Annotated in this window: 65 protein-coding genes, 1 tRNA gene and 1 pseudogene (2 of these 67 only partly in view); 32 read left to right on the top strand and 35 right to left on the bottom strand. The window is 41.8% G+C overall.

Features of this window, described 5'->3' with window-relative positions; all coding sequences use genetic code 11:
- The 3 genes in view from BM232_RS04675 to BM232_RS04665 are tightly spaced (at most 55 nt apart) and all read right to left on the bottom strand, a layout consistent with a single transcriptional unit that may run on beyond the window.
- Window positions 1-285, bottom strand: the 5' portion of a protein-coding gene (locus BM232_RS04675; RefSeq protein WP_091712015.1) for a hypothetical protein. It extends 159 nt beyond the left edge of the window; only the first 285 of its 444 coding nucleotides appear in the window; its start codon is at window positions 283-285; the stop codon falls past the left edge of the window.
- A gap of 32 nt (window positions 286-317) precedes the next feature.
- Window positions 318-590, bottom strand: coding sequence for an ElaB/YgaM/YqjD family protein (locus tag BM232_RS04670; protein WP_091712014.1), 273 nt, complete (start codon window positions 588-590; stop codon window positions 318-320).
- A 55-nt stretch (window positions 591-645) separates the two neighbouring features.
- Complete coding sequence (locus tag BM232_RS04665) at window positions 646-891, bottom strand: hypothetical protein (RefSeq protein ID WP_177207248.1); 246 nt, start codon at window positions 889-891, stop codon at window positions 646-648.
- A gap of 263 nt (window positions 892-1,154) precedes the next feature.
- Here BM232_RS04665 and BM232_RS04660 point away from each other — a divergent pair, with 263 nt between their 5' ends.
- From BM232_RS04660 to BM232_RS04650, 3 genes are all read left to right on the top strand, one after another.
- The gene (locus tag BM232_RS04660) at window positions 1,155-1,319 is read left to right on the top strand and encodes a DUF1328 domain-containing protein (protein WP_091712013.1); all 165 of its coding nucleotides are present in this window, start codon (window positions 1,155-1,157) and stop codon (window positions 1,317-1,319) included.
- 90 nt (window positions 1,320-1,409) lie between these two features.
- Complete coding sequence (locus BM232_RS04655) at window positions 1,410-2,162, top strand: Crp/Fnr family transcriptional regulator (RefSeq protein ID WP_091712012.1); 753 nt, start codon at window positions 1,410-1,412, stop codon at window positions 2,160-2,162.
- Between the two features lie 12 nt (window positions 2,163-2,174).
- Entirely contained in the window at window positions 2,175-2,318 is a 144-nt protein-coding gene (locus tag BM232_RS04650) for an entericidin A/B family lipoprotein (RefSeq protein ID WP_342708124.1), read from the top strand.
- A gap of 217 nt (window positions 2,319-2,535) precedes the next feature.
- Here BM232_RS04650 and pdxH read toward each other — a convergent pair whose 3' ends face one another.
- The 8 genes and pseudogenes from pdxH to rpsU form a co-directional block, all read right to left on the bottom strand.
- Complete coding sequence (gene pdxH / locus BM232_RS04645; protein ID WP_091712010.1) at window positions 2,536-3,183, bottom strand: pyridoxamine 5'-phosphate oxidase; 648 nt, start codon at window positions 3,181-3,183, stop codon at window positions 2,536-2,538.
- 324 nt (window positions 3,184-3,507) lie between these two features.
- Window positions 3,508-3,951 (bottom strand): annotated as a pseudogene (locus tag BM232_RS04640) (DUF4411 family protein); the annotation flags it as partial.
- Window positions 3,952-3,997: 46 nt separating this feature from the next.
- Window positions 3,998-5,137 (bottom strand): XRE family transcriptional regulator, encoded by a 1,140-nt coding sequence (locus tag BM232_RS04635; RefSeq protein ID WP_091712009.1) that lies wholly within the window; start codon window positions 5,135-5,137, stop codon window positions 3,998-4,000.
- Between the two features lie 156 nt (window positions 5,138-5,293).
- Window positions 5,294-5,370: transfer RNA gene (locus BM232_RS04630), tRNA-Ile, on the bottom strand.
- 11 nt (window positions 5,371-5,381) lie between these two features.
- Complete coding sequence (rpoD, locus tag BM232_RS04625) at window positions 5,382-7,223, bottom strand: RNA polymerase sigma factor RpoD (protein WP_091712008.1); 1,842 nt, start codon at window positions 7,221-7,223, stop codon at window positions 5,382-5,384.
- Window positions 7,224-7,313: 90 nt separating this feature from the next.
- Window positions 7,314-9,035: a DNA primase gene (dnaG, locus tag BM232_RS04620; protein ID WP_091712007.1), complete on the bottom strand. Its 1,722-nt coding sequence runs from the start codon at window positions 9,033-9,035 to the stop codon at window positions 7,314-7,316.
- A gap of 71 nt (window positions 9,036-9,106) precedes the next feature.
- Window positions 9,107-9,568, bottom strand: coding sequence for a GatB/YqeY domain-containing protein (locus BM232_RS04615; protein WP_091712006.1), 462 nt, complete (start codon window positions 9,566-9,568; stop codon window positions 9,107-9,109).
- Window positions 9,569-9,597: 29 nt separating this feature from the next.
- Window positions 9,598-9,813: a 30S ribosomal protein S21 gene (gene rpsU / locus BM232_RS04610; RefSeq protein ID WP_007144284.1), complete on the bottom strand. Its 216-nt coding sequence runs from the start codon at window positions 9,811-9,813 to the stop codon at window positions 9,598-9,600.
- Between the two features lie 139 nt (window positions 9,814-9,952).
- Between rpsU and tsaD the strand changes: the two genes are divergently transcribed.
- Window positions 9,953-10,960, top strand: coding sequence for a tRNA (adenosine(37)-N6)-threonylcarbamoyltransferase complex transferase subunit TsaD (gene tsaD, locus BM232_RS04605; protein WP_091712005.1), 1,008 nt, complete (start codon window positions 9,953-9,955; stop codon window positions 10,958-10,960).
- A 2-nt stretch (window positions 10,961-10,962) separates the two neighbouring features.
- On the opposite strand, the gene plsY is transcribed toward tsaD, so the two are convergent.
- Window positions 10,963-11,559 carry a glycerol-3-phosphate 1-O-acyltransferase PlsY gene (plsY, locus tag BM232_RS04600; protein WP_091712004.1) on the bottom strand — a complete coding sequence of 199 codons (597 nt, stop codon included), beginning with the start codon at window positions 11,557-11,559 and terminating at the stop codon, window positions 10,963-10,965.
- Between the two features lie 79 nt (window positions 11,560-11,638).
- Between plsY and folB the strand changes: the two genes are divergently transcribed.
- Both folB and folK read left to right on the top strand, forming a co-directional pair.
- On the top strand, window positions 11,639-11,989 hold the full coding sequence (folB, locus tag BM232_RS04595) for a dihydroneopterin aldolase (RefSeq protein WP_091712003.1): 351 nt from the start codon (window positions 11,639-11,641) through the stop codon (window positions 11,987-11,989).
- A complete protein-coding gene (gene folK / locus BM232_RS04590; protein WP_091712002.1) occupies window positions 11,989-12,495 on the top strand; it encodes a 2-amino-4-hydroxy-6-hydroxymethyldihydropteridine diphosphokinase in 507 nt (168 codons plus the stop codon). The genes folB and folK overlap by 1 nt, the downstream gene beginning before the upstream one ends.
- Here the strand turns inward: folK and BM232_RS04585 are convergent.
- Window positions 12,454-13,173 (bottom strand): SDR family oxidoreductase, encoded by a 720-nt coding sequence (locus BM232_RS04585; protein ID WP_091712001.1) that lies wholly within the window; start codon window positions 13,171-13,173, stop codon window positions 12,454-12,456. The two genes, folK and BM232_RS04585, sit on opposite strands and share 42 nt — an antisense overlap.
- A gap of 13 nt (window positions 13,174-13,186) precedes the next feature.
- On the opposite strand from BM232_RS04585, the gene BM232_RS04580 reads away from it, so the two are divergent.
- Window positions 13,187-14,362: a class I SAM-dependent methyltransferase gene (locus BM232_RS04580; protein ID WP_245752813.1), complete on the top strand. Its 1,176-nt coding sequence runs from the start codon at window positions 13,187-13,189 to the stop codon at window positions 14,360-14,362.
- Between the two features lie 58 nt (window positions 14,363-14,420).
- Here BM232_RS04580 and BM232_RS04575 read toward each other — a convergent pair whose 3' ends face one another.
- Genes BM232_RS04575 through BM232_RS04550 form a run of 6 tightly spaced genes read right to left on the bottom strand, consistent with a single transcriptional unit; the run spans window position 14,421 to window position 17,975 of the window.
- The gene (locus tag BM232_RS04575) at window positions 14,421-15,290 is read right to left on the bottom strand and encodes a hypothetical protein (RefSeq protein WP_091712000.1); all 870 of its coding nucleotides are present in this window, start codon (window positions 15,288-15,290) and stop codon (window positions 14,421-14,423) included.
- A gap of 28 nt (window positions 15,291-15,318) precedes the next feature.
- Window positions 15,319-16,407, bottom strand: a complete 1,089-nt coding sequence (locus BM232_RS04570) for an NAD(P)H-dependent glycerol-3-phosphate dehydrogenase (RefSeq protein WP_245752812.1) — start codon at window positions 16,405-16,407, stop codon at window positions 15,319-15,321.
- Window positions 16,364-16,855, bottom strand: coding sequence for a protein-export chaperone SecB (gene secB, locus BM232_RS04565; protein WP_091711998.1), 492 nt, complete (start codon window positions 16,853-16,855; stop codon window positions 16,364-16,366). Before secB ends, BM232_RS04570 begins: the two co-directional genes overlap by 44 nt.
- A 17-nt stretch (window positions 16,856-16,872) precedes the next feature.
- Complete coding sequence (gene grxC, locus BM232_RS04560) at window positions 16,873-17,130, bottom strand: glutaredoxin 3 (protein ID WP_040576134.1); 258 nt, start codon at window positions 17,128-17,130, stop codon at window positions 16,873-16,875.
- A 26-nt stretch (window positions 17,131-17,156) separates the two neighbouring features.
- Window positions 17,157-17,576: a rhodanese-like domain-containing protein gene (locus tag BM232_RS04555; protein ID WP_091711997.1), complete on the bottom strand. Its 420-nt coding sequence runs from the start codon at window positions 17,574-17,576 to the stop codon at window positions 17,157-17,159.
- Between the two features lie 30 nt (window positions 17,577-17,606).
- On the bottom strand, window positions 17,607-17,975 hold the full coding sequence (locus tag BM232_RS04550; RefSeq protein WP_091712079.1) for an ArsR/SmtB family transcription factor: 369 nt from the start codon (window positions 17,973-17,975) through the stop codon (window positions 17,607-17,609).
- Window positions 17,976-18,063: 88 nt separating this feature from the next.
- Between BM232_RS04550 and gpmI the strand changes: the two genes are divergently transcribed.
- Genes gpmI through BM232_RS04525 form a run of 5 tightly spaced genes read left to right on the top strand, consistent with a single transcriptional unit; the run spans window position 18,064 to window position 23,479 of the window.
- Entirely contained in the window at window positions 18,064-19,596 is a 1,533-nt protein-coding gene (gpmI, locus tag BM232_RS04545) for a 2,3-bisphosphoglycerate-independent phosphoglycerate mutase (protein ID WP_091711996.1), read from the top strand.
- Between the two features lie 9 nt (window positions 19,597-19,605).
- Window positions 19,606-20,772 (top strand): murein hydrolase activator EnvC family protein, encoded by a 1,167-nt coding sequence (locus BM232_RS04540; protein WP_091711995.1) that lies wholly within the window; start codon window positions 19,606-19,608, stop codon window positions 20,770-20,772.
- 26 nt (window positions 20,773-20,798) lie between these two features.
- Window positions 20,799-22,112 (top strand): S41 family peptidase, encoded by a 1,314-nt coding sequence (locus BM232_RS04535; protein WP_091711994.1) that lies wholly within the window; start codon window positions 20,799-20,801, stop codon window positions 22,110-22,112.
- A 10-nt stretch (window positions 22,113-22,122) separates the two neighbouring features.
- The gene (locus BM232_RS04530; protein WP_091711993.1) at window positions 22,123-22,677 is read left to right on the top strand and encodes a DJ-1 family glyoxalase III; all 555 of its coding nucleotides are present in this window, start codon (window positions 22,123-22,125) and stop codon (window positions 22,675-22,677) included.
- Between the two features lie 4 nt (window positions 22,678-22,681).
- Window positions 22,682-23,479 carry a response regulator transcription factor gene (locus BM232_RS04525; RefSeq protein ID WP_091711992.1) on the top strand — a complete coding sequence of 266 codons (798 nt, stop codon included), beginning with the start codon at window positions 22,682-22,684 and terminating at the stop codon, window positions 23,477-23,479.
- Here the strand turns inward: BM232_RS04525 and BM232_RS04520 are convergent.
- Entirely contained in the window at window positions 23,474-24,361 is an 888-nt protein-coding gene (locus BM232_RS04520) for a LysR family transcriptional regulator (RefSeq protein ID WP_091711991.1), read from the bottom strand. The two genes, BM232_RS04525 and BM232_RS04520, sit on opposite strands and share 6 nt — an antisense overlap.
- A gap of 94 nt (window positions 24,362-24,455) precedes the next feature.
- Between BM232_RS04520 and metE the strand changes: the two genes are divergently transcribed.
- The gene (gene metE, locus BM232_RS04515) at window positions 24,456-26,735 is read left to right on the top strand and encodes a 5-methyltetrahydropteroyltriglutamate--homocysteine S-methyltransferase (RefSeq protein ID WP_091711990.1); all 2,280 of its coding nucleotides are present in this window, start codon (window positions 24,456-24,458) and stop codon (window positions 26,733-26,735) included.
- A gap of 36 nt (window positions 26,736-26,771) precedes the next feature.
- On the opposite strand, the gene BM232_RS04510 is transcribed toward metE, so the two are convergent.
- On the bottom strand, window positions 26,772-27,692 hold the full coding sequence (locus BM232_RS04510; RefSeq protein ID WP_091711989.1) for a LysR family transcriptional regulator: 921 nt from the start codon (window positions 27,690-27,692) through the stop codon (window positions 26,772-26,774).
- A gap of 128 nt (window positions 27,693-27,820) precedes the next feature.
- On the opposite strand from BM232_RS04510, the gene BM232_RS04505 reads away from it, so the two are divergent.
- Complete coding sequence (locus tag BM232_RS04505; RefSeq protein ID WP_218153296.1) at window positions 27,821-28,060, top strand: DUF2798 domain-containing protein; 240 nt, start codon at window positions 27,821-27,823, stop codon at window positions 28,058-28,060.
- Window positions 28,061-28,146: 86 nt separating this feature from the next.
- Here the strand turns inward: BM232_RS04505 and BM232_RS04500 are convergent, their stop codons facing one another.
- From BM232_RS04500 to BM232_RS04480, 5 genes are all read right to left on the bottom strand, one after another.
- Complete coding sequence (locus BM232_RS04500) at window positions 28,147-29,013, bottom strand: DNA ligase (RefSeq protein ID WP_091711988.1); 867 nt, start codon at window positions 29,011-29,013, stop codon at window positions 28,147-28,149.
- A 71-nt stretch (window positions 29,014-29,084) separates the two neighbouring features.
- Window positions 29,085-29,771, bottom strand: a complete 687-nt coding sequence (locus BM232_RS04495; RefSeq protein WP_091711987.1) for a (5-formylfuran-3-yl)methyl phosphate synthase — start codon at window positions 29,769-29,771, stop codon at window positions 29,085-29,087.
- Window positions 29,761-30,339 (bottom strand): DUF447 domain-containing protein, encoded by a 579-nt coding sequence (locus tag BM232_RS04490; protein WP_091711986.1) that lies wholly within the window; start codon window positions 30,337-30,339, stop codon window positions 29,761-29,763. The genes BM232_RS04495 and BM232_RS04490 overlap by 11 nt, the downstream gene beginning before the upstream one ends.
- Window positions 30,339-31,883, bottom strand: a complete 1,545-nt coding sequence (locus tag BM232_RS04485) for a DUF6513 domain-containing protein (RefSeq protein ID WP_091711985.1) — start codon at window positions 31,881-31,883, stop codon at window positions 30,339-30,341. Before BM232_RS04485 ends, BM232_RS04490 begins: the two co-directional genes overlap by 1 nt.
- Window positions 31,884-31,890: 7 nt before the next feature.
- Complete coding sequence (locus tag BM232_RS04480; protein WP_091711984.1) at window positions 31,891-32,439, bottom strand: flavoprotein; 549 nt, start codon at window positions 32,437-32,439, stop codon at window positions 31,891-31,893.
- Window positions 32,440-32,579: 140 nt separating this feature from the next.
- On the opposite strand from BM232_RS04480, the gene BM232_RS04475 reads away from it, so the two are divergent.
- Complete coding sequence (locus tag BM232_RS04475; RefSeq protein WP_091711983.1) at window positions 32,580-33,893, top strand: NAD(P)/FAD-dependent oxidoreductase; 1,314 nt, start codon at window positions 32,580-32,582, stop codon at window positions 33,891-33,893.
- Window positions 33,894-33,954: 61 nt separating this feature from the next.
- On the opposite strand, the gene BM232_RS04470 is transcribed toward BM232_RS04475, so the two are convergent.
- The 4 genes from BM232_RS04470 to rd all read right to left on the bottom strand — a co-directional run bounded on the left by BM232_RS04470 (window position 33,955) and on the right by rd (window position 38,501).
- Window positions 33,955-34,518, bottom strand: coding sequence for a cytochrome b (locus tag BM232_RS04470; RefSeq protein ID WP_091711982.1), 564 nt, complete (start codon window positions 34,516-34,518; stop codon window positions 33,955-33,957).
- Window positions 34,519-34,606: 88 nt separating this feature from the next.
- The gene (gyrB, locus tag BM232_RS04465; protein ID WP_091711981.1) at window positions 34,607-37,027 is read right to left on the bottom strand and encodes a DNA topoisomerase (ATP-hydrolyzing) subunit B; all 2,421 of its coding nucleotides are present in this window, start codon (window positions 37,025-37,027) and stop codon (window positions 34,607-34,609) included.
- An 82-nt stretch (window positions 37,028-37,109) separates the two neighbouring features.
- Entirely contained in the window at window positions 37,110-38,186 is a 1,077-nt protein-coding gene (gene recF, locus BM232_RS04460; RefSeq protein ID WP_091711980.1) for a DNA replication/repair protein RecF, read from the bottom strand.
- Window positions 38,187-38,336: 150 nt separating this feature from the next.
- The gene (rd, locus tag BM232_RS04455; RefSeq protein ID WP_091711979.1) at window positions 38,337-38,501 is read right to left on the bottom strand and encodes a rubredoxin; all 165 of its coding nucleotides are present in this window, start codon (window positions 38,499-38,501) and stop codon (window positions 38,337-38,339) included.
- 220 nt (window positions 38,502-38,721) lie between these two features.
- On the opposite strand from rd, the gene BM232_RS04450 reads away from it, so the two are divergent.
- Complete coding sequence (locus BM232_RS04450; protein ID WP_091711978.1) at window positions 38,722-39,648, top strand: hydrogen peroxide-inducible genes activator; 927 nt, start codon at window positions 38,722-38,724, stop codon at window positions 39,646-39,648.
- On the opposite strand, the gene BM232_RS04445 is transcribed toward BM232_RS04450, so the two are convergent.
- Window positions 39,630-40,262, bottom strand: a complete 633-nt coding sequence (locus BM232_RS04445) for an SCO family protein (protein ID WP_245752811.1) — start codon at window positions 40,260-40,262, stop codon at window positions 39,630-39,632. The genes BM232_RS04450 and BM232_RS04445 overlap by 19 nt on opposite strands.
- A 46-nt stretch (window positions 40,263-40,308) precedes the next feature.
- On the opposite strand from BM232_RS04445, the gene murJ reads away from it, so the two are divergent.
- Window positions 40,309-41,850 (top strand): murein biosynthesis integral membrane protein MurJ, encoded by a 1,542-nt coding sequence (murJ, locus tag BM232_RS04440; RefSeq protein ID WP_091711977.1) that lies wholly within the window; start codon window positions 40,309-40,311, stop codon window positions 41,848-41,850.
- 49 nt (window positions 41,851-41,899) lie between these two features.
- Here murJ and BM232_RS04435 read toward each other — a convergent pair whose 3' ends face one another.
- A complete protein-coding gene (locus tag BM232_RS04435; protein ID WP_091711976.1) occupies window positions 41,900-42,577 on the bottom strand; it encodes an OmpW/AlkL family protein in 678 nt (225 codons plus the stop codon).
- A gap of 116 nt (window positions 42,578-42,693) precedes the next feature.
- The gene (gene fnr / locus BM232_RS04430) at window positions 42,694-43,443 is read right to left on the bottom strand and encodes a fumarate/nitrate reduction transcriptional regulator Fnr (RefSeq protein ID WP_091711975.1); all 750 of its coding nucleotides are present in this window, start codon (window positions 43,441-43,443) and stop codon (window positions 42,694-42,696) included.
- Window positions 43,444-43,541: 98 nt separating this feature from the next.
- Here fnr and hisB point away from each other — a divergent pair, with 98 nt between their 5' ends.
- The 10 genes from hisB to tatC are packed head-to-tail and all read left to right on the top strand — an operon-like array spanning window position 43,542 to window position 48,721.
- Window positions 43,542-44,135: an imidazoleglycerol-phosphate dehydratase HisB gene (hisB, locus tag BM232_RS04425; protein WP_091711974.1), complete on the top strand. Its 594-nt coding sequence runs from the start codon at window positions 43,542-43,544 to the stop codon at window positions 44,133-44,135.
- A 54-nt stretch (window positions 44,136-44,189) separates the two neighbouring features.
- A complete protein-coding gene (gene hisH / locus BM232_RS04420) occupies window positions 44,190-44,831 on the top strand; it encodes an imidazole glycerol phosphate synthase subunit HisH (RefSeq protein WP_091711973.1) in 642 nt (213 codons plus the stop codon).
- A gap of 26 nt (window positions 44,832-44,857) precedes the next feature.
- Complete coding sequence (gene hisA, locus BM232_RS04415; protein ID WP_091711972.1) at window positions 44,858-45,607, top strand: 1-(5-phosphoribosyl)-5-[(5-phosphoribosylamino)methylideneamino]imidazole-4-carboxamide isomerase; 750 nt, start codon at window positions 44,858-44,860, stop codon at window positions 45,605-45,607.
- 8 nt (window positions 45,608-45,615) lie between these two features.
- On the top strand, window positions 45,616-46,389 hold the full coding sequence (hisF, locus tag BM232_RS04410; protein WP_091711971.1) for an imidazole glycerol phosphate synthase subunit HisF: 774 nt from the start codon (window positions 45,616-45,618) through the stop codon (window positions 46,387-46,389).
- Entirely contained in the window at window positions 46,390-46,773 is a 384-nt protein-coding gene (gene hisI / locus BM232_RS04405) for a phosphoribosyl-AMP cyclohydrolase (protein WP_091711970.1), read from the top strand.
- The gene (locus BM232_RS04400; protein ID WP_091711969.1) at window positions 46,770-47,087 is read left to right on the top strand and encodes a phosphoribosyl-ATP diphosphatase; all 318 of its coding nucleotides are present in this window, start codon (window positions 46,770-46,772) and stop codon (window positions 47,085-47,087) included. Before hisI ends, BM232_RS04400 begins: the two co-directional genes overlap by 4 nt.
- Window positions 47,087-47,425: a histidine triad nucleotide-binding protein gene (locus BM232_RS04395; protein WP_091711968.1), complete on the top strand. Its 339-nt coding sequence runs from the start codon at window positions 47,087-47,089 to the stop codon at window positions 47,423-47,425. The genes BM232_RS04400 and BM232_RS04395 overlap by 1 nt, the downstream gene beginning before the upstream one ends.
- A 9-nt stretch (window positions 47,426-47,434) precedes the next feature.
- Complete coding sequence (gene tatA, locus BM232_RS04390; RefSeq protein ID WP_091711967.1) at window positions 47,435-47,674, top strand: twin-arginine translocase TatA/TatE family subunit; 240 nt, start codon at window positions 47,435-47,437, stop codon at window positions 47,672-47,674.
- A 20-nt stretch (window positions 47,675-47,694) separates the two neighbouring features.
- Complete coding sequence (tatB, locus tag BM232_RS04385; protein WP_091711966.1) at window positions 47,695-47,997, top strand: Sec-independent protein translocase protein TatB; 303 nt, start codon at window positions 47,695-47,697, stop codon at window positions 47,995-47,997.
- Window positions 47,990-48,721, top strand: a complete 732-nt coding sequence (gene tatC / locus BM232_RS04380) for a twin-arginine translocase subunit TatC (protein ID WP_091711965.1) — start codon at window positions 47,990-47,992, stop codon at window positions 48,719-48,721. Before tatB ends, tatC begins: the two co-directional genes overlap by 8 nt.
- Here the strand turns inward: tatC and BM232_RS04375 are convergent.
- Window positions 48,718-49,062 (bottom strand): pentapeptide repeat-containing protein, encoded by a 345-nt coding sequence (locus BM232_RS04375; protein ID WP_091711964.1) that lies wholly within the window; start codon window positions 49,060-49,062, stop codon window positions 48,718-48,720. The two genes, tatC and BM232_RS04375, sit on opposite strands and share 4 nt — an antisense overlap.
- A 167-nt stretch (window positions 49,063-49,229) precedes the next feature.
- On the opposite strand from BM232_RS04375, the gene BM232_RS04370 reads away from it, so the two are divergent.
- The gene (locus tag BM232_RS04370; protein ID WP_091711963.1) at window positions 49,230-49,481 is read left to right on the top strand and encodes a TIGR02647 family protein; all 252 of its coding nucleotides are present in this window, start codon (window positions 49,230-49,232) and stop codon (window positions 49,479-49,481) included.
- On the opposite strand, the gene folA is transcribed toward BM232_RS04370, so the two are convergent.
- A complete protein-coding gene (gene folA, locus BM232_RS04365; protein WP_091711962.1) occupies window positions 49,450-49,947 on the bottom strand; it encodes a type 3 dihydrofolate reductase in 498 nt (165 codons plus the stop codon). The genes BM232_RS04370 and folA overlap by 32 nt on opposite strands.
- A gap of 285 nt (window positions 49,948-50,232) precedes the next feature.
- Here folA and BM232_RS04360 point away from each other — a divergent pair, with 285 nt between their 5' ends.
- From BM232_RS04360 to BM232_RS04345, 4 genes are all read left to right on the top strand, one after another.
- Window positions 50,233-52,416, top strand: coding sequence for a primosomal protein N' (locus tag BM232_RS04360; RefSeq protein WP_091711961.1), 2,184 nt, complete (start codon window positions 50,233-50,235; stop codon window positions 52,414-52,416).
- A gap of 105 nt (window positions 52,417-52,521) precedes the next feature.
- Window positions 52,522-54,279: an arginine--tRNA ligase gene (argS, locus tag BM232_RS04355; protein ID WP_091711960.1), complete on the top strand. Its 1,758-nt coding sequence runs from the start codon at window positions 52,522-52,524 to the stop codon at window positions 54,277-54,279.
- Window positions 54,280-54,290: 11 nt separating this feature from the next.
- A complete protein-coding gene (locus tag BM232_RS04350) occupies window positions 54,291-54,887 on the top strand; it encodes an SPOR domain-containing protein (RefSeq protein ID WP_091711959.1) in 597 nt (198 codons plus the stop codon).
- 102 nt (window positions 54,888-54,989) lie between these two features.
- Window positions 54,990-56,101, top strand: the 5' portion of a protein-coding gene (locus BM232_RS04345; RefSeq protein WP_091711958.1) for a formylmethanofuran dehydrogenase subunit B. It continues 163 nt past the right edge of the window; only the first 1,112 of its 1,275 coding nucleotides appear in the window; the start codon lies at window positions 54,990-54,992; its stop codon lies beyond the right edge, outside the window.

Below are 56,101 nucleotides of genomic sequence, written 5' to 3'. Positions count from 1 at the left end.
AATCATTTGTAATTCATCGGCTTGTTGAGTACTGCTCGTTTGCCCCTCTCTGTAACGCAAAGAAGCCTTTTCTGCTGGCCGATTCAATATCTTTGCTACAGCTAAAATCAGTAACGCCAGTAGAAGGTAAGCAATGGCTGTCAACAGAGCAGCCAGCTGCGGTTCAAAAAAATCGTTGAGAGCCGTGTAGCCTGCAACACCAGCAAAACCAAAAGCGAACAAGCCCATAATAATAGCCAGAGCATAAGCTAATGTGGTGATTTGTATTCTTGAAAACAGACTCATCGTTACCTTCTTCTCAGTTAGATTGGATACGGTTATTTTCTATCCAATACTTTACCAATGACCAGACCAATACCAAAAGCAACGGCCATACTGGTATATGGATGCGCCTCAACTTCACCCTGTGCTCGAGCGAAAGACTCCTTCGCTTGCTGTTGGGCTTGCTGAGCAGCAGCCTTAACTTTATCTTGGCCTTGCTGTGCATATTCTGATGTCAGGCTTTTTAATGTGCTGGCGACCTCTGCAAAATCTTTACGTAATGCATCCAGCTGTTCTTGTAATTCTTGATTAGTTGTTTGTGTAGCCATGTTTATCTCCTATTGATTAGTTTGAATCTATCGTCGAGACTATTTTCCGTGGCAACTATTTATCCATTGCATCTTCAGCTTTATCAGCTGAATCTTCAATAGCATCACCAGCATCGTCTGCAGCATTATCAATTGCATTACCGGCATCTTCGACCGTGTTATCAATTTTTTCACCCATTTTTTCTGCTGGACCATCATCGCTGTCACAGGCTGCAAGTAACCCAACTCCAGTGAAAGCAAACATAATAAGTAATGCTCGGCAGATCATTGGAAAAGATTTTGATTGACTCATTGATTTCATACTTACATCTCCATTTTGATTTGGGTTGAATAAAATATTCTCTACACCATTATGCTGACAAACGTTTTGCTACATTTGTTCTGTCATAGTGACATTAAAAGCGATCTATAAGCAAAAAAGTATATATCGGAAATACTCATTGTTTCTCACTTTCTTATCTAAGCTATCGTTGATTTATCCCTATCGCCTTAACATATGTTAAAGACGAGGCAATGAAATACACATATCGTATTCATTCCCATTCACTATAAAGGAAGATAGATATGTTAAGTTGGGCATTGACGTTTTTAATCATCGGTATTATTGCTGGTGCACTGGGTTTAAGCGGTGTTGCAGGTACTGCAACCCATATTGCTTGGATACTTTTTGTCATCGGTTTAGTGCTCGCTCTCATTTTCTTCATCACGGGTAGACGTCCTCCCATGTAGGCGTATATTCTCCCCAAATACGGACATTCTTAATCGGTGATTACTCATTCAAGAAAGTCTCTTTGATTGACATTATTTAAGCGAGTCTTCATGGAATCTGTTATCAGCGATACGGATAGTTGTATTGTTCGTCAATTTGAAAAAATGGTCGAATTATCAGAGTCAGAAGTAAATCTTCTTGCAGCTCTTGAAAGGGATGCTCGCAAGTTTGACTCTGGTGAGAGACTAACGTTTGCAGGCGAGTACAGTGATCGTTTTTATACCCTGAGATCTGGTTGGGCTTGTGCTATTAAGACCATGGCAGATGGTCAACGACAAATTCTTGATATTTTTCTACCGGGTCAGATCATAGGCTTAAGGGAAATTGGTCTTAGTCATTCTTTGACTGAATTCAGAGCTTTGACACCAATAGAAGCATGTCCATTCCCTAAACAAAGGCTGACAGAGATTTTTGAAAAGTCGCCAAGACTCACTGATTTATTCTTTCTGATCATGGCAAGAGAACAAGCGATGCTGATTGAAAGAATAGTCAATATAGGTAGACGAAATGCTGCTGAGCGTCTGGCACATTTTATTGTTGAAATGAAGGTTAGATTACACCAGCGAGCATGTGAGTTTCATTTACCTATGAATCAGAGCATTATTGGTGATACGCTGGGTATTGCATCTGTTCATGTTAGTCGAACATTCAAATACTTACGTGACTTAGGTTTAATAGATAATAAAAACGGACAAATAGAAATTAACAATCTGGATGGCTTAATTGATCTATCAGGATTTGATAGAACATATCTTGATACTTATCCAGACTGGACCAGATTGAATAAACCCACTAAACAATAACACTAGGAGGTCATGATGAAACTTGTAGCTTTATTAATCCCTTTAACACTGACATTATTTTTATCAGCCTGCAATACGATGGAAGGTGTTGGCAAAGACGTTGAATCAGCTGGTGATGCTATAGAAGACTCTGCAGCAAAACATAAAGATTATTAATGGTTCCATCCTATTTTTTACTCTCAGCCCCTTAATCGGGGCTTTTTTTTGAGCAAAAAAAAGCTAGGTAAAAAAACCTAGCTTAACTAAAATTAGAAGGAGCAATAAACGTGAGAACTGAAACCAATCACCTCACAACCATGCTAACGTCAACCAATCAAAAAAGTTAAATATAAACATTCTAAAGTATGCGTTAGCTCACATTTTTCGATTATCTTTATGGTGCCAGGCGGTGTTTTACCCACTGATGCTCAGAGCTGAGGCTATACGAAATGCGATCATGTAAACGACTTAGCCTTCCCTGCCAAAACTCCCAATAATCCGGTACAAGTCTGTAACCACCCCAATGTTCAGGCCGCGGCGGTGTTAAACCATACTTCAAAGCATATTTAGATGCTTGTTCTACAATTACTTTTCGACTATCAATCACCTGACTTTGTGGTGACGCCCATGCACCAATCCGATGAGTGAGTGGCCTTGATGCGTAATAACTATCCGAATCAGCGTCTTCCAGTTTCTCAACCTTTCCCTCAATTCGGATAACACGTTCTAACTCAGGCCAGAAAAACTGTAATGAAGCATATGGATTTACAGCCAAATGTTGACCCTTTCTGCTCTGATAATTGGTAAACCAAACAATACCTTTCTCATCAAACCCTTTTATCAAAACAGGTCGACTTGATGGTCGCCCCTGCTCGTCAACAGTAGCTAGCGTCATCGCATTAGCTTCATTTATGCCTTTGTCTATGGCCTCAGCTAACCACGCTCTGAACTGGCTTATAGGCTCATCTGCAATTTTCAACTCTTCAAGAGAACCCTTTTGATAGCTTGTTCTTATATCCGACAAGCCTAAATCATCATTCATAAGCACTCTCATTCAAGAAATATAAAATTCATACTGTGCCAACAGTTTATTGGCTTCACAACTGCATCTAACTTAAAAATGACGATAATCAATATTGTGTGAATTATTTATGATTATTTAGTCGTCCTAACGATATTTAACATGGAGTAGTGGATCAAAGAAAATCTGGTGACCCAATCATTGAGCATATATTCAGAGTTACCGATGAGCAACATGCTGTTATTAGTAGAAATCTAGACTGGAAGATAAAAAAGAGAAGAATCAGTGTAGCCTTATGAACAGGCCGCTTGGAGTTCTGTCAATAACTATACGGAAAAATGAAGTTTAAGCAGCTAAAATAAATTTTGCTTCACAAGATTCTAATAGCTCAAAAGTATTAATATATTTCTGTCCAAAATGTTCACAAACATTAGGAATTAATATTTTTCTCTTAATATTTGGATCTTTTTTTTCATGAGTAACTATTACAGCATCTTCGAGTGTTAATGCTTTTGCAATTAACCATGAATCGGCAATACCAAGAAATTCATCCAATGCACCCGCATTCATATTTAAGGTACTTGCATATGCTGCTACCTCTGCATACCTTGTCTGTGTATCAATATCATCACAGCTCAGAAAAAAACCTTTATTATCTTCTGCCCAGTCAGTAAACTCATCGTTACCTTTTGATAATTCATCTCTTATGTAATCAATACTCAGAACTTTTTCAGTTTGGTTATTATTTTCTAACCAACTCCAAAATCCAGGGCATACTTTCATACTGTAATATCGGTTTTTGCTTCAATAAACGTATTTGAGTCCATTAAATACTTCATATTCCGATTTCCTCTGCGTATCTCTTTATTCTGTTAGGAGCTACTCCTAAAAGTCTACCTGCATCTCTTAAAAGTAATGAGCCTCTGAGTGCTTCCGTTATTACAGCTTCAGAAAATTTTCTACTATTTTTAGCTCCGGTAGTGGTGTAATAATTACCACCACTTGAGCTTGAGTTCTGGAAGCTATATAACTCTGTCTCATAATAAGTCTTATATTCGTCATCACTTATATAGCCTTGGTCTAATGCTCTCTTTGCAATTACTAGTTTACTCACATGAAAGTTTGTAGCTAATCTTGCGTAATTTAAGGTATGAGGTTCGTTATCATTCCACTGACTTATGAACTCTGCTTCTGGTACCAAAAATTCACCTGCAACACTATTGCAAAAGGTTTCTTCAGGGTGAACATAATGATCTGAAATATTGGAAACTCCAGAGCTATTAATCCATAAATGAGCTAATTCATGGATTAAAGTAAATAGTCTGGCTGTTGCTGCATCAGCAGAATTTATAAAAATTAGTGGTGCAATTTTACTTGATATAGCAAAACCTCTAAATTCACTGACCTTCAACTGCCTATGAGTATTTCCGGCTACAATACCTGTCCTCATTACTAGGACACCAATATTTTCGATTGCTTTAACTAACGTTGTATAGTAGCTATCCCATGTGCCAGAAGATGGGATAGGTACATTTAATGTTTGCCTTATATCATTTACAACTTCACTTACATTATCTTGTAGACTGTATTTACCGATAAATTCCAGTTCTTGTGCACCATGCTCTACAAGATAGTCTTCATACCAATCTTTTCTTTGGATTGCCTCTCTTACAATCTCGATTAGGTCAACACTAGGAGGGCCAGCATCTAAACTACCTAAAGTTCTGAGATCAGGTAATGGAAATTCTTCATGAGGAGGCTGTGGAAGATAAAAGAATCCATAGGGAATTCTGAGTACATTTGATATCTTTTTAGCTTGATTGACAGTTGGTTGAGACTCTCCTTGTTCCCACTGCAACGCATGCGCATCATTTACACCTAGTTTTCTTGCTAAGACTCCAGTGGTTACACGAGCTCTTACCATAGCCCATTTAAGGATTTCTGGATTGATATTTGCTCTTTGGTATGCGGCCATTTCGTAACCTTAAGTCATTTAACTATGAATTAACAAGTTAGAGTTAGAGATTTTATACTTTTATTGAGTGAATCACCATGTGTCTACATTGTGTCTACATATCATTCAAACAAAAAAGCCTTAACATCATAATTGATGCTAAGGCTTTGATTTAATTGGTGGGCCCACTAGGACTTGAACCTAGGACCAATGGATTATGAGTCCACTGCTCTAACCAACTGAGCTATAGGCCCTTTTGACTGGCTTACGAACCTTCTGAATCCAGGAAGCTTCGTAATTGATCAGAGCGTGAAGGATGACGAAGTTTACGTAATGCTTTCGCTTCAATCTGACGTATACGTTCACGTGTTACATCAAACTGTTTACCGACTTCTTCCAGCGTATGATCAGTATTCATATCAATACCAAAACGCATACGTAATACTTTCGCTTCTCTTTCTGTCAGACCGTTTAAAACGCCTTGAGTCGCTTCACGCAAGCCTTCTATTATCGCAGAATCTGAAGGCGAAATCACGTTCACATCTTCAACAAAATCACCTAAATGTGAATCTTCATCATCACCAATCGGTGTTTCCATCGAAATTGGCTCTTTGGAGATTTTCAGTACTTTTCGTACTTTATCTTCAGGCATGTCAACGCGTTCTGCCAACTCATCTGGAGTCGGTTCACGCCCCATTTCTTGCAGCATTTGGCGAGCAACACGGTTCAGTTTATTGATGGTCTCAATCATATGAACTGGAATACGAATGGTGCGAGCCTGATCCGCAATTGAGCGAGTGATCGCCTGACGAATCCACCAGGTTGCATAGGTTGAGAATTTATAACCACGTTGATATTCAAATTTATCAACGGCTTTCATCAGACCAATATTACCTTCCTGAATCAAATCCAGGAACTGCAAGCCACGGTTTGTATATTTTTTCGCAATAGAAATAACCAGACGTAAATTCGCCTCGACCATTTCTTTCTTCGCACGACGAGCTTTAGCCTCTGCAATCGACATTTGGCGTGAAATTTCTTTTATTTCAGAAATTGACATGCCACGGCTTTCTGCAACCTCAGCCAGAACTGACTGTGCAGCAATAATTTCATCATGATGTTTCTTGATGGTAGAAGAGTAATGCTTTTTAGCGCGGATATGCTTATCTGCCCAATTGACATTACTTTCATTACCTTGGAATGAATCGATAAAGTCACGACGATTCATTCGGGCTTGTTCAACCACGATATCCATAATAATTCTTTCTTGATTACGGATTTCGCTGACTGTTTCGCTCATCAGATCATTGAGGTAAACCAATGTTTTTGGAGTGAGTTTAAACTCCATAAATTGTGCACTAGCTTGTTCGCGGGCAGCCTCAGCTTCTTCACCTTCTGCTTTCAAGTAAGCATTAAAACTTTCTTTTAATGCTTCAAAGCGGACACGTGCTTCTTCAGGATCGATTTCGCCTGAGTCATCGTCATCACTGACATTGTCTACAGTATCGTCATCGTCATCATCTGAATCGCTATCAGAATCATCATCTGAGTCATCATCTGTATCGCTGAGATCGTCCTGTTCTTCCACAAGCTCTTCTGCAGAAACAAAGCCTTTTATCAGCTCGTTCAAACGCATCTCACCCGCTTCAACAGCGTCATATAACTCTAGAAATGATGAAATACAGGCAGGGTATGTCGAAAGCATCATCAAGCTTTCACGCAAACCTGCTTCAATACGTTTCGCAATGACAATTTCGCCTTCGCGGGTCAACAGTTCTACCGAACCCATTTCACGCATATACATACGTACTGGATCAGTAGTTCGACCGAATTCGCCATCAGAGCTTGCTAGAACAGCGGCAGCTTCTTCATCTGAAACTTCGTCATTTGACGAAACCGCTTCAGCAAGACGCTCCATTTCATCGGTATCCATGCCATCTTCATGGACCATAATACCGAGGTCACTGAACATGCTGACAATATCTTCGACCTGATCAGCATCTACCAAATCTTCCGGAAGATGATCATTAATCTCACCATAGGTGAGATAACCACGTTCTTTACCTAAGGCGATCAGTTCCTTAACGCGTGATTGTTGATCTTTCATGCAGCCCCTTTAACCCTGTGACGCTATATAGACGTGAACACTTCATTATACTGAAATGACAAATTTATTGCATCAAATTAACATAAACATTTAGCTCTGAGATAAGCGTAATTCTGCTTTTTCAGCCTCAGTTAACTCACTGAGTGGCTTAGACTCGAGATAAATTCGTCGTTGTTGCTTTGCCTGTTTTTGTAGTTGCGAAAAAATACCGAGCAACTCATACTTCAGTTCATCAGCCGATAAACTTAAACTTTGCAGCGCTAATTTCTGAAGATGCGCACCATTTTCCCTGTCACGCCAACGTTCTAGAATCGCCGCAGTAGTTAGATGGGGGTGCTGGTGAAGAGTTTCAAGCAATTCTTTGAGAATATTCACACCAGGCAGCTGCAATGAACTAATTGATGTTGTTTCATCTATCTCACGCGCCAGAATCGGATACTGCAACAAAATACTGATCGCTAATCTCAGCGGTGTCATTGTCGCCATGGTCTGTTTCTTTGCTTGACGTTGCTGTTTCGCTACTGGTTTCTCAATATGACGATTTAGCGTGGCCATATTGGTTTTACTTAGCTCTGCCAGGCGTTGCTCAAGCATATCTCTATATACTCCAGCCGGCACTTGTTTCAGATAGGGCTTTACCACTTCGACAAGGCGTGCTCGCCCATCCATAGATCCCAGATCGACTTTCTCTGTTAACCAGGCAAAGAAAAAATCAGAATAATTTTGTGAATGTAATACCTCTGACTCAAAGGCCTCAGCACCATGTCTTCGTACCATACTGTCCGGGTCTTCCCCATCAGGGAGGAACATGAACTTAAGTTGCTGATTGCCTCCTAACATGGGAAGTGCATTTTCTGCTGCTCGCCAGGCTGCTTCCCTACCCGCACGGTCACCATCAAAGCAAAAAACAACTTCGGGAGCAGTACGTAATAGCTGTCGCAGGTGATCTGGCGTTGTAGAAGTCCCTAATGTCGCTACAGCGTTACTTATGCCATGTTCAGCTAATGCAATGACATCCATATAACCTTCCACAATCAGGATGCGTTCAAGTTTACGATTTTGTTTTTTTGCTTGATATAGCCCGTATAACTCCGTGCCTTTATGGAAAATAGGTGTTTCAGGTGAATTAAGATACTTTGGTGTTGAATCATCTAACACCCTGCCACCAAAGCCAATTACACGCCCTCGTCTATCCCGAATCGGGAACATAATACGATGACGGAAACGGTCATAAGTCCGCCCAGCATCATTTTTGATCAACAGACCCGCATCCAGAAGTTGTTTTACTAATGTTTGAGACGATCCAAATGTCTTCAGAACATTATCCCAACCATCTGGCGCCATACCGATGCCAAATGTCTCAATCGTGTTTTTGGAAAGCCCTCTGGACTTCAAGTAGTCCACAAATATCTGTCTTTCAGGATGGGTTTGCAACTGGTGGACATAAAACTGACTCACTTTATCCATCAAGTCATAGAGGTTTTTCTGTTGAGGTGACTGTGAAACATTTTGTGTAGTAGGAACGGTCATGCCAACCTGATCAGCCAGTTCCTGAATAGCTTCAGGAAAGCTTAACTGATCATATTCCATCAGAAATCCTATCGCTGTGCCATGGGCACCACAACCAAAGCAGTGATAGAACTGCTTATCCGGACTTACTGTAAATGAAGGTGTTTTTTCATTGTGAAAAGGACAGCAGGCATGCAAATTCTTGCCTGCTTTCTTCAGAGCTACCCGGGTATCGATGATATCAACGATATCCACCCGGGCGAGAAGCTCATCAATGAATTGTGGGGGTATTTGACCAGCCATATTAGTTATTATGGCTGAAATTTACTGTAAATATTAACCATATCTTTGCGAGATACGGCAGCGTGGCTGTTTTAATTGCTCAACGCTGATTTAACTTGTCCACTGACTGCGGCCATATCTGCACGGCCTTGAATTTTTGGTCGCAACACATTCATGACTGCGCCCATGTCTTTAATACTACTTGCGCCGGCTTCTTCAATCGCTGCCTGAATAGCTTGAGCAATTTCTTCTTCAGAAAGTTGTTCCGGCATGAACTCTTCAATGACGACGAGTTCAGCCTTTTCAATATCAGCTAAGTCTGCACGAGAAGCATTTTCATATTGTTCCAATGCTTCACGACGTTGTTTAATCATTTTTGTGAGGATAACAACGATATCGTCGTCAGACAGGTCAACCCTGTTATCTACTTCAACTTGCTTAATGGCAGCTGAAATCTGACGCAGCACTGAAAGACGTTCTTTGTCTTTTGCGCGCATCGCATCTTTGATGCTGTCTTGAATAGTAACTTTTAACGGGCTGGCTTCTGCAGGCATGATATTAGACTTGTCTCTGAATAGCGATTTTAGTAAAGACGGATACGGCTTGCGTTTTCGCGAGACAGTTTCTTCTGGTGACGTTTTACGGCAGCTGCTGCAGCACGTTTACGTACAGTTGTTGGTTTTTCATAAGCTTCACGAGCACGGGCTTCAGCAACTGTGCCAGCTTTTTCACATGCACGTTTAAAACGACGCAGAGCTACGTCAAATGGTTCGTTCTCTTTTACTCTTACTGCAGGCATTCAAAAAACTCCCTAAACAATTCTTGTATGGAAACCCCTAATTGTACGAAATATTCACCAGAAAGCAAACAGTTAAATCACTTTATTTATAAAAAAGGGCATAATAGTCCGGTTATTAATGCAAAAGCTTAGGAAAAAAATGCGTGTTTTAGGTATTGAATCTTCATGTGACGAAACGGGTGTCGCTGTATACGACACTGAAAAAGGCTTGCTGGCTCACCGATTATTTAGTCAGATTGCTATGCACGCTGAATATGGCGGTGTCGTTCCAGAACTGGCTTCGAGAGATCATATCCGTAAAACATTACCGCTTATTGAAGAAGTACTCGCCGATACAGCATTAACGACAAAAGATATTGATGCCATCGCCTATACAGCAGGACCGGGTTTAGCGGGTGCATTATTAGTCGGTGCGGCTATTGGCCGCAGTCTGGCATGGGCACTGGATATTCCTGCTTTAGCGATAAATCATATGGAAGGCCACTTATTATCGCCATTATTGGAAGAACCGGCGCCCGAGTTTCCCTTTGTTTCACTACTTGTGTCTGGTGGCCATACCCTATTAGTGGATGTAAAAGGAGTAGGACAGTATGAGTTACTAGGTGAATCCATAGATGACGCTGTTGGTGAGGCGTTTGATAAAACAGCGAAACTACTAGGTATGGATTATCCCGGTGGTCCTTATCTGGCAGCCAAGGCCGAGCAGGGTATTGCTGATCGCTTTGTTTTCCCACGTCCAATGACTAACCGTCCAGGCCTGGACTTTAGTTTTAGTGGCTTAAAAACATTTGCGATGAACACCTGGCTCGACACCGAACAAACTGATCAGGACAAAGCGGATATTGCGTTGGCATTCCAGACCGCTGTCGTAGAAACACTCGCTATCAAATGCAAAAGAGCACTGAAACGGACAGGGCATAAACGCTTAGTAGTCGCCGGTGGTGTGAGTGCGAATAAAGCCTTGCGCAATAAATTAGATGCAATGAAAGGTGTTGAGGTTTTTTATCCGCGACAGGCATTTTGCAGTGATAATGGCGCTATGATCGCCTTTGCTGGTGCCATGCGCCACCAAGCAATGAAACATCAAGATGTGCCAAGTTTTACTGTCAGACCTCGCTGGCCGCTCAATGAACTCAGCCCACCATAAAACTAACCAGATTTAGATTCTTCTTTAGCGAGCAAACGGCGGATATTGCCATGATGGCGAGCAATCAAAAGCAGTGCTGTCAGCAAGATAATCCAACGTGCATTAACACTGTCAATCAGCCACAAGCTATAGACCGGCGTTAATGCCGCGGCGACAAGAGCAGATAGCGACGATATTCGTGTCGCAGCAAAGATGATTAACCACGTCGCTAAACCTGCAGCAGCCAGAGTAGGGGACAAGGCAATAAAACCACCCAAAGCTGTGGCAACACCTTTACCACCCTTAAATTGAAAGAATAAGGGAAATAAATGTCCCAAAAAGGCAGCAAATGCGGTAGCAGCTACCCAGACCATGTCAAGACCGATTGCATGAGCAACCGCCACAGGAATAACACCTTTTAACACATCAAACAGTAAGACTATCGCTGCTAGCTTTTTACCACCAAAACGTAGCACATTGGTGGCACCAGGGTTGCCTGACCCCTGTGTTCTCGGATCAGGTAAGCCTGCCAATTTACATAAAATTATCGCACTGGATAATGAACCAAAAAGATAAGCTACCACCAATAAAACGACGGGTAAGGCATTAGTCTCAAGCATGATATGATGCTACCTTTTAAAAACGTTGCGACATTATAGGTCGCTCATCAATGATTGCCACCCTTTGACAGATCGAGACATGGATAAAATTTTTCTAAACGACCTTAAAATCGACACCATTATTGGTATTTACGACTGGGAAAGACACACGCAACAGACCCTGACGTTTGATCTTGAAATGGACTGGGATATACGCAAAGCTGCGGAAACAGACGATATTAATAACACCCTCGATTATGGTGCTATCGCCCAGAAAATTGTTAACTTCGTTAAAGCCAGTGATTATCAATTGATTGAAACCTTGGCTGAAGATCTTACCAAGATGTTACTCACCGAGTTTTCTATCCCTAAAGTGAAACTGACGCTGAGTAAACCCGTGGCATTACATGGCCAAAATACTGCCCGAATTGTGATTGAACGTAGCAAATAATGAGTAACAAGAGAAATGGCTATTTGCTTGGCCTGGGCTGCAATATCGAGCCGTTTGAAAATTTTTCAAGCATGATAACCATGCTGTTAAAAGAGTTTAAGAGTTTTGATATCAGCCGGATTTTGCATATTCCACCGGTAGGAATGAATAGCCAGCATTATTTCCTCAACGCTGTCGCTTTTATTGAAACAGATATGCCACAACAAAATCTGAAAGATATCTGTAACACAATAGAGATGAAGCTAGGTCGTGATCGGGAAGATCCTGCCCGTAAACACAAAGATCGACCGGCAGATCTGGATATTCTGTGTTCTCTTACTATTCCGGAAGACTTGAATACGCCCGCTCGGGAAGTGACAGATGAATACTTTCTCTATCCCTTAATCGATGAATTGTTTGTATTTTTAAGTGATAAACCGCTTACCCATCAAATACAAACCGGCACCAATATTCAAGTCGGGCAATTATCGTTTGGAGAGTCGGCGACCACCATCCACCGCAATTGATACGCCCGTCAGGAAAGGATTATCTAATAAGCTTTTGACGGCCAGGAAAACGGGTTCTGCACCACCTTCACGTGCTAATGGTGTCTCAGACATCATCTGCTGACGAACTTCATCAGAATGTGATTCAGTAAATAGGACCGGGCCGGGAGCAACAGCATTGACCTTTATTTCTGGGGCATATTTTTTGGCTAGTACCAGCATCATATTGTGCAAACCGGCCTTAGTTGTGCCGTAAATATCAAACCGCGGCGTTGGATTCTCAACGTTGATATCAGTGATATGAACAATATCCGCCGGCTTATCAATTTCACCCTGTAACTTATTTTTTAAGCCTTCGTTGATAAGAAACGGCGCCATCATATGTACGTAAAAAAATTGCTCATACTGTTGAGCGGCTTTTTCTAGATCATCATCTGTGGGCGAAAATGAAGAGGCATTATGAATAATCGCTTTTATTGATTCACAGCGTTGTTGGCAATCCTCAATAAAGGCCATGATAGCCTCTTTGGAATTAAAGTCTGCCTGAATGGTATTAATGCCCATTTCACGCATTTCTTGGACACCCTCGGTCTCAGTACGGTAATGTGCTAACACATTACAACCTTGTTCATGGAATCGCTTAGCCATATGCAGACCGACTCGACGACTGGTACCTGTCACCAATACAACCTGTTGCAATTGCTACTCCTCAATGATGAATAATAGAGACACATTATCTGCTGTTTTGCCTGAAGCGCAACAACACAGTGATGCTTTAAAAGAATTGATCAAAAAACAAATCCGATCTGAAGGTGGCTCAATAAGTTTTGCTCGGTATATGCATGCCTGCCTATACACACCTGGTTATGGTTATTACAGTGCTGGCAGCCATAAACTTGGCGAGCAGGGCGACTTCACCACAGCTCCTGAAATCAGTCCTTTTTTTGGTTACAGCATCGCCAGCCATATCATTGATGTCTTTGCTCAAAACACACAAAAACACATCCTTGAATTTGGTGCCGGCAGTGGTCAACTTGCCATAGATATTATGACTTCTCTGGAAAAAAGCCATGAGCTGGCTGAGGTTTATTACATTCTGGAAATCAGTGCCGACTTGCGTCAGCGCCAACAGCAACACATTCAGCTACATTTACCTAAGCTTATAGATCGCTTTGTTTGGTTAGACAAATTACCCGAACAGTTTGAAGGCGTTATCCTGGCTAATGAAGTATGTGATGCCATGCCAGTTAACCTCATTAATATAAAAAGTCATCGGCTATACGAACGCCATATAGCTATCACTGACGATGATTTTGTCTGGCTAGATAAGCCTGTGACTGATGACGAGCTCAAGCAGCAGGGCGCCCGCATACAAACGCTTATTTCAACAGATAGTTACGAAACCGAAATCCACTTAGCCACACAGCAATGGTTACGAACGGTTGCTCAGTCACTCACTCGAGGCGCGTTTTTTATCATCGATTATGGCTATAACTTTGATACCTTTTATAGTGATGAAAGAAAGCAGGGGACCTTATGCTGCTATTTCCGCCACCAGTTGAATGATGACCCATTCCTATTACCAGGTTTGCAAGACATCACCGCTCACACAGAATTTACGACACTCGCTGATATTGCTGTCGAACAAGGATTGGATGTGGCCGGCTTCCATGAGCAAAGCGATTTTTTAATAGCAGGCGGCATTACCGATATCGCCGCAGCCTCTCACAACGATATGCCCGCCGCTGACTGGTTACAGCAAAGTGCGGGGTTAAAGCAGTTATTAATGCCAAGCCAGATGGGCCAACAATTTAAAGTATTAAGTCTGACTAGAAACCTTGAGTTATTACCACGCCTTTCGTTAAATGACCGACGTTATCAACTCTAAACGACAGACACAAAAAAGGGGCATAAAGCCCCTTTAAAGTAGGAATAAACTGCTGGAATTATTTCTTCAACGCTTCCAGTTCTTTTTGTAATTTATCCATTTTTTCGCTCATATCAAACAAGACTTCTTTGATATTTGCCATATCATCACGAAGATTACTGGTTTCTTGCTTGTTACGTGCAATATCTTCTTTCAGCTCAGGGCTGATAAGCGCATCTTTTGAATCAGCTTGACGCTCTGCAACGGTTTGTAGGACTGTAGGAATATCAATCTCAATCCAGTCTGTTCTTTCTTTACCTGTTTCAGGGTCAATGTGGTATGACATACCATTATCCAGAGCGACTCTTACCGCAGGTTCTGAATCAGTCTTTCTGCTACCTGGCAGTAATGGATTAACACGACGATCAATTTCCTGGCCGGTGTATTGGTCTTTGTCACGATAATCTTCATGTAATAAACCGAAGATAATGTTCAAGCGACCACCGCTCATGAAAACACGGCCACTATCACTTTGACGCTCTTTAGCAATCATGCCCTGATGCACACCCAATGTAACAAATGTCACATCTTCATTTGGCTGAGCACGGCCTAAACCATTCGCTAAGCCATTACTCAGAATCTGTAACTCTGCTGGTGAAAACAGCGGATTTTGACGCTGATTAAACAAGACTTTTTCGTTCACGTAGAGAGATTCTAAAACCGTACGCATCGTGTCTGGAGAGATAGAATATGGGTGATCATTTGCCACACCCGGAACATCACGATCAACAATTTTGACGTACTGCAAACCTGTTTCAAATAAGGTTTTTCCCTGTGTAGAGATTTCTACATCATCAGACTTTTTCAGTGGGTTACCACAACCACTCAGCCCCAGGCTCAGGGCTAAAGCAACGGTCACTGCCGTGCTGTACTTCACAATGCCTCGCATAGATTCTTCCTCGTTTTAGTTAACCCGTTTAATTAACGGGAGGTGTGAGTTCTGCTTTTTGTTCTCTGCATAATAATGCCTGAACGGATTCCCGTGGATCGTACCCCTCAAACAAAATTTTGCATACTTGCTCCACAATGGGCATTTCAATATCAGCCTGACGTGCTCTTAACATGACCTCACGTGCAGCATCCATCCCTTCTACTGTTTTACCAACGAACTTAACAGCATCATCAACGCTAAGTCCGCGTCCAATAGCTAAACCTAATTGGCGATTACGGCTTTGATCATCAGTGCAGGTTAAAATCAAATCACCGATACCAGACAAGCCAAACAGCGTTTCAGTTTCCGCACCCAGTGCTGCTGCTAAGCGTCTTATTTCAGCCATGCCCCGGGTAATCAATGCGGCCCGCGCATTGGCTCCATAACCTAAACCATCAGAAATACCCGCACTAATCGCCAACACATTTTTGACTGTGCCGCCAATCTGCACACCTAACACATCATATGTTGTATAGACGCGCAGTGTTGGGCTATGAAATAGGCCTGCCAGTTGTTTAGCAAAGTCACCATCTTCCGATGCCACAGTAAATGCTGTCGGTAAATTAGCAGCAACTTCTGCGGCAAAGGAAGGACCGGAGATCACCGCTAATGGATGACTTTCTCCCAAGGCTGAACGAGCCACATCATAAAGCAGCTCACCAGTATCAGGTGCCAACCCTTTTGTTGCCCAGCTCACCGGCGTTTTAGCTGCGAGCATCGGCTTTATCATTTGTAAGCTTTCAACAAAGGCTTTACTGGGAACTGAAATCAACACATGACCACAACTTTGTATGGCTTTGTGCACATCATCCACTACCGATAAGGCGTCAGGAAACGCTATCCCAGGCAGATACTTCGCGTTTTCACGCGAGGTTTGCATCTGTAAATAATGCTGTTTATCTCTTCCCCATAACCATGTTTCATGACCATTTCTGGCCATAGCCATGGCAAGAGCAGTCCCCCATGCTCCAGCTCCCAACACTAGTGTTGGTGATAAATTGGCTTGTTCTGACACCGCCATTTCCTGGATATTAATGCGTGGTTTTTGATCTTGCTTCTTGAGCTTGTCTCTCAACTTGCTCTTTTTGATGGAGGTACATCGCATCAAAGTTGACTGGTGCCAATACAAGTTGCGGGAATCCACCTTTAGTCACTAAATCAGAAACGACTTCTCGGACAAATGGGAAAAGCGTATTCGGGCAGTAACTACCAACTAACGGTCCCATTTCTTCAGTGCTGTAACCTGTTAAAGTAAAAATACCGGCTTGTTTTACTTCGACCAGAAATGCGGTTTTATCACCGACCTTCGCTGTGACAGTGACAGATAACACGATTTCATGTGTGTCATCGTCGATGCGGGTATATTCATTACCTAACTGTAAATCCAGTTGTGGACGCCACTCTTCACGAAAAATTTCAGGTGAGTTAGGTGATTCAAAAGACACATCTTTTGTGTAAATTTTTTGGATCACAAAACGTGGTTTTTGTTGTTCTTCACCTGCTGCTGTGTTTTCTTCAGCCATCTCTATTCCTTCTTGTTTTAAGATTGCGCCAGGAGGCTATCTAATTCTTTAGTGCGATCAATTGCGACTAAATCAGTGTAGCCACCTATGGCTTTATTATTGATAAAAATCTGAGGCACTGTTCTTTGCTGGCTTTTTTTCATCATCTCTTCTCTTTTTGAAGGATCCAGATCCACACGAATTTCGTCGTATTTCACGCCTTTACGCTCCAGCAACTGTTTTGCCATTACACAGTAAGGACAGTGAGCAGAAGAATAAACGATTACTTTAGCCACAATATAACCCTGCCATTTTGTTTTGATTAACTGAACAGAGGCAATTTAGCCTCTTTCCATGCATTAATGCCGCCGGTCATTACATAAACTTCTTCAAAGTTATTTGATTTTAACTTTTTCGCGGCATTCCGAGCACGCTGACCACTGGCACAGACAATCACCAATGGTTGCGATTTATTTTTTAACTTTTTAAGTTCTTCATCTAACTTGGATAACGGAAGATTGACCGAGTCAGCAATATGCTCTTTCTCAAATTCATCCGCTTCCCGGACATCAACAAATTTACCTTTGTATTGATTAACGAGTCTGACTGACTGGTTAGCATCCAACGGCTGTAATCCTGTTAGTTTACGATTAATCGCATCAGAAAAAACTAACCACGCTAATACAATCCATGCTGTACTTAATATCCAATGATTAACGATGAACTCACCCAAATTTTCCATAGCGACCCTTAAAACTGTCTTAAAATCAGATTAATTTTTTGCAGAACAGAATACTTCACGCATCATCTCAATTAACCGGAGCGTGCGCTCATCATTCACTCGATAATAAATACGGTTAGCATCACGGCGAGACATAAGAATCTCTTTTTCACGTAACTTAGCCAAATGCTGTGATACGTTACTTTGCGTGGTGCCGACCTGTTCGACGATATCCTGAACGGATAACTCATTCTCACCAATCGCGCAGAGAATCTTAAGTCGCAAAGGGTGAGACATCGCCTTTAGTGCAAATGCAGCACGCTCGATATCGTTATCAATCGCGATAGAATCTATGTTTAAAGCTTGTGCCACAATTTTGCCCGTCAGTACACGTGACTGTATTTCATCACAAAACACCATATAATACACGGCATCAATTCTTAATGACATACAAGACAAGGGATAGTCAGCAGAGAGCGCGACTACCTTTCGTTTTAAGGACTAATCAATGACACAAACACACAGACCTCTGGCGCTCATCATCTTTGATGGATGGGGCTATAGTGAATCAGCAGAAAATAATGCCATTCTTGCGGCAAATACACCGAATTGGGACAGCATGTGGGCGAAATATCCACATACGCTGATTAATGCATCAGGAGAAGGTGTCGGTTTACCTGGTGATCAGATGGGTAACTCTGAAGTGGGTCACTTGAATCTGGGTGCTGGCCGGGTTGTCTACCAGGAATTCACACGAATTAGTCTTGCAATTAGAAATGGCGAATTTTTCAATAATACTGTTCTGATTGACGCCGTTGAGAAAGCCAAAACAACAGATGGGGCCGTACATATCTTCGGTTTATTATCTGATGGCGGGGTACATAGTCATGAGCAGCATATTCACGCCATGGTCGAGTTGGCAGCTAAACAAGGTGCCAAACAAGTTTATGTTCATGCTTTTTTAGATGGACGTGATACGCCACCGAAAAGCGCTGAAGCGGCGATTGAGAAACTAGAAGAAAGCTTCAAAAAAGCAGGAACAGGCCGGCTGGCGACAATTATTGGTCGTTTTTATGCGATGGATAGAGACAACCGCTGGAATCGTGTCGAAGAAGCTTATCAACTTATCACTGAAGGCAAAGGTCAATATCAGGCAGCAACCGGTATCGAAGCCCTGCGAGCGGCATATGAACGTGAAGAAACCGATGAGTTTGTCAAAGCCACAACCATTGGCGAACCGGTAAAAGTAAATGATGGTGACAGCATTGTCTTTATGAACTTCCGTTCTGATCGTGCCCGTGAATTAACCGAATGTTTCATCAATCCCGAATTTTCCGGTTTTGTTTTACCGAGAAAAATTCAGCTGGCTGACTTCGTCACATTAACTGAATATAAAAAAGACTTTACGGCACCTATCGCTTTCCCAACAGAAAAATTACACAACATTCTGGGTGAATATTTATCTGCTCAGGGGAAAACCCAGCTACGGATTGCAGAAACCGAAAAATATGCGCATGTGACCTTTTTCTTTAATGGTGGTCAAGATACCCCATATGAAGGTGAGGACCGGATTCTGATTCCATCACCTAAAGTGGATACCTACGATCAACAGCCAGAAATGAATGCACCTGAAGTCACAGACAAACTTGTCGAAGCAATCAATAACGAAAAATATGATGTCATCATCTGTAACTTCGCCAATGCTGACATGGTAGGCCATACCGGTAATTTTGACGCCGCCGTTAAAGCCATAGAAACCCTGGATGTCAGTCTGGCCAAAATTTGGACAGCTATTGAAAAAGTGGGCGGTGAAATGCTGGTGACAGCGGATCATGGCAATGCCGAGCGCATGGTAAATCATGAAACCGGCCAGCCTCACACAGCACATACCAACAATGTTGTGCCATTATTATTTGCCGGTCGTGAGGCTCAGTGTGTAGATGGTGGAACGTTATCAGACATTGCACCCACCATGTTGTCACTAATGGGACTCGCCATTCCAGATGAAATGGGCAAAAAACTCTTAGTCATCGCTAAATAAGCCCTTCAAGTGACATTGAGAATATTACTGGCATGTCTAAGTTTGCTAATCTGTTTCAGTGTTCATGCTGAAACAGATTCAGCATCACGCTTGGATGATGTTCGCAAAGAAATAAAATCGTTAAATAACGATCTGTCAGAAAAAAAAGCGGATAGACAGGCTTTATTTGATCAGTTAAAAACGCAAAGCCGACAAGTCTCTGAACTCAACAAACAACTTCGAAAACTCGAAACACAAATTGACGGCAAACACAAAGAAGTTGAAGCACTACGTCAAAAGATGGGTATAAAAGAAAAAGAGCAAAAACAACAGCTTGATGCCCTTTACAGCCAAATACGTTCTGCTTTTATTCACTCAGAACCCAGTTATCTTGAACTGCTGTTAAACCAAAAAGATGTGTCTACTCTTAGCCGAGGAAGCACCTATTTTCGTTACTTTCATCAGGCAAGACAGCAGGAACTGGAAAATATTCATCAATTGTTGGTGAAACTCAACGATGAGCAACGGGATGTTTTACTTGCTCAGCAATCTTTAGAAACCATGCTGACGCAGCAACGTTCTAAACAAGCTCAGCTTGAGCAACAAACAAAACAAAGAAAAGTCACACTGGCTGCGCTGGATAAAACAATCTCGACGCAAGATAGTCGTTTAGCATCGCTGAAAGATGAAGAGCGCAACCTGCAACAACTGCTGGATTCGCTTAGCAAAAAATCAGCGCCGATCGCTCCGGCAGCAAAGCCAGGCAATAATTCAACACCTGTGAAACCAAACACACCTTTTCCTCGTCTGACAGGTAAACTAACATGGCCTGTAAATGGAAAATTACTTGCCCGCTATGGTAGCTCGAGAAATCTTGGTAAACTCAAATGGCAAGGTATCGTCATTGCGTCACCAACTGGAAACGATGTCAAAGCCACAGCAGCAGGTCGCGTTGTTTTTGCTGATTGGTTAAGAGGGTTTGGTCTGTTAATCATCATTGATCATGGTGATCAATACATGACTCTTTATGGCAATAATGAATCATTACTTAGAGATGTCGGTGAGTATGTCAAAGCCGGCGACGTAATAGCACAATCTGGCGAACAAGGAATTCGAGGCCTTTCCGGCCTTTATTTTGAAATTCGCCATCGAGGCAGCCCAACAAATCCATTAAAATGGTTGGGAAAACAAGGCTGACAAGTCTTATCGATTAAGGAAGGAATATGAGTTTTTTTAAACGTGATTTCGGCTTAATTACCAGTGGTGTAATCTTAGGCGCCACCCTTGTATTTGGCCAAATGGTTTTTGCTGACAAGGATGCAACTAAACCAGACCTACCCCTTGAAGATTTACGTACTTTTTCTGAGATTTTTGGCAGAATTAAAAGTAGTTATGTAGAACCCGTTGAAGATAAACAGTTACTGGAAAATGCCATTCGCGGCATGCTTTCCGGACTGGATCCTCACTCTACCTATCTGGATAAAGAACAGTTCAAAGAACTGCGAGAAGGAACCTCTGGTGAATTTGGCGGACTAGGTATTGAAGTCAGCATGGAAGATGGCTTTGTTAAAGTCGTCACACCGATTGACGATACGCCTGCTGCAAAAGCTGGCGTCAAACCAGGTGACCTTATTATTCGTCTTGATGACACACCTGTAAAAGGGATGACCTTAAATGACGCTGTAGAGATCATGCGCGGTAAACCCGGCACCGATCTTATGCTTACCATCATTCGTGAAGGTGAAGATACACCGTTAAAAATTAATGTCACTCGCGCCATCATCAAAGTCGAGAGTGTTAAGAAGAAAATGCTGGAACCAGGTTACGGCTATGTCCGTATTTCAACATTCCAGTCACGGACCGGTGAAAGCTTAAGAGAAGCTATCTCTGAACTGAAAAAAGAAAATGGTGGCACACTAAACGGATTGGTTCTGGATCTTCGTAACAACCCTGGTGGTGTGTTGGATGCGGCAGTTGAAGTCTCTGATGCATTTATAGAAAAAGGACTTATTGTATACACTGAAGGTCGTATTCCAGACTCAGATCAGAAATTCCATGCCACGCCTGACGATATGCTGAAAGGTGCTCCATTAGTTGTTCTGGTTAATGGTGGTTCAGCATCTGCTTCTGAAATTGTAGCTGGTGCCTTACAGGATCATGATCGTGCGGTCATTATGGGTACAAAAACCTTTGGTAAAGGCTCTGTGCAGACGGTAATGCCTCTTACTAATGACACCGCTGTTAAGATGACAACAGCCCGTTATTACACACCTTCAGGTCGCTCTATCCAAGCTGAAGGTATTGTTCCGGATATCGAACTGAAACCCGTGCATATTTCAGCTATTGAAGATGCGGATTTCACACCGTTAAGAGAACGTGATCTGGCTCATCATCTGGTCAATGGTGACGAAGAAGAAAAAGCCAATGCTGATCAGAACAAAGCGGATAAAGACAAAGAGCAACCGCTTGAAGTCTCTGATTATGCATTATCACAAGCTCTTAATTTGTTAAAAGGAATGACCATCCTTAAAAAATAAAGGGTAGCTTATGTCAACTGTATTGGTTCCTCTCGCCGAAGGCTTTGAAGAGATTGAAGCGGTCACCGTTATCGACTTACTGAGGAGAGCAGGGATCAATGTAGTGACAGCTAGCCTGACCCAGCGTCATCAGGTCACAGGTAGCAGACAAATTGTGTTAGCTGCTGATAGCCTGATAGATGATGTCAAAGAAGCGGCGTTTGATATGGTAGTTCTACCGGGTGGGCAGCCCGGTACGAACAATCTTAAGCAAGATGCCCGCATAAAGACCTTATTACAAAAACAGTTAAATGCTAATCAATACATTGCCGCAATTTGTGCTGCACCGTTGGTATTAGCAAATGCAAAGATACTTAATCAACACCGTGCTACCTGTTATCCAGGCGTATTGAAGCAAGAAGATTGGCCTGAGATATCACTCATTGATCAAACTGTTGTCATCGATGACAAAATAATTACTTCAAAAGGACCTGGTACCGCGATGGATTTTGCCCTAAGCATTATTGAAGTTCTGACAAGCCAACAAACACGTATCGAAGTCGAAAATGACCTGGTAAGAAACTAAGCCTATGGCCTTACTTACAGCTAACGATTTATCCATTCTGCTGGTTGAACCTTCAGCCATGCAGCTAAAACTTATTATGCGTCATTTGAACGAAGAAGGCGTTCATAAAATTGATGGTGCCAGCAGTGGTAAAGAAGCTTTAGAACTGATTAGTAAATATCCACCGGATCTGGTCATTACAGCCATGTATCTACCTGATATGACGGCTAATGAGCTAATTGAAACTGTACTACATGAACATCCCCAGCTAAATGTGTCATATATGCTGATATCCAGTGAAAAAGGGCATGCAGCACTGGAACCGGTTCGTCAGGCCGGTGTCATCGCAATTTTACCCAAACCCTTTGATCATAAAGACTTACAACGGGCCATCAGGGCCACGCTTGATATTATTGATCCAGAAGAAATTGCACTTGAAAGCTATGATGTAAGCGAGTTGAGCTTATTGGTCGTTGACGATAGTCTGACCTCACGTAATCACATTATGCGTATTTTCAGTACGATGGGCATTCAACATATTGACGATGCTGAAAACGGTCGGCTGGCGCTCGATAAAATAAATCAAAATCACTATGACCTGATTGTCACCGATCTGAATATGCCCGAAATGGATGGTCATGAATTGGTGCAGTACATCAGAAATGATATGGGCAACGAAGCTATTCCAATCATGATCTTAACCACTGAGAATAATGAAGCCCGCCTAGGTCAGGTCGAACAGGCAGGCGTTTCAGCCATTCTTAATAAACCTTTTGAACCTAACACCATCCGGGAAATGTTATTCCGCTTGCTCGACTCATAGAGCCCCTTTCTTCTGCCCCATTTCTAAAAAAGTCGCCATATAGGGCACTGACATTTCACCATCTCGCATTGCTGCGAATAAGGTTTTCATCACACCTCGCTGTCCTAATCTAACGGTAGATGCAGGAATTTCCTGGCAATATTGTTTAGCCAACCAGTCTGGTAAAACTGTCACCCCACGGTTCAAACTCGCCATCTGAACCATAATGTCCAATGACTCCATGGTTTTATGCTGTGGTTTTACATTGGCTGGCAGTAGAAACTGAGTATAAATATCCAAGCGCTCATGTGGCACCGGAAAGGTCATTAATAACTCAGACTCTAATGCTTCAGGTTCAATATATGCCTGCTTAGATAAAGAGTGAGTATTTGCTACCAATAACACCAGCTCATATTCAAATAACGGCGTGTAATACAAGTCTTTGTGTTCAACCTTATCAGGTGTTACTAAACAATCAATATGGTGATTTAGCAGTCCTTCCAAGCCTGAAAACTGAAACTTATGCACAATATCCACGTCCATCTTAGGCATAGCCACCAGGTAGTCAGCTAATATTGCCTTAAGCCACTCATAGCAAGGGTGACACTCAACACCTATCTTTAAAATTCCCTGCTTCCCATCAGCCATCGCTTGTAATGTATTTTCTGCTTGCTCTATTACTGGGAGGAGCTGCCTGGCCGTTCTTAATAGCAGCTGACCAGCCTGGGTCAATCTTAACTTTCGTCCCTGTCTTTCCCATAAACGTATCTCTAACTTCTGTTCCAGATAGCGAATTTGGTGCGTCAATGCTGGCTGCGTTACATATAAGGCATTCGCCGCTGCCGTCAGACTGCCATGCTCTGCCAGTGCCTGAATAATTTTTAAATGCGTTAGCTCAATCATGTATGAAATATTCTTATAGATTAAGAAATAAATATCATTATTCCTTATTGTTTAGCAACTTTACAATGGCCCGATATTTGTAAAGGAGCACAAAATGGTAAAAACACATAATCTGGGTTTCCCCCGTATTGGGAAAAAGCGTGAATTAAAATTTGCTTTGGAAGCCTACTGGCGTGGCGAGATAAGCCTGGTTGATCTGGAAAGCCAGGCTGCTGAGTTAAGAAAACAACACTGGAATAGTCAAAAAAAACTGGATTTCAGCCCCGTCGGTGACTTTTCATTTTACGACCATGTACTGGATACCAGTTTGCTGGTAGGAAACTTGCCACGACGTTCGCAAAGTGAACTCTCCGAGCTGGATCAATACTTTCAAGCTGCTCGTGGTCAGACCAGTAAAACTGTTGAACAAACGCCTGTAGCAGCTGCAGAAATGACCAAATGGTTCGATACCAACTATCACTACCTCGTCCCTGAATTTGAGGCAGACACGACGTTTGAATTGCATGCAGCGCGCTTATTGTCATATGTGCGTGAAGCAAAACAACAGGGCGTCAACACTAAACCGGTTTTACTCGGCCCCGTCAGCTATTTATGGTTAGGTAAAAGCAAAGATGACAGCAACAAACTTGACCTGCTACCTAAACTCTTAGCTGTGTATGAATATCTATTAAATCTATTGGCAGAAGAAGATATTGAGTGGGTTCAAATCGATGAACCGATCCTCGTTACGGAGCTCGATAAGAAGTGGAAGCATGCTCTTAACCAGACCTATTTTGCTTTGAACAAAGCACCGGTTAAAGTATTGCTGACCACCTATTTCGGCAGCCTGAAAGAAAATCTGCAACTTGCCTGTGAGTTACCAACGGCAGGACTACATATTGACGCCATTAATGCACAAGATGAAGTCATTAAAGTAGTCGACTGGTTGCCACCGCATAAAGTGTTATCCCTTGGCATTATCAATGGCAGAAATATCTGGAAGACCGACCTAAACAACACACTGGACTGGCTTGAGCCTGTTTATGTGCGCCTTCAGCAACGTCTGTGGTTGGCACCATCCTGTTCCCTGTTGCATGTACCAGTAGATTTAAACAGCGAAACAGACTTGGATACTGAAGTGAAAGATTGGCTGGCATTTGCTGTACAGAAGCTTGATGAACTGGCCATTGTCGCCACCGCACTGAATCAAGGCCGTGATGCTGTTACAAGTGAACTAGCTGCAAATGCCAAATCCATTGTTAACCGTCAACGCTCTACACGAGTTCATCGCAGCGATATTCAACAACGTGTTCTCTCGGTGACCGAGAGCATGGCAAACCGTCAGAAACCTTATGTTGAACGCGCCAAATTACAACGTGCTAGGGCCAACTTACCCTTGTATCCCACCACAACCATTGGCTCATTTCCACAAACCACAGATATTCGCCAAACACGGCAATTATTCCGTAAAGGTGAGCTGGACTTTACTGCTTATCAAGCCAAGATGCATGAACAAATACAACTGGCGATTGAAGAACAGGAAAAAGTAGGACTGGATGTGTTGGTGCATGGCGAAGCAGAACGAAATGATATGGTTGAATACTTTGGTGAACAACTTGACGGTTATATCTTTAGTCGTTTTGGCTGGGTGCAATCTTACGGATCACGTTGTGTAAAACCCCCGATCATCTTTGGTGATATTGCTCGTCCAAATGCCATGACGGTCGACTGGATTAACTACGCTCAATCACTGACCAGTAAGCCTGTAAAAGGTATGTTAACCGGACCAGTCACCATGCTGAACTGGTCATTTGTACGTGATGATCAGCCTCGTTCAGAGACCTGTCTACAACTGGCACTGGCTATTCGCGATGAAGTGGAAGATCTGGAACAATCCGGCGTTACAATTATTCAAATCGACGAAGCGGCATTACGTGAAGGATTACCTCTGCGTCGTGCTGAATGGCAGAACTACCTTGATTGGGCCGTGCGTTGTTTCCGTATCACCGCCAATGGTGTAGCGAATGAAACGCAAATCCATACCCATATGTGCTATTCCGAGTTTAACGACATCATTGAATCAATTGCTGCGATGGATGCTGACGTCATCACCATTGAAACCTCACGCTCTGATATGGAACTACTGGACGTATTCAATGCATTTGCCTATCCCAATGAGATCGGCCCTGGTGTGTATGACATCCATACGCCGAATATTCCAGAAGTCGAATATATGAAAAGCTTGATGGAAAAAGCTGCTCAGCGTATTCCGGCTGAACGCTTATGGGTTAACCCTGACTGTGGCCTGAAAACTCGCCAATGGGCAGAAGTGAAACCCGCGTTAGAAGCAATGGTAGAAGCAGCCAGAGAGTTACGCCAGCGGCAAGCAGCGTAAATAATACATGGAGTAGGGTTAACTCTACTCCATTTTTTATACCCAATTCGTGGGTAAGTTCTGATGCAAAAAGTCTTGAAAAACCCGTACTTTTAGTGTTTTAGCAAAACGATCAGCCACACAAAAATAATAGTCTAATGGCTCTGGCTCACCATGAAGCTCTGAATGACTTCCCTCCTCAAATAAAGGAATAAGCCTGCCTTCTGCCACATGTTGAGTCACAACAAAAGCAGCAATTCTGGCGATACCACCTCCTGCAAGAGTGATATTCGCTAGCATATCGATATCATCACACACCATGGCTGTTCTTACTTCAGGCTGAAAGCGTTGTCCATGCCGTAAAAAAGACCATCCCACAATTTTTTCATCAACAGGTATCTTAAATAGCAAACATCTATGCTGACGTAATTCAGCGATAGAATCCGGGATACCGTTTTTATCCAGATACGCCGGTGAAGCACAGTAAACCAGTGGAACCGTGGTGAGCCTGTTCGCCACCAGACGTTCATCTAACTGCTCACGTATTCTGATGCTGACATCAATACCCTCCTGTCGATGATCAACATGTCTGTCACTGGCAATAAGTTCTATACTCAGCTCCGGATACTGTTCATAAAATGCCGGAAGCAGGGGAGCCAAAACATGTCGTGCAAATGCTGCTGAGCAGGCTATTTTCAGCTTTCCAGATACCTTACCTTCTACAAATGAAACAGCCTCAGCTGCCAACTCCATCTCCTGTAATAAACCCTTAACACGCTGGTAATACACCTCACCTGTATCGGTTAATGCCAAACTTCTTGTTGTTCTGGTCAACAATCGTGTTCCAAGTGCTGACTCTAGACGTGCAATATTCTGGCTGACGGCTGCGGCACTGATGCCAAGTCTTCTCGATGCTGCGGCCAGACTTCCCAGCTCAACAGATCTGACAAAACTCTCAACTCCACGCATTGTGTCCATTTGTACTTTCCCAAAAACAACAATAAAAAATTAATAAGCTTAGCTTAATAATATAATTAGTTTATATGGGCTACAAACTTAACAATAGCAAGACTAAACTTCTCACATCGCTTAAGAGGAGTTAGTTAGTGAATACAAAAAAATTACCCGTAAAACTCACATCGTATGTTTTTGCGCTTTATATGGCAGGAATTATGGCCATGTTGATGTGCTTAATTATTACTGGCGTTAATCAGGGGTTTTCTTCGCACTACATCAGTGATGCTATGAATGCTTATAAAATTGCGATGCCTGCCGCCTTTATTTGTATTCTTATTGTTAGACCTATTGTGGCTTTTCTGGTGAAAAAAACCGTGCATATGGCCTAGCAGTTATATCAAGCTTAACCATATCTGGTTGAGCTTGTACTGCTGTGAAGAAACTAAAAACTCAAACACCTTAAACAGAAACAGATTTAATCCAGAGCGGTCTCTCGGACACGTAGAAACCGGGCAAACCGAGGTAAGCCGGTTTTAGTAAAACCCTGATAACGATAGGTGATCACGCTGCCAATGGGAGGTGGGTTAATACGGTCTTGATCTGATAAACCACTACCGATCGAAAAGACTTGGCCTTGCTGATTTTTAACACGTAATGCACCTAGCTGATTAGTGTATTTACCTTTGCCAGGCAAGTGAGCAATAACGGTGGCTTCGGCATCTTCGTAAGGTTTAAATTTTAATAAAGCCTGCGTTCTTCCGCCCTGATGTTTAGCTGAGGCCAGATGTAAAATCAGACCTTCTGCGCCTTGTTCTATCTTATCTTGTAACAGGTCTTGTAAAGCCGTATTGCTTGCCAGCCGATATTGTTTAACAGGTTTAATATGTGGCAGATTTAGTTTTGTGATTAAGCTTGTGTAGTTTTGATAACGTTTCTCAAAAGGCAGTTCAGGATCAGGCATATCGAATACCCGATAGCTCACTTTTTGCCAAGCTTCATCATCCGGTATTTGTGTTCTGATGATGCCACTGAGCCGTGCAAAGTCTTGATGTTTAGTCCACAACTCACCATCCAGCCACACATCAGGAAGGGGAGCAGTAAACCAGTCTGGGGCATTGATAATATTGCCGCTACGGGTCAGGAGTTGTTTACCTGTCCAGATAGCCCGTACACCATCGAATTTTTCACTGACGAGATAGGCCGATACAGGCTCGGCCGTGTCTGGCTTATACACACTGGCCAGTTGCACGGGTGGCATAGTCTGAGCAGCATGAATTGGCCCATTAAGACTAAGCAGGGTGAAAATTAAAACAACAGTGATATAACACTTTATAAGTTGCATGTTTGCCTCCTTGCGATTTAATAAATGTTTATTACTTTGGCATCCTGCCAATAAGCGTGGTGTTTCGCAGTTTAATCTAATGCTGATGCAACGGTTTTGGCTAAGGTGACTGAAAGCGATTCATTTCGTTTACGATCAGGACAGAGGGCACTGCGAAAGCCCAGATAGTCAGGTTGTAATTCGCGCAAGCTGGCAATATCCTCAATGCGCAAGGCGCCTGCCAAGCCGCACAAGCTTTGTGCGTTTTTCACTGTGTTTACAAATTCTGTCAGTGCATCAACTGACCATAAATCCAATAAAGAACGGCCATTTTTTTCTGCGGTATCAATCATCACACCACTAAAACCTGCTTTTAATACCTGTGTTATTACATCTGTTTCGTAATCACGATCTGCAAACAGCACAGCAATCACTGGCGTGTTAAGTTTTTGGATAACTGGCGTTAATGCATGCAGGCAAGCAGCTTGTTCATCACCACCGAATAAGCCTATTTTTACATAATCCACACCCGTTCCAGCCATCTTCATAATAGCTGGCTCAATAGCTTCGAGCTGCATAGGCAAATCACCAATCGTCGCGCTGGTTAAACAACGTCCAGACGCCCAATTAACGATGTCTTCCACCACATCAAGAGGTAAAGCCCCCAATGCACCATGTGACGGCTGTTTCATATCAAGAATATCTGGCAGGCAATCGTTCAGGTTTTGCGCTTCTTCCAACGATTGCACACTGGCAAGCCATTTTGTTTTATTCGACATTGATACCTGCTTGTTTAACCTTTTCCATTAACCAGCCCCACGCTTCCCACTCGCGTTCACCTGCGGTTTTTTCCATACCGATGGTTAAATAGTTAATTTCATCGCGAATTTTTTGTTCTGGCAACATCGATAAACGACTGACCAGTATCGCGGCTTCAATCACAGCGCTTTGTGCACGGTTATAACCACGAAATAAACCATGTTGCTGTTCATGCACAACAACGCCATAAAAACAGGCGCGCGGGTCATCGTCATCAACATCCTGAACTGTAATTTCACTGTGGCTTAGCGCATCTGTTAAATAGAGTCCATCTATCTTTTTACATGATGAAGCTGGCCACTGGCGGTGCCCTGTTAATGCCCCTGCATACACGCGTACATCATCCGTGTAATTAATACTACAGGCGCGATGACGCATTAAATTATTATAAGTTGTTGATGGTTTAAATGGCTTTATTTGAAAGTAACCATTTACTTCACTAATACCCATTGGTGCATGATGTGCCGAGCCATCTGCATTTTTTGTGGTGACAATAACTTCATGAATCTTTGCTTTTAGCCGTGCCACTAGGGCGCTCCTTTTTTCTTTTTCTTGGGTTCTGCCGTACCACAGGCTGTACGTGGTTTTTTTACTTTTGGGGTTTGTTCATCACGCACTACTTTTTTCATATTGTCTCGCGGAGTATCGACTGCATCAGCCGTACCGCAGATACGTTCTTTCTTGGTTTTTTTCATGGTGGTACCTTCCACCTTTTGCTCTGTTAAATCTTCTTCAGCCTGATCAACCGCACAACCCCACTGCAGGTCTTCATCTTGGGTATAACGCTTACCCAGTTGCCAGGCTACTTCGGCCCGGGCCAGTTCAACACCAAGATAAAACGCATGACCGGGATCGTTCTCAACTTTTAGATGAGGATAGAACTCAAACGGATCAATATCTTGCACGATACCGTCACGATTGAACATAAAAATGCCTTCTTTTGCGACTTTTATCCGGTAGTTTGGGTCACGGATCGTTTCGGCTAATGCATGAATTTCATCAGCCGTATCTGTAAATGGGCGTCGTTCGTGTGATACCAGCAAGTCACCCGTAAAATCTCTTGGCAAACTATTATCTTGTTTAGCCGCATACATCATTCGTCTGGCCACATCCGCTTCACGAATAGCCCGACGTGCATGAGGACTAACTTCTGTGGCTAATACACAGTTAATATTTAACTCAGAGATCATGCCGAACAACATGGCATTGATCCCCGTGGTATCAGCATCAGTTAATTCTGTCAGATTACCCACACCCATCATGATAGGTGCATCAGGGTATTTCCTGCGTAATTCATGGTAACGCACTATAGAATCAGTTAAGCCAAAATGAATAGGATCCAGAATCGGATCTGCCACCCATGGCTTGCCAATTTTATCCATAGCTTCCATGGCCCGTTCTAGTGAGGCAAGCGATCCAGACTCAGCTGGAACTAGAATAGGAATTGCATCCGTTTCTTTAGCAAGGTCGATGGTTTTTTCTGTCAGGCTCAGCAAATAGTCGGCACCAGCGCCGGCTGCACGCTGCAAATCATCAAGTGATAGTGAGTCCACACTTACTTTAAAACCTTCACCATGTAGAGCAGAAATTGCTTCTTCCATCAATGGAAATTTTTCTTCCGGCAAGCAGCCAATATCAATAACATCAGCCCCTTGACTGGCGTAATAACGTGCACGATCTAACAAACTTTCGATAGAGCGTTCAGGCGCATCGACGATTTCAGCAAATATTTTGACTGCATATTGACTCAGATCTGGCTTTTTACGTGCTTTACCAAACTGCATCGGTAAGTCTTTTATTTCGTCTGGGCCACGCGTTATCTTAATGCCCAGTTCCTGACTCAACGTCTCTAAATCTCCTCGACATCGACCAGGCACGATGATTTGATCAAAACCTTCATAATCTTCAGGCTTGAGTCGTCGGCCTATCATCTTATCTGTCATCAATGCTGCCACTGACACACCTATCTGATGTACATGATATTCAAACGGAAGGGGAGCCATTTCTTGCAACACTTTGTGCACACTGGGCTCTGCCAGTTTGCCGGTAAGAAACAGTATTTTTTCAGACATGCTGGGCTCAGCCCACCTCTGTCAGACGCGTTTTTAAAGCAGCAAACAGTTGATCAGCATCATCTACCACTGTCGTTGCTTCGAAGGTTTTTAGCTTTTTTGTGTGCTCAAGATCAATTCTGCGTGGCCAAACACGAACGATTCTATCTGGGGCTGGCGTATCAATTTCAGGCTCGCTATCGCAAGCCAATACGATACTTGGGATTTGGCACTTACCGGCCTGAGCAAAAATGTTTGTCACTAAGGTATCAGAAATGCCTAATACCATTTTAGCCACTGTATTTGATGTGGCAGGTGCTACGACCAAACTATGGTAGTCACCTCGATAGAACAGACCGACAGGTGGCGCACTAGCCGCTCTATCACGATATACGCGCCCTTCAGGTACGAGAGATTTTGGGTCATAACCATACATTCTGACGACCTCTTCGCCTGCACGACTATAGAACAAGTCCACATCGTCTAATTCCCGGACAATTTCCAGACACTCTTTCAGGTAATGTCCTGAGCCAGTAACAGCCCAAGCCAGACGAGGTTTTTCAGGCCTTGCTTGCATTTCATTTCTCTATGAATAATTTAAGATGTAAATTTTGCCAGACTAAACGGATATAGTAAAAATAAGATAGGTTTTATAGGGTTTTTTACGTTAAAATCGATAACTCATTGTAATTTTGCGTCAGATTGGAGCCTTTGCGAATGTCTAACAGTATTCCAAAAATTGTGGTTGTCGGTGGTGGAGCGGGTGGCCTTGAATTAGTCACTAAACTCGGCAAAAAACTGGGTAAAAGGGGCAAGGCTGAAATCACGCTTGTCGATAATACGCACACACACATCTGGAAACCGCTTCTTCATGAAGTTGCAGCAGGTACACTGGATTCTCATGAAGACGAAATTGAATACCTGAGTCAGGCAAATGCTAGCGGTTTCCGTTTCCGTCTAGGAAAAATGGATGGGCTCGACAGAAACCGTAAAACAATATCTCTTGCACCGACTATCAACCAAGATGGTGTTGAAATTATTCCTCGTCGTGAATTTGAATATGATTATCTTGTGATATCTGTTGGAAGCGTCAGCCATGACTTTGGGATAAAAGGTGTAAAAGATCATTGTTTATTTCTGGATACCACGAAACAAGCTGAGTCTTTCCAGAATAAATTATTAGAGGCTTATCTACGTGCCCATACACAAGGTAAACCTCTCGACGAAGGGCAGCTGAATATCGCGATTGTAGGCGCCGGCGCCACAGGTATCGAGCTAAGTGCTCAGTTACACGAGGTTTCTCACCTATTAACGGCTTATGGTCTTGATGAGGTGCAACCGCATGATGTGAAAATTAGCATCATTGAAGCCGCAACCCGTGTTTTACCAGGCTTACCTGAAAACTTATCAGACGCAACCACTAATGAACTGACAAAACTTGGGGTTGATGTGCTTACTGGTGAGCGTGTTGTTGAAGTTAACGATAAAGCTATATTCACAGAGAGCGGTAAAACTATTCCCGCATCAATAAAAGTCTGGGCAGCTGGTATTAAAGCACCTGAGTTCCTGAAAGATATAGCTGGCCTTGAAACAAACTGGATGAATCAGCTTGTCGTCAGACAAACGCTACAAACAACGCTCGATGATGATATTTATGCGATTGGTGATTGCTGTGCTTGTAAATGGCAAGGACATGATGAAAATGTCCCACCTCGCGCACAAGCGGCCCATCAGATGGCATCCGTTGTTTATAAGTCAATACGCAACCGTATGGCAGGCAAAGTCCCTCCTGAGTTTGAATACCATGATTATGGTTCGCTGGTTTCTCTTGGCAAGTACAGCACTGTTGGTAATCTCATGGGTAATCTCAGTAAAGGCAGTATGATGATTGAGGGCTTTATGGCCCGTATTATGTACCTGTCTCTGTATAAGATGCATCAAGTTGCATTATTTGGAATGTTCCGTGTCGCGATGTTGTCTTTATCACACATATTCAGACGCAGTGTGCACCCTAAGATCAAACTTCACTAAGCTTTACTCGCTATATAAAAAAGGCCCTTAAAAGGGCCTTTTTTATAAATATATCCGTCAATCATTTCCTGGCAAACAAAGACATTCGCTGATTAATGTCATTCCCATTTATCCGATGTTTTATCGCTGCACCGATGTGAATCAGCAATACGGCGATTAAGGTAAATGCCAAGACCTCATGTATTTCACTAAAATATTCTCTCATGTCAGGATCTGCTTCGGCTAACCTCGGTAAAACCATCCCCCACAACTTTGTATCGTATTTGCTATACATTGACTGTAGGTAACCTGTTAATGGCATCGTAATCATCAATACATACAAGAGCCCATGAACGCCGCCAGAAAGCCGCTGTTGCCACGAAGGAATATAAGAGGGCAGTTGTGGTGCTTTATGTGCCAATCGCCATGCTACGCGCAATACAATAAGAGCAGCGACACTTATACCAAGTGACTTGTGCAACAGAAACCAAAATGCTCGTACACTTTCCTGGCCAGGCGGCAGTTCCCATTCTTTGGGAAGCTGAACCATATAAAGTCCAATCGCTATCATCGCTAATATCGCTACAGCGATTAGCCAATGCAAGATCCGCTGTACCAGGTCATACTGATTTTCAGTTTCAGACATACATTTTCCTTCACATTCTTTTTATGCATAAAAAAGTCACACAACCTACCGGCTGTATGACTTGTTTAATCAGGAAAGATTCCTGGATTTAGATATCCAGATTTGATACCTGTAATGCATGTGTTTCAATAAACTCTCTACGCGGTTCAACATTATCACCCATTAGCGTGTTAAATGTTTCATCGGCCGCGATAGCATCATTAATTCTCACCTGCAGCAGGCGTCGCTTACTCTTATCCATTGTAGTTTCCCACAATTGATCTGGATTCATCTCTCCCAGACCTTTATAGCGTTGAACATGTTGTCCTCGTCTGGCTTCAGCTAATAACCAATTGACTGCTTGTGAGAAATAACTGACATCTTGTTGTCTATCACCACGTTCAACGCGGGCACCGTCACCAAATAAACCATTGATTTTATTGGAAAATGCAAGGATTTTCTGGTATTCGGTACTATCAAAGAATTCACCAGGCACATGATAATCTGTGCTGATGCCATGTCTGCTATAACTGATATTAATCATACCGACCGGATCATTTTCCTGACGTTTGATACTCAATTTAAATTGTGTACCTGTTGGCAGGCCTTTGTTTAAAGCAACTTCGATATTGGCTAACCATTCATTAATCGCTGCATCGTCATTCATATCTGGAATTTGTGGCTGATACACTAATTTATCCAGGAAAGCAGGGTAATAGTGATTAGACAATCTACCAATGATTGAATTGACCGTTTGATATTCCGTAACTAATAAGCCCAGAGCTGTGCCTTCGATTGCTTGAGCAGTTTCAGCCGGATACAGTTTTGCATTCGTTAACGCTACTTCTGTCAGATAACGCTCCATCTCCGCATCATCTTTTACGTAACGTTCTTGTTTACCTTTTTTAATTTTATATAAAGGTGGTTGTGCGATATAAACATGACCACGCTCTATTAACTCAGGCATTTGACGATAAAAGAATGTTAAAAGAAGTGTACGAATATGGGAGCCGTCAACGTCAGCATCCGTCATAATAATGATATGGTGATATCTGAGCTTTTCAGGATCATATTCATCACGACCAATTCCGCAGCCTAGAGCAGTAATTAATGTTCCTACTTCTGCAGAGCTGATCATCTTGTCGAAACGTGCTCTTTCTACGTTAAGAATTTTTCCTTTCAGCGGTAATATAGCCTGTGTACGGCGATCACGGCCTTGTTTAGCACTACCACCCGCTGAGTCCCCTTCCACTAAAAATAGCTCAGAAAGGGCAGGGTCTCTTTCCTGACAATCGGCTAATTTACCAGGAAGACCAGCAATATCCAGAACACCTTTTCTTCTAGTTAATTCTCTAGCTTTTCTTGCTGCATCCCTTGCCCGAGCCGCGTCAATCATTTTATTAGCAATCAACTTCGCATCTGTTGGATTTTCAATCAAGAAATCATGGAAGAACTCATTCACATAAGATTCGACAATTGTTCTTACTTCTGACGAAACCAATTTATCTTTAGTTTGTGAGCTGAATTTTGGATCAGGCACTTTAACAGATAAAACCGCTGTTAAGCCTTCACGGGCATCATCACCGCTAGTAGTGACTTTAGATTTTTTCGCTAACCCTTCACTTTCAATATATTGATTTAAGGTTCTTGTCAGAGCAGCACGAAAACCAGCTAAATGGGTACCGCCATCACGTTGTGGAATATTGTTTGTAAAGCAGTAGATATTTTCCTGATAGGAGTCATTCCACTGCATCGATAGTTCAACTGTTACATCATCACGCATACCTGAAATCTTGATGATGTTTTCATGTATGAGATCTTTATTTTTATTCAAATGCTGAACGAATGCGGTGATACCACCTTCATAAAAAAACGTTTCTGTTTTCTCATTACGCTCATCGGTCAAAACGATTTTGACACCAGAGTTTAGGAAGGCGAGTTCACGGATACGTTTTGCAAGAATGTTGTAATCAAACGTAACATTAGTAAAGGTTTCTTCGCTTGGCCAGAACTGAATTTTTGTCCCTGTGATGTCTGTATCAGAAACATCTGTTAATGGGGCATCCGGTACACCATGAGTATAGGTTTGTTTGTACACTCGATCATTACGATGAATTTCCATCGCTAATTTTTTCGATAAAGCATTAACGACTGATACGCCTACACCGTGCAAACCACCTGAAACTTTGTATGAGTTATCATCAAATTTACCCCCCGCATGGAGTACCGTCATGATAACTTCTGCAGCTGAAACACCTTCTTCTTCATGAATATCGACAGGAATACCACGTCCATTATCAATTACTGATACGGAATCATCTGGGTGAATTCGAACCTGGATCTCACTACAATGACCAGCTAATGCTTCGTCAATTGCATTATCTAAAACTTCAAAAACCATATGATGCAAACCAGTACCATCATCAGTATCACCGATGTACATGCCAGGTCTTTTTCTAACTGCATCAAGTCCTTTAAGAACTTTTATATTTGTAGAATCGTATGTGTTGTTGTTTTTTTCCGTTGTCATAATCAAACTATTCCTGGCCAGAAGGAGGATGTGCTGAATAACCTTCTATTCTACTACTTATATAGATATGTTGACAGTCTCATTATGAGTCTGTCATTTCACCATGTTTCACGTGGAACACTTTTTCATTTTCCTTATTTATTAATGTTGCAAGTTCGTTATTCGTACTGGTTATAAAACTCTGGACAGGTAGATTTCTAAGTGTATCTATCACTGTTTTTTGGTGGTTCCAATCGAGTTCTGAACTCAAGTCATCAATAAGTAAGATGGTATTTTTGACATCTTTTTCATTTAGCAAAATAATTATTTGCGCCATACACAGACCCAAATAAAATAATTTTTGCTGTCCTCTAGAAAGCATTTCTTCAGCAGAAGCATCGTTAATACGTAATGTCCAATCAGCAGAATGCGGTCCATTACGGCTATAGCCCATTATCCGATCACGGTCGTAATTTTCATCCAGAACTTCAGCTAAAGATTTTTCTTTATTCCAACCTCTGTTATATCTGACAGTGAATTTACACATACTCAGTGATGGACAGAGTTTATGAAAAAGCGGTTCAAAAATACCAAGCATTTTTTCTAAATAGGCCTGACGGTACTCTGTGATTGCAAGACCATGTTTAAGCAAATATTGATTCCACAGTTCTATTTCATTTTTAGGTTTTTTATTTTTCAAGGCTGCGTTCTTTTGTAGTAACGCTTTTTTATATGTTTGCCAATGATAATTAAATTTATGTTCCACGTGGAACACACCCCAATCAATCATTTTGCGACGGAATTTTGGACCTAATTCAAAAAACTGATGACAGTTTGCAGAAATAAATTGAAGAGGGGTATTTACCGCCAGATCTGATAACTTTTTTAAGGGTGCATTATTCAAGCGAATTTGCAGTCCTGATTGGATATCGAATAATAATCCAACTGGCGTCATTTCAGAGGAACGTGCAAAAACCGTAAATTGAGAACATTCAAGTTGAACAATATTTTTTAAATGTCGAGAGCGAAAAGAACGACCCAAGGCGAGTAAATGTAGTGCCTCAAGAATACTTGTTTTACCTGATCCATTTTCTCCAAGAATTAAGTTAATACCTTCCGAGGGTGATAGGGAAGCAGAGCTAATATTGCGGAAATGGGAAAGGGTCAGATGTGAAAGCACAAGTAAACTTTACGACCAAATGGTTATTTCTGAATACGGAAAAATCATGACTATCTATAATGAGGTATCAATTAAAACATCGAAAGAATGAATAGAAGAATATCTCTTTCATGATCTGGTCGCAGAGAAGCTTTAACTTCAATGAATTTTCTAGATTTCTACCATTTCAAAATCGTCTTTACCGACACCACATTCAGGGCATTCCCAATCTTCTGGAATATCTTCCCAAGCTGTACCAGGTGCAATTCCTTCTTCAGGCAATCCTTCAGCTTCATCGTAAATAAAACCACAGACAAGACACTGCCATTTCTTCATTCTAAAACTCCGAGTAAGTGATATTAAAATATGATTGTTATAAGTAAATAAATCTTAACAAAATTCACACCTTTACGCTCAATCAAATCCTGATACTTGTCAGGATAAACAAAAATAAAACTATTGGGGATATATCAAGTCATAAGGTTAGAGATTAGTTTAGTACAGATAGCATTTATGTTATAAATCAATATAAACATAATAAACGGAAATATCGATTATGCGACTACCAACGTTGAGACAATTACAATATTTAACTGCAGTGGTGGAAGAGAAACACTTCGGTCATGCCGCCGATAAATGTTTTGTCACGCAATCAACACTCAGTGCTGGTATTCAGGATTTAGAGCAGTTGCTAGAAGTTTCATTATTGGAAAGGACAAACCGAAAAGTACTACCAACGCCGATCGGTGAAGAGATTGCCAGCAGGGCACAAAAGATTTTGTCTTTAAGTGAAGACCTCGTTGACCTTGCTTTATCAGAGAAAAACCCATTATCAGGTCGTATTCAAATCGGGATTATTCCAACTATCAGTCCGTTTTTATTGCCTAAAGTGTTACCAACCGTTAGAAAACAATTGCCCGAACTTGAAATAGTCCTGATTGAAGACCAGTCTGAACGTCTTTTAGATCAATTAGAGACAGGTAGCATAGATGTCGCCGTATTAGCATTTCCATACAATACTCGAGGTTTGACACATAGAGAGTTTGCAAAAGAACCATTCTGGATTGCACTGCCTCACAATCATCCACTAGCAGGTAAGGATAAGTTAAGGGCAGATGAGTTACCAACGAACGAGCTGTTGCTATTAGCTGAAGGACATTGTTTACGTGAGCACGCATTAAGTGCCTGCCAGCTACCGGCATCAGCACAACGTAAAAGTGTGCAGGCTACAAGTCTATACACATTGATTGAAATGGTTGCCAGCGGATTAGGAATTACGCTTATTCCGGATATGGCTATAAATTCAGATATGGTTATTCATTCAGATATCAGTCTTGTGCCATTAGCTGCTGATAAGGAACAAGCAACGCGCGAGATAGGCTTAGTCTGGCGTCCCAGCTTCCGAAGAACGGCAACGCTGGAACAGCTGGCAAAAACCTTTTCTGATGCCTTAGCCGATACCAGTTACTCGCTACGGGCATAAAAATCACGCAACAGAAAAAAAATTTTTTGGATTTCTAAAGAAGTAAAAGGTGGCTTAAATACAGCATAGGCACGACCTTGTGGATCAATAAGGTAAATATAATGTTGTTGTTCAACTTTTAAGGTATGTTCATACTCTTCAGGCTCCAGATATAAAAAATCAAAGCTTTTAGTAAATGATTCGATAACTTCTGACGAACCGCCATAGGTTTTCAAAGTGTTAGAAGGTAGGGCGGCAGTATCGCTAGCGTCACCAAAATTAATAACTAAAAACTGTACTGAATGACCAGCAAATAAATCTTGCAAGTTCTGCATGACATTTAAAATAACATCACACTCTGGCTGACAATATAAATGTGTAAAGTAAAGAAAGCTCCATTTCCCATCAAGAGAGACATTCGTTAATACCTGTTTTTTATCATTTTCCAGTACAAACTGAGCTATCGGCTTTGGCGGTGAGATAAGAAATTTTCGCAAATTATCTGGAATATCACGCCTGTCTGGTTGACTGAACTCCATTCTGCTTAGCCATAACACTAAAATAATCAGTGTTATAACGAGATATAACCCTAGAAAAGCCTTAGAATTAACACTTTTAATTGGCTTAAACATCATTATTTAACCTTGTACAGCCGAGATATAACCCTGTTGTGAGTAAAACATGAGCGAAAAACTCTTCAAGTCTACCGCAGTTGTTAGTGTGATGACTTTTTTATCCCGGATACTCGGCTTTGTAAGAGATATTGTCATTGCCAGAATGTTTGGTGCGGGTTTAGGCGCAGACGTTTTCTTTGTGGCTTTTAAAATCCCCAACTTTTTACGACGACTGTTTGCAGAAGGTGCTTTTTCACAGGCTTTCATTCCTGTTCTTGCAGAGTTCAGAGAACACGGTGATAAGCCATTACGACAACTAATTGCACAAACCAGCGGCACATTAGCTGTGATTTTAACGATGATAACGGCGGTAGGGATGATTGCTTCCCCAGTTATCATCATGATTTTCGCACCAGGTTTTATAGAAAATCCAGTAAAGGCGGATCTGGCTGCAAGCCTACTTACCATCACCTTTCCTTATATCTTTTTTATCTCATTAACAGCGCTTGCAGGCTCCATTCTCAACAGTTTTGGTAAGTTTGCTATTCCTGCATTTACCCCTGTTTTTCTGAATATATCGCTAATTTCTGCAGCGATATGGTTATCACCCAGACTAGAAGAGCCTGTGACGGGACTCGCTTGGGGTGTATTCATAGGTGGATTTGTACAGTTTCTGTTTCAACTACCCTTTTTAATAAAACTTGGCTTACTACCCAGACCAAGATGGGGATGGAGAAGTGAGGGCGTCAGGAAAATTATTCGTCTGATGATACCGGCGATGTTTGGTGTATCCGTCGCGCAGATAAATCTTCTACTGGATACCTTACTCGCGTCATTTTTAGTTACCGGCAGTATTTCCTGGCTGTATTATTCAGATCGGCTTGTTGAGTTTCCGTTAGGCGTTTTTGGCATTGCTTTGTCCACCGTCATCTTACCGAGTCTGTCTAGAAAACATGCGGCAAAATCCACAGAAGAATTCTCAGATACCATCGACTGGGCATTACGCTGGGTATTCCTTATCGGAACTCCAGCAGCCATAGGACTGATTTATTTAGCGCAGCCATTATTAATGACCTTATTTCAATATGGTGAATTTACAACGCTGGACTCATATAAATCATCATTAAGCCTTATGGCTTATGGTTTGGGATTGCTGCCTTTTATATTTATCAAAGTTCTGGCACCAGGCTATTACGCAAGGCAAGATACAAAAACCCCTGTAAAAATAGGCATCATTGCGATGATAAGTAATATGGGGCTGAATATTATTCTGATGATCTACCTTGAACATGTAGGTCTGGCTCTAGCTACATCCCTATCCGCTATGCTCAATGCTGGTCTGCTTTACTATGGCTTAAGAAAGCGCGCTGTTTATTCGCCGAATCATGGCTGGGGACGGTTTACATTAAAATTAGTCATCGCTAATTCAGGCTTATTACTGTTTTTAATCACCCTGAATCCGATATACCAAAAATGGGAAATGTGGGATGCCTTGCAACGAGCCAGTCATCTGTCCGGGTTAATCGTGGGTGCTGCTGTTATCTACTTTGCCTTGCTATTGATTTTACGTATCAACCTGAGAAGTTTAGTAAGACCAATCAGCAGATAAAAAAAAAGGCCCTCCGAAGAGGGCCAAGCACTACGAGGACATAAAATTCTTAGAAGCGACGTCCGATACCAATACCCCAAACAAATGGGTCGATATCTGCATCGATTTTTGCTGAAGCCGCCGCTGCAGTATTTTTGAAATGTGCAGTGGTATCTATATCAATATATTTCACGTCGAAGTTCACAAACCAATCATCATTCAAAGCCACATCAACACCAGCTTGTGCTGCTAGACCCCACGAGCTATCCAGTTTCACTTTCGCACCAGGCTGGTCGAGAACATTACCAGCTACTTCCTCATCAAAGAAATAGGTGTAGTTGATACCAGCCCCAACATAAGGACGAATAGTTGAGTCAGGCATAAAGTGGTATTGCAACGTTAATGTAGGTGGTAATACTTTAGTATCAATAACATCACCTAAAGCCGACCAAGATTTTTCGCCTTTAACAGTGTGATTGGAATAACCTAGGATTAATTCCACACCCCAGTTTTTGTGGAGCATATAGGTGATATCAAGCTCAGGAACCGTATCAGAGTTGACGCTGACACCTTTTGTGCCCTGGTCAACACCATTTAATGTGAGTGTTCCACTATCATCATTAGGGTTAACATTGATAATACGACCACGGACTAACCAGTCACCTGCTTCATACGCCATCGCAGGCGCAGCGAGAGTAGACAGACCTAAAGTAGTGAGTAGTGCTGCAGCTAATGTTGTTTTTTTCATTTTTTCCTCCTGGGACAAACTATGTTCTGTAAGACATGGTTCGAATTTTACGGAGGTGTGGGCTTAATGCATTGACCTGGATCAATAAAACAATTGCTAACGGTTTTTTACCAAAATTAACCACATAATGCTTTCAATTTTTCAGAATCACGTATGGAAATCGACTTATTATGAATTTCAATTAAGCCTTCATCCTGAAATCGCGAAAATAATCGGCTTACTGTTTCAACCGCTAAACCTAGATGATTAGCAATATCACCACGTGACATGCTCAATTGAAATTCTCGCGCAGAAAATCCCCGATCCTGGAAACGGCGAGAGATGGATAATAAAAATGTCGCTAATTTTTCTTCGGCGGTTTTTTTGCCCAACAAAAACATTAAGCTTTTATCACCAGACAACTCTTTACTCAAACGTGACATCATCTGTACTTGAAGTTGAGGCATGTTAGTACCTAACTCTTGCAGTATATCGAAAGGTAATTCACACACACTACTGCTTTCTAGTGCTTTTGCGTTAGAACGATAGGCCTGCTCATAGATAGCATCCAAACCAACAAACTCGCCCGGAAAATAAAACCCCGTCACCTGTTCACGACCATCGACCGCAGAAACCGTTGTTTTAAATGAACCAGAACGAACAACATAGATAGAATTGAATGGCGTCTGAGTACTAAATAGTGGCTGACCACGAGAATAACTCTGACTACGTTTGATAATTTTATCGAGTTGAATCAAGTCGTTATTATGTAAACCAAGTGGAAGACATAAACGATAAAGTGAACACTCCTGACAGGCGAGATTGTGTTCATGTTCGACTTTAGCGAGGTCCTGAAATAGTGGGGTAACATTGCCTAACTGGGTCATTGCTAATCCTATATAGTGAACGTTGACTATAATAACGCTTCAAACCCTTGTTCGAAACAGTTATTATCTCCTTTTATTACTAATTTTCAGGAAATCAAATGACCACTCGTAGCGCGTCAGTTGCGCGAAACACACTGGAAACACAGATCGAAGTTTCAATCAATCTGGATGGTAGCGGTCAATTCAACGCCGAAACAGGTGTCCCGTTTTTAGATCACATGATGGATCAAATCGCCCGTCATGGCCTGTTTGATCTAAGTGTTAAAGCAAATGGCGACTTACACATCGATGCACATCACACCGTTGAGGATGTGGGCATCACCATCGGTCAGGCATTAAAAAAAGCATTAGGTGATAAAAAAGGGGTTGTTCGTTACGGACATGCCTACGTACCGCTAGATGAAGCATTATCACGCGTTGTACTCGATCTTTCTGGCCGTCCCGGATTAGAGTTTGATGTGACATTTACCCGCGATAAAATTGGTGAGTTTGATGTTGACCTGTTCTACGAATTCTTCCAAGGCTTAGTAAATCACGCCGGCATTACATTACATATTGATAATCTGAAAGGCCGCAATGCACATCATATAGCTGAAACCATATTTAAGGCATTTGGTCGTGCATTACGAATGGCTGTTTCACTGGATCAGCGCGCACTAGAACAATTGCCTTCAACTAAAGGTGCTTTATAATCTTTTTATAAGAATTATTAGCCATAAATTATTAAGTAAATAAACAGGTTTAACATGCATCGCATAGCAGTGATTGACTACGGGATGGGTAATCTACGCTCTGTCTCAAAAGCACTGGAAGCAGTTTCCAATAATGCCTCTGTTGTTGTTACGTCAGATCCTCAAACCATCCTTTCTGCCAGTCATGTTTTATTTCCAGGCGTTGGAGCAATACGTGACTGTATGGCTGAACTAAAACACCTGGAACTCGAACAGGTTATTAAACAAGCCGCTCAGGAAAAGCCTTTTCTTGGCATATGCTTAGGTATGCAGGCTTTATTGACTCACAGTGAAGAAAATAATGGCGTGAACACACTTGATATTTTCTCTGGTGAAGTCAAATTATTTCAGCCTGCCAAAAATGCTGATGGCGAAAAACTCAAAGTGCCACATATGGGATGGAATCAGGTTTACCAAACCTGTTCACATCCTTTATGGAAAGGCATAGAGCAAAGCAGTCGGTTTTATTTTGTACACAGTTTTTATGCTGCTCCTGAAGACAAACAGGTTATTGCTGGCACTTCAGCTTATCCTGATGATTTTGCCGCCGCATTGTATAAAGACAATATCTTCGCAGCCCAATTTCACCCTGAAAAAAGTCAGCGTGCTGGGCTTCAATTATTAGAAAACTTTGTAAACTGGGACGGTCAGTCCTAATCAACATCAACAAACGGAGTAAGATTATGTTGTTAATCCCTGCCATTGATCTCAAACAAGGTCACTGCGTGCGCTTGCGTCAGGGGCGAATGGAAGATAACACCGTGTTCTCAGAGGATCCAGTTGCCGTTGCCCGTCGATGGGTAGAAGCCGGAGCAAAAAGGCTTCATATGGTCGATTTAGACGGTGCTTTTGCTGGTAATCCTGTCAATGCTGAAGTTATTCATGAAGTTTGTAAAACATTTCCTGAGCTAGATGTGCAAGTTGGGGGTGGCATTCGTGATGAAGAAACGATAGAAACATATCTTCACGCCGGTGTTCGCTACGTCATACTGGGAACCAAAGCCATTAACGCACCGCATTTTGTGGGTGATGTATGTGCCGAATTTCCAGGTCATATCATCGTTGGTTTAGATGCAAAAGACGGTAAAGTCGCTATTGATGGCTGGTCGAAGTTATCCAACCACGATGTGGTGGATATTGCCCAGCAATTTGAGCAGGATGGGGTAGAGGCCATTATTTATACTGATATCAGCCGGGATGGCATGATGCAGGGTTTCAATCTTGAATCTACACGTAACTTGGCTCGCACAATTCAAATACCCGTGATTGCATCTGGTGGTGTCAGTTCCTATGAAGACATCGAATCTTTATGTGCTTGTGAAGATGAGGGTGTGATGGGAGCTATTCTAGGCCGCTCGATTTATGAAGGCAGCATCGATCTGAAAAAAGGTCAGGAGCTGGCCGATAAATTAAACCCGCCGTTGGAGTTTTAAAAATAACCATGGCTCTTGCTAAACGCATTATTCCTTGTCTTGATGTTGATGGTGGACGTGTCGTTAAGGGCGTCCAGTTTGTTGATATCAGAGATGCCGGTGATCCTATCGAAGTTGCTAAACGCTATGATCAACAAGGCGCTGATGAAATAACTTTTCTTGATATCACAGCCACACATGCTGAACGCGATACCATGGTACATGTTGTCGAAGCGGTAGCCAGTCAAGTATTCATTCCATTAACTGTTGGTGGTGGAATAAGAACGGTTGAAGATATTCGCCGGATGCTTAATGCTGGTGCGGATAAAGTGGGTATCAACTCTGCCGCAGTTAATAATCCGGAATTTGTGCGTGAAGCAGCAGAAAAGTTTGGATCACAATGCATTGTAGTAGCGATTGATGCTAAAAAAGTCTCTGCCGAAAACGAACCTGACAAATGGGAAATTTTTACCCACGGTGGTCGTAAACCCACAGGGATTGATGCTGTTGAATGGGCCAAAAAAATGGTCGATTACGGTGCTGGAGAAATTCTGTTAACCAGTATGGATAAAGATGGCACAAAGTCAGGTTTTGACTTAGCTCTGACCAAAGCAGTCAGCGATGCAGTGAATGTCCCCGTTATTGCGTCCGGTGGGGTTGGCAAACTTCAAGATTTAACAGATGGTATAAAACTTGGCCATGCTGATGCTGTCTTAGCTGCAAGTATCTTCCACTTTGGTGAACACACAGTTGGAGAGGCAAAACAACAAATGGCAGCGCAGGGTATTGAGGTGAGACTGTAAATGACAGCTTGGATAGAACAAGTAAAATGGAACAGCGATGGACTTGTTCCTGTTATTACACAAGAGTTTGAAAGCAAGCAAGTACTCACTTTAGCCTGGATGAATAAAGATGCTTTACAACTGACTGCAGAAAGTGGGCACGCAGTTTACTGGTCTCGTTCCCGACAAAAGTTATGGCATAAAGGTGAACAATCAGGGCATCAACAAATTATTAAATCTATACGAATGGATTGTGATAATGATGCTATCTTGCTCGAAGTGATTCAAAAAGGCGGAATAGCCTGCCACACTGGCCGTCATCACTGTTTCTTTAATGAGCTTCAGGAAGGTCAATGGCAAGCTGTTGAGCCTGTTTTAAAAGATCCAAAAGATATCTATTCATGAGCGATATAATAAAACAACTTAGTCAGGTTCTCATTGAGCGTAAATCAGCCGATGCTGACAGTTCTTATGTAGCAAGTCTGTATGCTGCTGGCACAGATAAAATCCTGAAAAAATTAGGTGAAGAAGCAGTAGAAACTGTCATTGCAGGTAAGGGTGGAAACAAAGATGAGATCATCTATGAAACCGCTGATTTATGGTTTCATAGTCTTGTTCTACTGGCGCATAATGATATCGATACTCAAGCAGTTCTAGATGAACTTGCAAGACGTTTTGGCCTGTCAGGCCTGGAAGAAAAGGCTAACCGGAGTAAATAATGGACGATTGTATCTTCTGCAAAATTATCGCAGGTGAAATACCTTCAAGCCGGGTCTATGAAGACGAGCTAATTTATGTCTTTAAAGATATAAATCCAAAAGCCTCGGTACATTTATTAGTTATTCCAAAACAACATATAGCAAGGTTAGACCACGCTACTCAGGAACATGCTTCACTTATCGCACATATGATGCTCAGTCTGCCTAAAATTGCAGAGAGCCAAGGTCTGGATAATGGTTTTAGAACCATCATCAATACCGGACCGGGTGGCGGCCAGGAAGTAGATCACCTGCACATTCACATCCTTGGCGGCGCTAAAATGCCAGGATTTAACTAGGAGATAACCATGTTAGGTGGTATTAGCATTTGGCAGTTACTGATTGTTTTGGCCATTGTGATTTTATTATTTGGTACAAAAAAGTTACGCTCCTTAGGTGGGGATTTAGGTAGTGCCATTAAAAACTTCAAAGATTCAGTGCAAGATGGAAAAGATGACATCGAAAAAGGTGAACATGATTCTATTCAGCACAATGATTCGCATGAATCATCACAGAAAAGCGATAGTAAAGATAAAACTTCTCACTAACCTAAACCGGCGTATTTGCCATGTTTGATATTGGATTCTGGGAAATCTTAGTTATTGCTCTTGTAGCACTGATTGTTGTCGGTCCAGAAAGACTGCCTAAACTCATCAGAGTGACAGGGTTATGGATAGGGCGAGCTCAAGCTTCTTTACATGCTATCAAAACGGATATTTCAAAAGAACTTCGCGCACAAGAGCTTAAAGATGCTCTGAATAAAACCAACCAAACCATGTCTGATATGAATCAAACAATTCATATTGATGAAAGACTGGATGAAGTAAAAAAAACAGATCCCCCTGAAGAGATAGATAAAAAAGATGGATAATAACGATCAACAACCTCTGATATCACATCTGGTTGAACTAAGAGATCGTTTACTGAGAGGCGTATTGGTTGTACTGGTTATTGCCTTATGTTTACTGCCTTTTTCTAATGACCTTTACCACTTTTTATCCGAACCACTATTAAAACAATTACCAGAAAGCAGCACCATGATTGCGACCGAGGTCGCTTCACCCTTTTTGACCCCCTTTAAATTAACGTTAAGTACTGCAATCCTTTTAGCGGTACCAGTGTTGTTATATCAACTCTGGGCTTTTGTGGCGCCAGGTTTATATTCACATGAAAAGAAACTAGTATTTCCTCTCCTCTTTGCCAGTACGATTTTATTTTTCTTGGGGATAGTTTTTGCCTATTACGCAGTATTTCCACTGATCTTTGCTTTCTTAACTCAGTCTGCTCCTGAAGGGGTAGCAGTAATGACTGATATCAGCAGTTATCTGGATTTTGTTTTAAAACTATTTTTTGCTTTTGGTTTAGCCTTTGAAGTACCTATTGCCACTGTACTACTTATATGGACTAAGGCGACAACAGTAGAGGCATTAAAAGAAAAAAGGCCTTACATCATCGTAGGGGCGTTCGTAATAGGCATGTTACTCACGCCCCCAGATGTAATTTCACAGACCTTACTTGCTATCCCCATTTGGCTGTTATTTGAAATGGGATTATTCAGCGCCCGCTTTTTACCTAAAAAACAGCAAGACGTCTAAAGTTTATATCTCATACGAGTACCATGCTGCAGAGATAGTAAAACTTCTTCCGCTTCAATTTGTTTAGGGAAATAGACGCCTGAAATTTTTGCACCATGAATGCTCGCACCTTCCATGCTAACGCATTCAGTAAAATCAATGCCTCTCAGGTCAGCTTGGCGGAAATAACTGTTTGAAAAATCAAGACCTTTTGCTATCAAACCAACTAAGGTTAAATGTCTGAAATCACACCCTGTTAGATCCACCTGTTCTCCGGCGGCAACACGTTGATTAAATTCTTGAACTTTACCATCACGTAGTAGTTGGTAAAGAGGGTTATCGGTAATTACTGGAGCAGCCATTGTTGTTTCTCCCTTATTGTCATTATTGTTATATAACGGCTAGATTCTAGCTAAGTCCATCATATTTCTATACAAAAGAAAATATTCCGATATATTTCACAAATACCTAAATGAATTTCAGCCTTTATGCTATTTTAAATCCATAAAAACAGCAAAAGGCTCAGACAATGACAATCAAACAATATTTAATAGAAGAAATCGAAGTATTACTTCAATTCCCATTAAACAGTACCCAAGCAGGCATTAAAGTACACCACAACGCCAGACAAGAAATGATCGATGCCACTGAGAATTTATATAAAAAAGGACTTATCAGCCAACATGATGGTGGTTATCTGACTGATTTAGGTTATGAAGCTGCAGAACACTTACAGCATGCATTACAGATCATTTGTTCTGAATCTTCTGAAACAGCATGAAACTGTAATCATATTGATTTTTTTCATCCGCTAGATGGTCTTCTGAACTGACCAGTTTCCATTCAGAACGATCCCATTCAGGAAACCAGGTATCGCCGCCTTCAACGGTGGCGTGGACTTGTGTGATATAAAGTTTGTCACACAGCGGAAAACATTGTTTATAGAGCGATGCGCCCCCCATAATCATGACTTCTTCGGCATTCTCACATAAAGAAAATGCGTGTTCCAATGAATGAACAACATCACATCCTTCCGCAATATAATCATTTTGTGATGTGACAACGACATTTCTTCGACCTGGCAATGGTCTACCTATAGATTCATGTGTATTTCTTCCCATAATAATGGGTTTACCCATGGTTGTTCGCTTAAAAAACTGTAAATCCGCAGAAATCTTCCATGGCAAATCATTCTCTTTGCCAATCACCCCTTGTTCATCCATAGCGACAATCATTGCTATTTTCATGCATTCTCCAAACAAATTTTTATATCAGAATAGTGTTAAATTCTACTCGTAATAAGTGCTGTATAAGATCCCTATAAGATCGATCACAAGCTGTGGATAACTTTACCTGTGGATAACTACAACTTTTATCCACAGGATTTAGCCTGCGCAGCTTTAAAGTTATCAACATGTCGACACATAAGTAACATTATGATTTATATGTTGTAATAAGAACTATCCAACAATCCACAGGCATTAATCATTAACATCACTAAAAAAATATCTTTCTTTCTTTATGTTTAATTAATGACTTGCATACTTCACATTAGCGTACCGTGTCCTCTCAGACAATTGTTTGATTACACTTCTGACTTACCTGCATCACAGTGGGAGATAGGTACTCGGGTAAAGATTAATTTTGCCAATAGACTTTGTATTGGCATCGTCATGAAGATCAGTGAGATCACCGATCAAGTTGAAATAACAAAACTTAAAGCAATTGAAGAAAGATTAGATGACTCAAAATTAATTCCTGATGAATTAATACAAACATTACTTTGGGTAAGTCGGTATTATCACCACCCACTAGGAGAATGCTTTCAGACAGCCTTACCAAAATTACTAAGAACAGGTAAGCCAGCAGAACTCGATACGGAAAGCTGGTGGTTCAGGACAGAAAAAACAGCAGATAAAAAAATTGGTTCCAAACAGCAGCAATGTCTGGATTTATTAGAAGATTATGTCGATGGCATTAGTCAGTCGATGTTCAAACAGTATTTAGGCAATGTCAGCAGCTCTCTGAAATCACTCGAAACAGCCGGCTTAATATCACAACAGCAAAAAGCAAAATTACCTATTCCAAGTAATGAACTGAATCTTGATTTAACACTCAATCAACAACAGCAAAACATCGTAAACAGCGTCTGGGAAAAACACGATCACTTCCAACCGTTTTTGTTAGAAGGCATTACCGGTAGCGGTAAAACAGAAGTTTATATAGAGCTTACTGAAAGAGCTTTAAAGGCCAATAAACAGGTTTTAATACTTATTCCAGAAATAGGGCTGACAGGACAGTTTGTTGATCGCTTTAAAAAAAGATTAAATACCACCATTGTTATTCTTAACTCGTCCGTTTCAGATAAAGAAAGAAAACAAGCCTGGTTATTAGCAAAAGCAGGTTTGGCAAATGTCATTATCGGTACAAGATCAGCTGTATTCACGCCATTAATTAACCCTGGGCTTATCATCATTGATGAGGAGCATGACAGTTCTTATAAACAGCAGGATGGCTTACGCTATCACGCAAGAAACGTTGCTCTTATCAGAGCTCAGAAATACGATATTCCCATCGTAATGGGAAGTGCTACACCCTCACTAGAAAGTTTGTATCAAGTTAAACTTAAGCGTTTTCAATTACTTGAATTAACGCAAAGAGCAGGTAGTGCTCAATTACCCGCAGTACGTTTAGTAGATAACAGTCAGGCAAATCCGGAACACGGCTTTAGTGATATATTGCTCAAAGCAATTAAAAAACATCTGGATGCAGGTAACCAGGTTATTTTGTTTATTAATCGTCGTGGTTATGCGCCTGTTTTGATGTGTCATGACTGTGGCTGGCAGGCTAAATGTAAACACTGTGATGCAAGGATGGTCGTTCACCAACATCGCAATATTTTATTTTGTCATCATTGTGGTTTTATTCAGCGCCTAGTCGAAGAGTGCCCAGAATGTGAATCAAAATCATTGAAAAGTTATGGTGCTGGAACAGAAAAAGTTGAACAGCATTTACAAAAGCTCTTTCCTGAAACCCCGGTTATTAGAGTTGATCGTGATACCACACAAAGAGTGAATGCTTTTTCAGATTTGGTTGCTGATATTAAACAAGGGGAAGCCAGAATTCTGGTAGGAACACAAATGCTGGCGAAAGGTCATGACTTTCATGATGTCACCTTAGTCGGCGTTCTTGATACTGATCAGGGCTTGTATAGTGCTGATTTCAGAGCCACAGAAAATCTGGCACAAATGATTACTCAGGTCACAGGAAGAGCTGGTCGTGGAGATAAGTCCGGTGAAGTTCTGATTCAGACTGAACAACCAGAACATTTTTTCTGGAAGAATCTCATCAAAAACGGTTATAAAAAAACAGCAGAAAGTTTGTTGGAAGAACGCATTGACATGGAATTACCCCCCGTTTCTAATTGGGCTGTTATCCGGGCTGAATCTACAGATAGAGAGGAAGCAACTGCGTTTTTACAAGAGTTCAGCGCACAATGTCATCAGCAAGCATCAGAGGACGTTCTCATTTTGGGACCTGTTCCAGCTATTATGGAAAAAAAAGGTGGACGCTTCAGAGCACAATTATTACTGAGTAGTGCACAACGAAAACCATTACATCAATTATTGGATCGGCATATCAGTGTGATTTCACGGCATAAACTGGCAAGAAAAGTACGTTGGTCCATTGATATTGATCCTGTCGATCTTTTGTAAATGAAAATGTGAACTTAAAACGATAACGAAACAAGGATGTAATCCAAGCTGATGATCGGGTAAAATGCGCGACACTATTCAAATTGCATTCAAGGTTCATCAACGTTGAAAAATCAACTGAAAAACCTGCTTGGTCAGGCTTTATCCTCATTTACTCAGAAACATGCTTTAGAGTTTGAACTACCTGAAATTCAGATCGAACGAACCAGAGATAAATCTCACGGTGATTTTGCTTCAAATATTGCCATGATGCTGGCAAAACCTGCCAAAATGAATCCTCGACAAATTGCTACGGAAATCATTGAAGCATTACCCGCTACAGAATTTGTCACCAAGGTTGAAATTGCCGGACCTGGATTTATTAACTTTTTCCTTTCTGCTGAAGCAAACCTGCAAGTCATCAAAGATGTACTTGAACAAGGTGAAAAGTTTGGCTTAAGCCAGGTTGGCCAGGGTAAAAAAGTTCAAGTTGAATATGTCTCTGCTAATCCCACAGGTCCTTTGCATGTCGGACATGGTCGTGGTGCTGCTTATGGTTCAGTGGTTAGTAGTTTATTGTCGGCTGTAGGATTTGATGTTCACCGTGAATACTATGTGAATGATGCCGGCCGGCAGATGGATATTCTGGCGACCAGTGTCTGGCTCCGTTATCTGGATGAATCTGGTGAAGTGTTTACCTTTCCAAGTAATGGTTACCAAGGCGAATATGTAAGAAATATTGCAGGTGAGTTAAAAACTGAATTTGGTAACCAGTTTTTATTATCTGCCAGCCAGGTATTTGAAGATATTCCTGCTGATGAGCCAGAAGGTGGCGATAAAGAAATGCATATTGATGCATTAACCAATAAAGCGAAAAGCTTATTAGGAGAAGCTAACTATCGAATTATTTTTGATAAAGGCTTAAATGCCATCCTCAATGACATTCGTGATGACTTAGCTGAGTTTGGTACAGAGTATGACCAATGGTTTTCTGAGCGCTCATTAGTTGAGTCAGGGGATGTAGACAAAGCTGTTGAGATGCTGAAACAGTCAGGCCATCTATACCAGGACAAAGGTGCATGGTGGTTTAAATCCACTGCTTTTGGTGATGAAAAAGATCGCGTAGTTGTGCGTGATAATGGTCAGGCTACTTATTTTGCTTCTGATATTGCTTATCACCTCAACAAATACCAACGTGGTTTTGATCGCATTATTGATATCTGGGGTGCCGATCACCATGGTTATATTCCACGCGTTAAAGCCGCTGTCGAGTCAATGCAGCTGGATGCAGATAAATTAAATGTTTTGTTGGTGCAATTTGCGGTGCTGTACCGTGGCACTGAAAAAGTGGGTATGTCGACCCGTAGTGGTGAGTTTGTCACGCTGCGTGAATTACGAAATGAAGTGGGTAAAGATGCAGCCCGTTTCTTTTATGTGATGCGCGGTGCTGATCAGCATATGGACTTTGATCTTGAACTGGCAAAATCACAAAGTAACGATAACCCTGTGTATTACGTTCAGTATGCTCATGCCCGTGTGTGTAGCGTTTTCAGACAATTGGCTGAGCGTGGACAACAATGGGATGCTGAAGCAGCAAAACAACATTTAGCTAAGCTGACTGAGTCACATGAAGATGCTCTGATGACGATGTTATCGCGTTATCCTGAGATTCTGGAAACAGCAGCATTAAATCATACACCGCATCTATTAGCGCATTATCTCACTGATTTAGCTCGTGATTTCCATACTTACTACAATGCACATCAGTTTATTGTGGATGATACGGAATTGAGTCAGGCACGTCTGTTACTGGTTTCAGCAGTCAGACAAGTGATTAAAAATGCATTATCGGTTATGGGTGTTTCCGCGCCTGAGTCTATGTAAGAGGTTGAGCATTGGCGGCAAAAAGAAATACACGTAACGACTCTTCATCACGCTCCCTGCCATGGGGGCCGATGTTATTGAGTTTTGCAGTAGGCGCATTTGTGATGTTTTTATTGCACCTCAAAGATAATGTTCCTGCCGATACCTCAGGCAGTGTGAAAACAACCGAGTCTAAACAAAAACAAAAGCCTGCAAAAAAAGAAGGTGTAGAACCAACTTTTGATTTTTATACCTTACTTCCTGAGATGGAAGTCATGGTCGACAAAAAAAATAAGGGTTCTCAACCTATTGTAACTTCGCCATCAGATGATTCAGACGCAGCTGAAGCGACTATTGGTAGTGATACGCAACCCTCTGCTGAAGCTGATGTCAGTTATATGTTGCAAGTTGGCTCGTTTAAGCGAGCAAGTGACGCTGATGGGTTCAGGGCAAAATTAGCCTTATTAGGTATTGAGTCTAAAGTTCAGAGCGTTACTATAGATAATAAAGAAACGTGGCACCGCGTTCAGGTGGGCCCTATTGCTGGACGTAGTAAAGCTGATGCATTGCAGAAGCAGTTACGTGATAACAATATTGACTCACTCCTTTTGCGAGCCAAACATAATTGATAATAGAAAGTTGAATTAATTCGTGACTGTCATGGTCCAGGCTGTTTATTATCAAGCGCTACTGATTTCAGTTTTGTAATTTGAGTAATTGAGGACACCGACATGACGGACAATACAGAAGCTCACATCTTTGAAGATGTAGTGAGTCCTTTTTGTGGTATTGCTTCCGATGATTTAGTCATTGAAGTTAAAGGCAATACTGTCACGGTGAAAGAAAATGGCGATGCGGTCACCAAACCTGGCTTTGAGACACCCATAACCGATCTTTCACCACGAATAAAAGGTCAGGATGTTTCATTTGAACAGGCCATAAACCATATTGCGAGTTTGCTGAAATCTAGCAAACAGCCGCTGATAGGCGGTATGGCAACCGATTTAAACGGTGCTCGTGCAGCAATGGCAGTAGCTGATGCAACAAGAGCAACGGTCGACAGTTTTTATTCCGATAATGCCTTTAAAAATATTCTGGTGCTGCAGGATACCGGCTATATGACAACCACGCTGACTGAAGTCAGAAACCGTGTGGATTTACTTATCGTTGTCGGTAGTGATATTGAAAAAGGTTTTCCCCGTTTTTATGAACGTATGATCTGGCCACAAGAAAGCATGTTCGGTCAGGATATTGAATCTCGGGAAGTCATTTATTTAGGGAAAACGCCTTCTGGTGATGCTTCCACTTCACCCTCTGGTAAAAAAGCGTCTGTTCTGCCTTGTGATACCGATGATTTACCTGAAGTGATTTCTGTATTACGTGCTCTGGTAAAAGGTAAGTCTGTACAGGCTGAAACTGTCGGTGGTATTGCCGTTTCAGAACTTTCTAAACTCGCTGAAAAAATTAATGCTGCAAAATATTCCGTTCTGACCTGGTCTGGTTCTGAAATGAGTATGGAACATGCTGAAGCAAGCATTCAAAACCTGTGTGAAATGATCAAAGAAGTCAATGAAACCACACGTTGTAATGGTTTGATGTTAGGCGGTAAGGATGGTGACACAACGGTGAATGCAGTGTCCTCCTGGCAAGCTGGCTATCCAATGCGAACTAGCTTTAGCCGAAATATGCCTGACTATGATCCGTATATGAACCGTGGTCAGCGTATGCTTGATGAGGGTGAAGTGGATTGCCTGGTGTGGATTTCCAGTTTTAATACTCAGTTAACGCCGCCAAAAACAGAAACACCAACTGTTGTTTTAGGCCGCTCAGGAATGACTTTTGA

The organism is Methylophaga sulfidovorans (assembly GCF_900114205.1).
GTDB classification, from domain to species: Bacteria; Pseudomonadota; Gammaproteobacteria; order Nitrosococcales; family Methylophagaceae; genus Methylophaga; species Methylophaga sulfidovorans.
The sequence above is the reverse complement of the archived record's forward strand: the minus strand, read 5'-3'. Positions and strand labels throughout refer to the sequence as shown.

Excerpts from the sequence above, each read along its gene's own strand:
- BM232_RS04670 (WP_091712014.1), bottom strand. The coding sequence starts at position 590 with ATGGCTACACAAACAACTAATCAAGAATTACAAGAACAGCTGGATGCA.
- BM232_RS04665 (WP_177207248.1), bottom strand. The coding sequence starts at position 891 with ATGAAATCAATGAGTCAATCAAAATCTTTTCCAATGATCTGCCGAGCA.
- BM232_RS04660 (WP_091712013.1), top strand. The coding sequence starts at position 1,155 with ATGTTAAGTTGGGCATTGACGTTTTTAATCATCGGTATTATTGCTGGT.
- BM232_RS04655 (WP_091712012.1), top strand. The coding sequence starts at position 1,410 with ATGGAATCTGTTATCAGCGATACGGATAGTTGTATTGTTCGTCAATTT.
- BM232_RS04650 (WP_342708124.1), top strand. The coding sequence starts at position 2,175 with ATGATGAAACTTGTAGCTTTATTAATCCCTTTAACACTGACATTATTT.
- pdxH (WP_091712010.1), bottom strand. The coding sequence starts at position 3,183 with ATGAATGATGATTTAGGCTTGTCGGATATAAGAACAAGCTATCAAAAG.
- BM232_RS04635 (WP_091712009.1), bottom strand. The coding sequence starts at position 5,137 with ATGGCCGCATACCAAAGAGCAAATATCAATCCAGAAATCCTTAAATGG.
- rpoD (WP_091712008.1), bottom strand. The coding sequence starts at position 7,223 with ATGAAAGATCAACAATCACGCGTTAAGGAACTGATCGCCTTAGGTAAA.
- dnaG (WP_091712007.1), bottom strand. The coding sequence starts at position 9,035 with ATGGCTGGTCAAATACCCCCACAATTCATTGATGAGCTTCTCGCCCGG.
- BM232_RS04615 (WP_091712006.1), bottom strand. The coding sequence starts at position 9,568 with ATGCCTGCAGAAGCCAGCCCGTTAAAAGTTACTATTCAAGACAGCATC.
- rpsU (WP_007144284.1), bottom strand. The coding sequence starts at position 9,813 with ATGCCTGCAGTAAGAGTAAAAGAGAACGAACCATTTGACGTAGCTCTG.
- tsaD (WP_091712005.1), top strand. The coding sequence starts at position 9,953 with ATGCGTGTTTTAGGTATTGAATCTTCATGTGACGAAACGGGTGTCGCT.
- plsY (WP_091712004.1), bottom strand. The coding sequence starts at position 11,559 with ATGCTTGAGACTAATGCCTTACCCGTCGTTTTATTGGTGGTAGCTTAT.
- folB (WP_091712003.1), top strand. The coding sequence starts at position 11,639 with ATGGATAAAATTTTTCTAAACGACCTTAAAATCGACACCATTATTGGT.
- folK (WP_091712002.1), top strand. The coding sequence starts at position 11,989 with ATGAGTAACAAGAGAAATGGCTATTTGCTTGGCCTGGGCTGCAATATC.
- BM232_RS04580 (WP_245752813.1), top strand. The coding sequence starts at position 13,187 with ATGATGAATAATAGAGACACATTATCTGCTGTTTTGCCTGAAGCGCAA.
- BM232_RS04575 (WP_091712000.1), bottom strand. The coding sequence starts at position 15,290 with ATGCGAGGCATTGTGAAGTACAGCACGGCAGTGACCGTTGCTTTAGCC.
- secB (WP_091711998.1), bottom strand. The coding sequence starts at position 16,855 with ATGGCTGAAGAAAACACAGCAGCAGGTGAAGAACAACAAAAACCACGT.
- BM232_RS04555 (WP_091711997.1), bottom strand. The coding sequence starts at position 17,576 with ATGGAAAATTTGGGTGAGTTCATCGTTAATCATTGGATATTAAGTACA.
- BM232_RS04550 (WP_091712079.1), bottom strand. The coding sequence starts at position 17,975 with ATGGTGTTTTGTGATGAAATACAGTCACGTGTACTGACGGGCAAAATT.
- gpmI (WP_091711996.1), top strand. The coding sequence starts at position 18,064 with ATGACACAAACACACAGACCTCTGGCGCTCATCATCTTTGATGGATGG.
- BM232_RS04535 (WP_091711994.1), top strand. The coding sequence starts at position 20,799 with ATGAGTTTTTTTAAACGTGATTTCGGCTTAATTACCAGTGGTGTAATC.
- BM232_RS04530 (WP_091711993.1), top strand. The coding sequence starts at position 22,123 with ATGTCAACTGTATTGGTTCCTCTCGCCGAAGGCTTTGAAGAGATTGAA.
- BM232_RS04525 (WP_091711992.1), top strand. The coding sequence starts at position 22,682 with ATGGCCTTACTTACAGCTAACGATTTATCCATTCTGCTGGTTGAACCT.
- BM232_RS04520 (WP_091711991.1), bottom strand. The coding sequence starts at position 24,361 with ATGATTGAGCTAACGCATTTAAAAATTATTCAGGCACTGGCAGAGCAT.
- metE (WP_091711990.1), top strand. The coding sequence starts at position 24,456 with ATGGTAAAAACACATAATCTGGGTTTCCCCCGTATTGGGAAAAAGCGT.
- BM232_RS04510 (WP_091711989.1), bottom strand. The coding sequence starts at position 27,692 with ATGGACACAATGCGTGGAGTTGAGAGTTTTGTCAGATCTGTTGAGCTG.
- BM232_RS04500 (WP_091711988.1), bottom strand. The coding sequence starts at position 29,013 with ATGCAACTTATAAAGTGTTATATCACTGTTGTTTTAATTTTCACCCTG.
- BM232_RS04495 (WP_091711987.1), bottom strand. The coding sequence starts at position 29,771 with ATGTCGAATAAAACAAAATGGCTTGCCAGTGTGCAATCGTTGGAAGAA.
- BM232_RS04485 (WP_091711985.1), bottom strand. The coding sequence starts at position 31,883 with ATGTCTGAAAAAATACTGTTTCTTACCGGCAAACTGGCAGAGCCCAGT.
- BM232_RS04480 (WP_091711984.1), bottom strand. The coding sequence starts at position 32,439 with ATGCAAGCAAGGCCTGAAAAACCTCGTCTGGCTTGGGCTGTTACTGGC.
- BM232_RS04475 (WP_091711983.1), top strand. The coding sequence starts at position 32,580 with ATGTCTAACAGTATTCCAAAAATTGTGGTTGTCGGTGGTGGAGCGGGT.
- BM232_RS04470 (WP_091711982.1), bottom strand. The coding sequence starts at position 34,518 with ATGTCTGAAACTGAAAATCAGTATGACCTGGTACAGCGGATCTTGCAT.
- gyrB (WP_091711981.1), bottom strand. The coding sequence starts at position 37,027 with ATGACAACGGAAAAAAACAACAACACATACGATTCTACAAATATAAAA.
- rd (WP_091711979.1), bottom strand. The coding sequence starts at position 38,501 with ATGAAGAAATGGCAGTGTCTTGTCTGTGGTTTTATTTACGATGAAGCT.
- BM232_RS04450 (WP_091711978.1), top strand. The coding sequence starts at position 38,722 with ATGCGACTACCAACGTTGAGACAATTACAATATTTAACTGCAGTGGTG.
- BM232_RS04445 (WP_245752811.1), bottom strand. The coding sequence starts at position 40,262 with ATGATGTTTAAGCCAATTAAAAGTGTTAATTCTAAGGCTTTTCTAGGG.
- murJ (WP_091711977.1), top strand. The coding sequence starts at position 40,309 with ATGAGCGAAAAACTCTTCAAGTCTACCGCAGTTGTTAGTGTGATGACT.
- BM232_RS04435 (WP_091711976.1), bottom strand. The coding sequence starts at position 42,577 with ATGAAAAAAACAACATTAGCTGCAGCACTACTCACTACTTTAGGTCTG.
- fnr (WP_091711975.1), bottom strand. The coding sequence starts at position 43,443 with ATGACCCAGTTAGGCAATGTTACCCCACTATTTCAGGACCTCGCTAAA.
- hisB (WP_091711974.1), top strand. The coding sequence starts at position 43,542 with ATGACCACTCGTAGCGCGTCAGTTGCGCGAAACACACTGGAAACACAG.
- hisH (WP_091711973.1), top strand. The coding sequence starts at position 44,190 with ATGCATCGCATAGCAGTGATTGACTACGGGATGGGTAATCTACGCTCT.
- hisA (WP_091711972.1), top strand. The coding sequence starts at position 44,858 with ATGTTGTTAATCCCTGCCATTGATCTCAAACAAGGTCACTGCGTGCGC.
- hisF (WP_091711971.1), top strand. The coding sequence starts at position 45,616 with ATGGCTCTTGCTAAACGCATTATTCCTTGTCTTGATGTTGATGGTGGA.
- hisI (WP_091711970.1), top strand. The coding sequence starts at position 46,390 with ATGACAGCTTGGATAGAACAAGTAAAATGGAACAGCGATGGACTTGTT.
- BM232_RS04400 (WP_091711969.1), top strand. The coding sequence starts at position 46,770 with ATGAGCGATATAATAAAACAACTTAGTCAGGTTCTCATTGAGCGTAAA.
- BM232_RS04395 (WP_091711968.1), top strand. The coding sequence starts at position 47,087 with ATGGACGATTGTATCTTCTGCAAAATTATCGCAGGTGAAATACCTTCA.
- tatA (WP_091711967.1), top strand. The coding sequence starts at position 47,435 with ATGTTAGGTGGTATTAGCATTTGGCAGTTACTGATTGTTTTGGCCATT.
- tatB (WP_091711966.1), top strand. The coding sequence starts at position 47,695 with ATGTTTGATATTGGATTCTGGGAAATCTTAGTTATTGCTCTTGTAGCA.
- tatC (WP_091711965.1), top strand. The coding sequence starts at position 47,990 with ATGGATAATAACGATCAACAACCTCTGATATCACATCTGGTTGAACTA.
- BM232_RS04375 (WP_091711964.1), bottom strand. The coding sequence starts at position 49,062 with ATGGCTGCTCCAGTAATTACCGATAACCCTCTTTACCAACTACTACGT.
- BM232_RS04370 (WP_091711963.1), top strand. The coding sequence starts at position 49,230 with ATGACAATCAAACAATATTTAATAGAAGAAATCGAAGTATTACTTCAA.
- folA (WP_091711962.1), bottom strand. The coding sequence starts at position 49,947 with ATGAAAATAGCAATGATTGTCGCTATGGATGAACAAGGGGTGATTGGC.
- BM232_RS04360 (WP_091711961.1), top strand. The coding sequence starts at position 50,233 with ATGACTTGCATACTTCACATTAGCGTACCGTGTCCTCTCAGACAATTG.